General features: G+C 52.8%; 50 protein-coding genes (2 of these 50 running past the window's edge). 38 read left to right on the top strand and 12 right to left on the bottom strand.

Annotation, left to right across the window (positions count from 1 at the left end; genetic code table 11):
• Nucleotides 1-591 carry the 3' portion of a twin-arginine translocation signal domain-containing protein gene (locus tag QAO71_RS17775; protein ID WP_280165766.1) on the top strand. 411 nt of this gene lie to the left of the window's left edge, so 591 of the gene's 1,002 nt are visible here — the last part of the coding sequence; the start codon falls outside the window, past its left edge; it ends in the stop codon at nucleotides 589-591.
• An 83-nt stretch (nucleotides 592-674) separates the two neighbouring features.
• Nucleotides 675-968: a hypothetical protein gene (locus QAO71_RS17770; RefSeq protein WP_280165765.1), complete on the top strand. Its 294-nt coding sequence runs from the start codon at nucleotides 675-677 to the stop codon at nucleotides 966-968.
• Between the two features lie 32 nt (nucleotides 969-1,000).
• Here QAO71_RS17770 and QAO71_RS17765 read toward each other — a convergent pair whose 3' ends face one another.
• The 6 genes from QAO71_RS17765 to QAO71_RS17740 are packed head-to-tail and all read right to left on the bottom strand — an operon-like array spanning nucleotide 1,001 to nucleotide 11,143.
• Complete coding sequence (locus tag QAO71_RS17765) at nucleotides 1,001-1,915, bottom strand: chemotaxis protein CheB (protein ID WP_280165764.1); 915 nt, start codon at nucleotides 1,913-1,915, stop codon at nucleotides 1,001-1,003.
• Nucleotides 1,916-1,923: 8 nt separating this feature from the next.
• On the bottom strand, nucleotides 1,924-7,488 hold the full coding sequence (locus tag QAO71_RS17760) for a response regulator (RefSeq protein WP_280165763.1): 5,565 nt from the start codon (nucleotides 7,486-7,488) through the stop codon (nucleotides 1,924-1,926).
• Between the two features lie 5 nt (nucleotides 7,489-7,493).
• Nucleotides 7,494-8,267 carry a CheR family methyltransferase gene (locus QAO71_RS17755; RefSeq protein ID WP_280165762.1) on the bottom strand — a complete coding sequence of 258 codons (774 nt, stop codon included), beginning with the start codon at nucleotides 8,265-8,267 and terminating at the stop codon, nucleotides 7,494-7,496.
• A 5-nt stretch (nucleotides 8,268-8,272) separates the two neighbouring features.
• Nucleotides 8,273-10,270, bottom strand: coding sequence for a methyl-accepting chemotaxis protein (locus tag QAO71_RS17750; RefSeq protein ID WP_280165761.1), 1,998 nt, complete (start codon nucleotides 10,268-10,270; stop codon nucleotides 8,273-8,275).
• Between the two features lie 8 nt (nucleotides 10,271-10,278).
• Nucleotides 10,279-10,767 (bottom strand): chemotaxis protein CheW, encoded by a 489-nt coding sequence (locus QAO71_RS17745; RefSeq protein ID WP_280165760.1) that lies wholly within the window; start codon nucleotides 10,765-10,767, stop codon nucleotides 10,279-10,281.
• Nucleotides 10,757-11,143 carry a response regulator gene (locus tag QAO71_RS17740; RefSeq protein WP_280165759.1) on the bottom strand — a complete coding sequence of 129 codons (387 nt, stop codon included), beginning with the start codon at nucleotides 11,141-11,143 and terminating at the stop codon, nucleotides 10,757-10,759. Before QAO71_RS17740 ends, QAO71_RS17745 begins: the two co-directional genes overlap by 11 nt.
• A gap of 185 nt (nucleotides 11,144-11,328) precedes the next feature.
• On the opposite strand from QAO71_RS17740, the gene QAO71_RS17735 reads away from it, so the two are divergent.
• The 23 genes from QAO71_RS17735 (at nucleotide 11,329) to QAO71_RS17625 (ending at nucleotide 33,384) form a co-directional block, all read left to right on the top strand.
• Nucleotides 11,329-12,210: a ParB/RepB/Spo0J family partition protein gene (locus tag QAO71_RS17735; protein ID WP_280165758.1), complete on the top strand. Its 882-nt coding sequence runs from the start codon at nucleotides 11,329-11,331 to the stop codon at nucleotides 12,208-12,210.
• Nucleotides 12,211-12,315: 105 nt separating this feature from the next.
• Nucleotides 12,316-13,860, top strand: coding sequence for a hypothetical protein (locus tag QAO71_RS17730; RefSeq protein ID WP_280165757.1), 1,545 nt, complete (start codon nucleotides 12,316-12,318; stop codon nucleotides 13,858-13,860).
• 50 nt (nucleotides 13,861-13,910) lie between these two features.
• Complete coding sequence (locus QAO71_RS17725; RefSeq protein WP_280165756.1) at nucleotides 13,911-14,876, top strand: ParA family protein; 966 nt, start codon at nucleotides 13,911-13,913, stop codon at nucleotides 14,874-14,876.
• A gap of 13 nt (nucleotides 14,877-14,889) precedes the next feature.
• Nucleotides 14,890-16,062: a ParB/RepB/Spo0J family partition protein gene (locus tag QAO71_RS17720; protein WP_280165755.1), complete on the top strand. Its 1,173-nt coding sequence runs from the start codon at nucleotides 14,890-14,892 to the stop codon at nucleotides 16,060-16,062.
• 749 nt (nucleotides 16,063-16,811) lie between these two features.
• Nucleotides 16,812-16,982 carry a hypothetical protein gene (locus QAO71_RS17715; RefSeq protein ID WP_280165754.1) on the top strand — a complete coding sequence of 57 codons (171 nt, stop codon included), beginning with the start codon at nucleotides 16,812-16,814 and terminating at the stop codon, nucleotides 16,980-16,982.
• Between the two features lie 336 nt (nucleotides 16,983-17,318).
• Complete coding sequence (locus tag QAO71_RS17710) at nucleotides 17,319-18,554, top strand: toprim domain-containing protein (protein WP_280165753.1); 1,236 nt, start codon at nucleotides 17,319-17,321, stop codon at nucleotides 18,552-18,554.
• Between the two features lie 431 nt (nucleotides 18,555-18,985).
• Nucleotides 18,986-19,138, top strand: a complete 153-nt coding sequence (locus QAO71_RS17705; protein ID WP_280165752.1) for a hypothetical protein — start codon at nucleotides 18,986-18,988, stop codon at nucleotides 19,136-19,138.
• Between the two features lie 78 nt (nucleotides 19,139-19,216).
• Nucleotides 19,217-20,155 carry a PD-(D/E)XK nuclease family protein gene (locus QAO71_RS17700; protein ID WP_280165751.1) on the top strand — a complete coding sequence of 313 codons (939 nt, stop codon included), beginning with the start codon at nucleotides 19,217-19,219 and terminating at the stop codon, nucleotides 20,153-20,155.
• 59 nt (nucleotides 20,156-20,214) lie between these two features.
• The gene (locus QAO71_RS17695; protein WP_280165750.1) at nucleotides 20,215-20,718 is read left to right on the top strand and encodes a hypothetical protein; all 504 of its coding nucleotides are present in this window, start codon (nucleotides 20,215-20,217) and stop codon (nucleotides 20,716-20,718) included.
• Between the two features lie 89 nt (nucleotides 20,719-20,807).
• A complete protein-coding gene (locus tag QAO71_RS17690; protein ID WP_280165749.1) occupies nucleotides 20,808-21,065 on the top strand; it encodes a hypothetical protein in 258 nt (85 codons plus the stop codon).
• Between the two features lie 393 nt (nucleotides 21,066-21,458).
• Nucleotides 21,459-22,565, top strand: coding sequence for an AAA family ATPase (locus QAO71_RS17685; protein ID WP_280165748.1), 1,107 nt, complete (start codon nucleotides 21,459-21,461; stop codon nucleotides 22,563-22,565).
• A gap of 10 nt (nucleotides 22,566-22,575) precedes the next feature.
• On the top strand, nucleotides 22,576-23,397 hold the full coding sequence (locus QAO71_RS17680) for a hypothetical protein (RefSeq protein WP_280165747.1): 822 nt from the start codon (nucleotides 22,576-22,578) through the stop codon (nucleotides 23,395-23,397).
• 155 nt (nucleotides 23,398-23,552) lie between these two features.
• Nucleotides 23,553-23,774, top strand: a complete 222-nt coding sequence (locus QAO71_RS17675; protein ID WP_280165746.1) for a hypothetical protein — start codon at nucleotides 23,553-23,555, stop codon at nucleotides 23,772-23,774.
• Between the two features lie 128 nt (nucleotides 23,775-23,902).
• Nucleotides 23,903-25,858 carry a hypothetical protein gene (locus QAO71_RS17670; protein WP_280165745.1) on the top strand — a complete coding sequence of 652 codons (1,956 nt, stop codon included), beginning with the start codon at nucleotides 23,903-23,905 and terminating at the stop codon, nucleotides 25,856-25,858.
• Between the two features lie 67 nt (nucleotides 25,859-25,925).
• Entirely contained in the window at nucleotides 25,926-26,315 is a 390-nt protein-coding gene (locus tag QAO71_RS17665; RefSeq protein ID WP_280165744.1) for a hypothetical protein, read from the top strand.
• Nucleotides 26,316-26,459: 144 nt separating this feature from the next.
• Entirely contained in the window at nucleotides 26,460-27,668 is a 1,209-nt protein-coding gene (locus tag QAO71_RS17660; RefSeq protein WP_280165946.1) for a DUF3150 domain-containing protein, read from the top strand.
• Nucleotides 27,669-27,739: 71 nt separating this feature from the next.
• Nucleotides 27,740-28,426 carry a hypothetical protein gene (locus QAO71_RS17655; protein ID WP_280165743.1) on the top strand — a complete coding sequence of 229 codons (687 nt, stop codon included), beginning with the start codon at nucleotides 27,740-27,742 and terminating at the stop codon, nucleotides 28,424-28,426.
• Nucleotides 28,427-28,523: 97 nt separating this feature from the next.
• On the top strand, nucleotides 28,524-29,102 hold the full coding sequence (locus QAO71_RS17650; RefSeq protein WP_280165742.1) for a hypothetical protein: 579 nt from the start codon (nucleotides 28,524-28,526) through the stop codon (nucleotides 29,100-29,102).
• A 124-nt stretch (nucleotides 29,103-29,226) separates the two neighbouring features.
• Nucleotides 29,227-29,589, top strand: a complete 363-nt coding sequence (locus tag QAO71_RS17645) for a hypothetical protein (protein ID WP_280165741.1) — start codon at nucleotides 29,227-29,229, stop codon at nucleotides 29,587-29,589.
• Nucleotides 29,590-29,887: 298 nt separating this feature from the next.
• The gene (locus QAO71_RS17640) at nucleotides 29,888-30,796 is read left to right on the top strand and encodes a hypothetical protein (protein WP_280165740.1); all 909 of its coding nucleotides are present in this window, start codon (nucleotides 29,888-29,890) and stop codon (nucleotides 30,794-30,796) included.
• 49 nt (nucleotides 30,797-30,845) lie between these two features.
• Complete coding sequence (locus tag QAO71_RS17635) at nucleotides 30,846-31,544, top strand: hypothetical protein (RefSeq protein WP_280165739.1); 699 nt, start codon at nucleotides 30,846-30,848, stop codon at nucleotides 31,542-31,544.
• A gap of 13 nt (nucleotides 31,545-31,557) precedes the next feature.
• Entirely contained in the window at nucleotides 31,558-32,910 is a 1,353-nt protein-coding gene (locus QAO71_RS17630; protein ID WP_280165738.1) for a type IV secretion system DNA-binding domain-containing protein, read from the top strand.
• A 3-nt stretch (nucleotides 32,911-32,913) separates the two neighbouring features.
• Nucleotides 32,914-33,384, top strand: coding sequence for a hypothetical protein (locus QAO71_RS17625; RefSeq protein WP_280165737.1), 471 nt, complete (start codon nucleotides 32,914-32,916; stop codon nucleotides 33,382-33,384).
• Between the two features lie 67 nt (nucleotides 33,385-33,451).
• Here the strand turns inward: QAO71_RS17625 and QAO71_RS17620 are convergent, their stop codons facing one another.
• Nucleotides 33,452-34,975 carry a hypothetical protein gene (locus QAO71_RS17620; protein WP_280165736.1) on the bottom strand — a complete coding sequence of 508 codons (1,524 nt, stop codon included), beginning with the start codon at nucleotides 34,973-34,975 and terminating at the stop codon, nucleotides 33,452-33,454.
• A gap of 128 nt (nucleotides 34,976-35,103) precedes the next feature.
• On the opposite strand from QAO71_RS17620, the gene QAO71_RS17615 reads away from it, so the two are divergent.
• The 11 genes from QAO71_RS17615 (at nucleotide 35,104) to QAO71_RS17565 (ending at nucleotide 45,799) form a co-directional block, all read left to right on the top strand.
• Entirely contained in the window at nucleotides 35,104-36,045 is a 942-nt protein-coding gene (locus QAO71_RS17615) for a hypothetical protein (RefSeq protein ID WP_280165735.1), read from the top strand.
• A 13-nt stretch (nucleotides 36,046-36,058) separates the two neighbouring features.
• Nucleotides 36,059-37,663, top strand: a complete 1,605-nt coding sequence (locus tag QAO71_RS17610) for a pilus assembly protein (RefSeq protein WP_280165734.1) — start codon at nucleotides 36,059-36,061, stop codon at nucleotides 37,661-37,663.
• A gap of 1 nt (nucleotide 37,664) precedes the next feature.
• Entirely contained in the window at nucleotides 37,665-38,600 is a 936-nt protein-coding gene (locus tag QAO71_RS17605) for a hypothetical protein (protein WP_280165733.1), read from the top strand.
• The gene (locus QAO71_RS17600; protein ID WP_280165732.1) at nucleotides 38,600-39,082 is read left to right on the top strand and encodes a hypothetical protein; all 483 of its coding nucleotides are present in this window, start codon (nucleotides 38,600-38,602) and stop codon (nucleotides 39,080-39,082) included. The genes QAO71_RS17605 and QAO71_RS17600 overlap by 1 nt, the downstream gene beginning before the upstream one ends.
• Before the next feature lie 2 nt (nucleotides 39,083-39,084).
• Nucleotides 39,085-39,720 carry a hypothetical protein gene (locus tag QAO71_RS17595; RefSeq protein ID WP_280165731.1) on the top strand — a complete coding sequence of 212 codons (636 nt, stop codon included), beginning with the start codon at nucleotides 39,085-39,087 and terminating at the stop codon, nucleotides 39,718-39,720.
• A gap of 11 nt (nucleotides 39,721-39,731) precedes the next feature.
• A complete protein-coding gene (locus QAO71_RS17590; RefSeq protein WP_280165730.1) occupies nucleotides 39,732-41,576 on the top strand; it encodes an ATPase, T2SS/T4P/T4SS family in 1,845 nt (614 codons plus the stop codon).
• A gap of 9 nt (nucleotides 41,577-41,585) precedes the next feature.
• Complete coding sequence (locus QAO71_RS17585; RefSeq protein ID WP_280165729.1) at nucleotides 41,586-42,041, top strand: type II secretion system protein; 456 nt, start codon at nucleotides 41,586-41,588, stop codon at nucleotides 42,039-42,041.
• Nucleotides 42,042-42,052: 11 nt separating this feature from the next.
• Entirely contained in the window at nucleotides 42,053-43,216 is a 1,164-nt protein-coding gene (locus QAO71_RS17580; protein ID WP_280165728.1) for a type II secretion system F family protein, read from the top strand.
• Nucleotides 43,213-43,737 carry a type II secretion system protein gene (locus QAO71_RS17575; RefSeq protein WP_280165727.1) on the top strand — a complete coding sequence of 175 codons (525 nt, stop codon included), beginning with the start codon at nucleotides 43,213-43,215 and terminating at the stop codon, nucleotides 43,735-43,737. The genes QAO71_RS17580 and QAO71_RS17575 overlap by 4 nt, the downstream gene beginning before the upstream one ends.
• Entirely contained in the window at nucleotides 43,721-44,716 is a 996-nt protein-coding gene (locus tag QAO71_RS17570) for a prepilin-type N-terminal cleavage/methylation domain-containing protein (RefSeq protein ID WP_280165726.1), read from the top strand. Before QAO71_RS17575 ends, QAO71_RS17570 begins: the two co-directional genes overlap by 17 nt.
• A gap of 81 nt (nucleotides 44,717-44,797) precedes the next feature.
• Nucleotides 44,798-45,799, top strand: a complete 1,002-nt coding sequence (locus QAO71_RS17565) for an ATPase, T2SS/T4P/T4SS family (protein ID WP_280165725.1) — start codon at nucleotides 44,798-44,800, stop codon at nucleotides 45,797-45,799.
• A 57-nt stretch (nucleotides 45,800-45,856) separates the two neighbouring features.
• Here QAO71_RS17565 and QAO71_RS17560 read toward each other — a convergent pair whose 3' ends face one another.
• Nucleotides 45,857-46,651 carry an EAL domain-containing protein gene (locus tag QAO71_RS17560; RefSeq protein WP_280165724.1) on the bottom strand — a complete coding sequence of 265 codons (795 nt, stop codon included), beginning with the start codon at nucleotides 46,649-46,651 and terminating at the stop codon, nucleotides 45,857-45,859.
• A gap of 207 nt (nucleotides 46,652-46,858) precedes the next feature.
• Between QAO71_RS17560 and QAO71_RS17555 the strand changes: the two genes are divergently transcribed.
• Both QAO71_RS17555 and QAO71_RS17550 read left to right on the top strand, forming a co-directional pair.
• On the top strand, nucleotides 46,859-49,546 hold the full coding sequence (locus QAO71_RS17555; protein WP_280165723.1) for a PD-(D/E)XK nuclease family protein: 2,688 nt from the start codon (nucleotides 46,859-46,861) through the stop codon (nucleotides 49,544-49,546).
• Nucleotides 49,547-49,661: 115 nt separating this feature from the next.
• A complete protein-coding gene (locus tag QAO71_RS17550; RefSeq protein ID WP_280165722.1) occupies nucleotides 49,662-53,000 on the top strand; it encodes a UvrD-helicase domain-containing protein in 3,339 nt (1,112 codons plus the stop codon).
• Between the two features lie 19 nt (nucleotides 53,001-53,019).
• Here the strand turns inward: QAO71_RS17550 and QAO71_RS17545 are convergent, their stop codons facing one another.
• The 4 genes from QAO71_RS17545 to QAO71_RS17530 form a co-directional block, all read right to left on the bottom strand.
• Nucleotides 53,020-53,556: a hypothetical protein gene (locus QAO71_RS17545; protein ID WP_280165721.1), complete on the bottom strand. Its 537-nt coding sequence runs from the start codon at nucleotides 53,554-53,556 to the stop codon at nucleotides 53,020-53,022.
• 903 nt (nucleotides 53,557-54,459) lie between these two features.
• Nucleotides 54,460-54,876, bottom strand: coding sequence for a 30S ribosomal protein S10 (locus QAO71_RS17540; protein ID WP_280165720.1), 417 nt, complete (start codon nucleotides 54,874-54,876; stop codon nucleotides 54,460-54,462).
• Nucleotides 54,877-55,492: 616 nt separating this feature from the next.
• A complete protein-coding gene (locus QAO71_RS17535) occupies nucleotides 55,493-56,746 on the bottom strand; it encodes an insulinase family protein (RefSeq protein ID WP_280165719.1) in 1,254 nt (417 codons plus the stop codon).
• A 3-nt stretch (nucleotides 56,747-56,749) separates the two neighbouring features.
• On the bottom strand, nucleotides 56,750-57,671 hold the 3' portion of the coding sequence (locus QAO71_RS17530; RefSeq protein ID WP_280165718.1) for a hypothetical protein. It continues 206 nt past the right edge of the window; 922 of the gene's 1,128 nt are visible here — the last part of the coding sequence; the start codon falls outside the window, past its right edge; the stop codon is at nucleotides 56,750-56,752.

The following is a 57,671-nucleotide window of genomic DNA, read 5'->3' as shown; positions in this document are numbered from 1 at the left end:
AGATCTCCGGCGTTTGTGAACCCCGCTTCTGCTGGGGTATGTGGTGCAGCCTCTGACGCATTGATGAACCAGGCAACACAGCAAGCGGGGGCTTTACTACCCGCCTGTTTTCCTAAGCTTCTCTACACCACTGAAACGGACCCAACTTGGAACACGGGTTGTCGCGATATACTCAAGTCAGCGCTGGGCCCGATCCAGTGCAACACTTTCACCTCAATGTTCCAGATCCCGGGCAACGAGGCCTGTATTGGCACCAAGTGGGGACCGCTTTATCCTCGCCAAATGGCAACCCATGAAGACCACGGAGCTATCGCTGCGGGTATCGCGGCGTATAGAGCTTTGCACCTATCAAGGTTCGCGGTCGGGATGCTTCCTTTTGATGCCAGCATTGCGGTTGGCAAGCTTCAGCAAACATCCCCGATGACTACAGTCGGCTTCGGTGCCGGTAGCCTGGCGCTGGATACTCAAATGCGGATCGGTCCGGTATCTCCAACGGGCATTTATTCGTTCGTGTGGTGGGTACCCGTGGTGTGTTGCAAGCGCTATGACGATATCGTGGGACTGTGCACCCCAAGAATGCCGTGCATCTAACTTTCGCATGCGAATAGTTTTGCCGCTCCTGACACCCTCACAGCCGCTACATAATCTGCTCATACCGACAGAAGACGGCGGCCATGAAAAAGAGCATTCAGATTATTACCAGTCCCTTACTCAGGCAGTTCGCAGTTGAAACGAATCCAAGAGTCATAGAGGTCATTTCGAAGCTGGGAAACACCACAATTAGTCGAACCTCGTTTTGTGCTGACGACTTCCCCTCCTCCCAGGAAGGGAGGGAATCGTTTCTTATGGAATCCATGAAGAACCACACCCCTAAAGCATTGGAGATTTTGTCTGGAAAGGCAGGAGAATGCATTTCAGACCAGGTGAAAGCAGTTGCTATGCTGATAGACATTGCTGAGGCGCCATAGGGGCGGCGCCACCCCGGGTTAGCACATGCACCCTACCCTGCCCCGCATAGCCTTGTTAACTCGGCTGCAAGTTCCTGAGGAGAGCCAGTGAAGTTAACCAGCCCGGTCGCACGAGCTGAATCAGGCATGGACTTAGCTCCGCAAGTCTCCGCGTCCTGCGCCATGACACTGATAGCGCGCTTACTTACTTCCTTGATTGCAGCTGCCCCGTCGTCGCCCATGCCTGTCAGGATTATGATGCCCATTTTCCCAGGCGTGGACCTGCAGATCGATCGAATGGATGCGCTTATTGATGGATTAAAGCTTGGCTGGGAATTGTGCGGAACAAGAGTGAAGCGTCCGCCAGAGACCTGAATGTATACATCTTTAGGCACGCAGACTATTTGTCCAGGCAGAGCCTCTAGGCCATCTTCTGCAGCAACAACATTCCAATTAGGAGCAGAGTCGATAACCCGGCAAACGAATGTCTTGAATGCCGCTTCAGAGATGTGTTGCACCAAAACAATTGAGATGGGCAGAGAAGGCAGCACCTCGAAGAATTCCCGTATTGCCTGCGGTCCGCCTGAACTGGACCCAATTACCCAGATGTCGTGAAGCTTTTCCTTAGAACGAACCTCCTCAGGCGTTTGAATCTCATCTGCAAAATCCGGAAGTGCTTTGCGGATCTCGTTAATGATTTTGTTACGCCAGGCCAACCGTTGGCCTTCAGTCATGGGGTAAAGATTCACTTCGTTCAGAAGGCACACAGGTTCGTCACGACTAAGCATCGAGAGTACGTCTTCGCTCTCGATGATAGCTTCATCACTGAAATCGACGATTAACAAATGCACCCCTGTGCTGCTGAGACCACTATTCACATCCGAAAGATCGTATTGCTCAATGGCGCCAAAGACAGGTGCAAGTACTTCTGCGATGAGTGACTTCTGCACACTGTTGGTGCTGACCACACCTAGCCTCATACGGCACCCGCCAAAACAACGCTTGGAAGGACTTGGGAAATGGCGCTATCTAACGCCTGACCGTCGCAAGGCTTATTCATAAATACGTTCACTCCAGCCTCATAGGCCTTTTCTGCCAGACCGGTCCTGGTGGTCAGCATGATGATCGGTACAGCAGCAAGTTCTGCTCTGCTTCGTATAAAATTGGTTAGTTCAAAACCGTCGATTCGGGGCATCTCGACATCCACCATGATCAGATCCGGCGTTCGTTCCATGGGGAACTTGTCGATAGCATCCTGGCCGTCTCGCGCGATTTCCACAGTGAATCCTCGGGACTCAAAGTGTTTGGATAGCAGCTTGCGGTAGCCGCTTGAGTCATCTACCACGAGTACTAATGGCTTCTCGTCCCTACGTATATTGCGAACGCGGTTGAGACGCACCTGATAGCCGGAGTCCGTAAGCTTGAGGTTGTGTCTTGCCAACTCCATGACATCCAGTACCAGGACGGGCGAGCCATCGTGAATAGACGCCTCGCCAATAATGCCCTTGAGCCGTGAGAGGATTCCTTCAAGTTTGCGCACATGGATCTCAGGCATTGAGCCGCCCTTGTCGACCTCAATAGCAATTCTGGTATCACCCTGGGAGCAGAGGATTAGCGTCGTCATGACTGATGACTGCTTTTTCAGTCTCAGCTCAGGCATCGCGATCAACTCGGAAAGGTGGACGATGTCATAGCTCGCATATTCAAACTCAAGTTGCGGCCGTTGACCTGACTGGCGCTTTTCGGCCAACTCCGCTACAGAGAATTCCAGAATTTGCGTCATGTTGTAGCTTGGGATAGCAAACCACTGTTCTCCTGCCTGGCAAACAACAGCGCGGTTAGAGCCAATAGTGAAGGGTAGCTCCATAGTGAAGGTTGTACCCTTCTCTATCTCGGATTCGATTGTAAGCAAGCCCCCGATTCTTTCGACGGCGGCTTTGACGATATCCATCCCTACGCCTCGGCCGCTGATCGTTGTGACCTTATCGGTAGTGGTGAATCCATTCGCGGTTATAAGATTCAATAACTCGCGGCGGGTCAGGTCTGCATCCGGGCGGATTATCTTTTTGTCGATAGCCTTCTTACGGATGACCTCAGGATCAATTCCCCTCCCGTCGTCTGTTACCGTCACATATACGCTCTTGCCACGCCGGCTGACCGAAACCACTACAGTGCCATGCGGATTTTTATCATTCGTGAGGCGCTCCTCAGCGCCCTCAAGCCCGTGGTCGATTGCGTTCTTGATGATGTGTGTTAGGGGATCACGAATACTTTCCAGCAGAACTTTGTCGACGATGGTGTCAGCACCCACGAACTCGGACTTGACCAGCTTACCAACCGCCCTGCCGGTTTGATCCACAACGCTCTGCAGCGCCTGCCGGATATTCATGAACGGTACGAGTCGGGAATCGAGCAAATCTCGCTGCAGGCTTCGGATCAGTGCCGCCTGTTCGCTATAGGAGGCCTGGATCTGGCTGTTCTGCTCAAAGATGTCCTCGACATCCTGGAACATCTGCTCAATGTGCATCCCGCTTTGAACATGCATAGATGATAGGTAGTTGAAGCGTTCTAGCTGTAGATCAGAATGGTCGGTTGAACGCTGCAGGGTTGATGGCTGGTTGATGTACCCACGCAGCGCGTTAGTAAACTGGTTATGTTCTAGCAGGTGAAGAGATAGTTTCTCGCGAAGTGATGTCAGCATAAGCATGGCCTCTTCATGCTGAGCCTGTTGCCGGTGACGGGAGGCATTGAGCTCACTCGCATTCACAACTGCAGTTTCCAGCAGCCGCTGATCGACTTTGATCTTTTCCGACGATCCTTTTTTCCGTTGATTTCCGCTCTCGCTGGATAGCTTCGTTTCGAGGCGATCAAGCATCGATATAACCTTGTCGCTAGCTAACGGACCTCTAGAGGGGATGGAGGTGCCGGTTACCTCTTCATCCTGATCAGCCTCTTCATCAAGGAGCGCACTCATGAAGTTCTTATTTGCAGATTGTCTTGGTGCTTCGGCGGGTACTTGTATCTCTGATTCAGGTTCAGATGCGGGAACTGTCGCTGTGATTTCTGGTGAGGTTGACAGAACCCCCCTCTCAACCTCGGAGTTAGTTTCGGTAGATACGCTGGACACATCCGAACTGGACGAGGGTTTCCGTCCTCGGCTTCCCCGCCTACCGCGTCTTGTTTTCGGTTTGGTGTCCCGGTCGGCTTCCTGCGCGGGCTGCCGGAGCTCAGTCACTGGTGAATCCGCAGCAAAAGTGGATGGGGCGCCGCTTGTAGAAGCTTCATTCTTTGCTTGGGGCTCAGTATTTGGCGAAGGGAGCTTAACGACATCTGGGAGGGATTCACGTTCAGCTCCAAGAGCGAGTGCTGAAAGATCAATCTTGTTGTCGGCGACAGCGTTATCAAGGAACGCGATCAACGTGACAGGACGCTCATAGGACCGTTCAGCCCGCACTGCTTCGGTCAGGTTCTGGAGGCTATCAAGAACCAGGCGAACGATTTCAGCGGCATCCTCGTTTGGCTGAATAATACCAAGCTCAAACGACTCAAAAAGCGACTCCATGTTATGAGTCAGGTCAGATATGCTTTTTGCTTCAGCGATACCGGCAGCGCCTTTCAGGGTATGCATGTTCCGCTTGATCTCGTCATTGAGATCTTTGTCATGCATTTTGTCGTACCAGGCGTCGACGTTCGATGTCAGCGCCGGCAAGAGTTCTTCAGCATCATCCAAGTAAAAGGATGCCATTTCTAAGTTGTATTCAATCTCATCCTGAGATTGTGGCTCCTTAGCCTGTGCAACAAAAGCATTCGCATGCGAATGCTTTTTGGGAGCGGCCGCTTCACTCCTATCTGATGCGCTTTCATTTGCACACGAAAGGTTCGACACGCTTACTGGGTTATCTTGAAATTCTCTAGGTTCGCTTTGAGCCGAGCAACCATCCATTAAGGCCTTTGCAGCTTTTATCCAGACATGCTCCAAGTCGGTTTCTCTTTGCCATGGATACTCGAGCTGGAAAGCCCTTGTTTCTTCAAGTAACTGGCCGAGCATATCCATCTTCTCGGGTGACAGGCCGGTGTTGTCACCGGCCAGAATGGAAAGACTAACCTCCAGCGCCCCATAAACGCGTTTTAGAACCAGGCAGCCTGCTGAACCTGATATACCGTTCAGGGTATGGACGGCTCGACTCTCGTCTTGGGAAACGGTATTGCGCTTCGACACAATGAACTGGAATAGCTTTTCGTACTGTTCGTTAGCTTCCTGGCGAAAAAGCTCAATCAACACTGGGTCAACGTCGGGTGGGCATTCACGCTCAGTCTGCACTACCTCTGCGTGCTCCTGTGAGGCTTCTAGAGCGTCCTCGGCTGTGGCTAGAGGGGAATCGCCGTACGAAGCAGTAAGGGCGTCCGTGATAGGCCTCAGAAACAGGGACACACTACCCTTCGTTAGATACTCATCCATTCCCCGGATAACCATCTCACAGGCCTGCTTAGCAAGGCCCTGTGCTGCCTTCGGATCGTTCAGGGAATCATTGATCTGTCCAGGCGCAATCTTCGCCATTGCAGATAGGCCTTTGCAAAGGTCGCTAAGGTTTGTCAGACCCGCGATCTGGGCGGCAGCAGCTAACCGGGAGGACGCCTCGTATAGGTTTTTGTAGTTTTGATACCTTTGGATTTCGGGGTTGGAAAGCATTACCTCGAAATGCTCCCTGAGTTCGAATATTTCAGCTAGAAAGGGATCGTCATCGACGTTGGCATCGGCCCCGTCAATACCTTCGTCAAATTTAAGTAGAAGATCGTGGCTCGTAAACGTATGCACGTGCTCAACTGATACTCCGAGATTACTCAGTGCTTCTTCAGCATGAGTCAACATTCTGTGATCTGGTGCAAGATCATTGATTAGAGCATCAAAGTACATCTCAACAGCTACAAGAGCTCTTGCAGCCAGGTCTAGACGATCTGAGTTTGTGAGTCTACGATCCTCAACAAGTGTTATCAGAGCGCTTGCGACCCCTTTCAGCAGGTTGCTGATATTCACCCCGCCCGAGAATTCAAAGGCGGTCGCCGTGCTCGAAAGGTTCTCAAGCCCTTCCAGTAACGAATCGGTCTCGATTCCACTTTCAACGTGGATCGCGATCTTCTTCCTCACAGAGATGATTTCGCGTTGGGTTTCATGCACAAGCGCTGTGATAACGTCTGCGCTAATCCCTTCGATCATAAGGGCCTTGGTTGCATCATTGGCTTCGAGCTGGCTTAGCTGCTGATCAACAAACAGAACCTGTGTTTTTATTTTCTCAACTATTTCCTCGCTAAGCATTCTTTGCTGGTCAATGTCGACCACAATGGAGAGCATGGCATTTGTAGAGGCAGAGAGCTTATCTTCTCCGATCATGCTGAATACGTTGGCAATGATCTTCATGGAGGTAGTAAACACCTCCATTTGCGTTAGGAAGCCCTTGTCGTTTTTGGCGCTCAACGCCCTTCCGAGGGACACCATTGCAGCTTCAAGGTGCGGTTTAAGCTCAACAACAACGTCATCGAGACTGTCCGCCTGGGCAGCTTCGAGTCTTGACTGAAGTTGCTGTATCTCATCCTGCCCTGCGTTACGCCCGATGTTGAATTTATGCAAAAGCTCTTGCGTTTCAGGGTCGGGAGTAACCGCAAGACTAAGCGCGTAAAGGATCGCTTTGAAGCGGTCAATGCCCATCGCTTCCCGGGCAGCCGTTTCTCCACCGCTAGAGAGCTTCTGTACAGCAACTGAAAGCATTCGGATATTGGAGAGCGTATTACTGGCCGGCTTGACGCTGCCCGTTTGCATCTCTGTTAGCAGCCGAGCCCCCACCCACCAGGCACACCCTATTTCAATATCTCTTGTAACTCTCATTAGATCAGAGAGAACGACGCGCATTCTTTCCAGGGCAGACTTGCTCTGGCTACCGATGAATTCTGCAAAGCCTTTCTGGAATTCTGAACCCGCATCTGCAAATACAGATTGTCTCTCCGCGACGGCGACCTCATCGCTTCGGCCAGGTGGAGCTGAAAATACGAAGGCAAGGTTCGAAGGAAGAAGGTTGTCGCCGGCCATCAAAGGGACGTTTCGAATCTCCCGCACATCGTTGATGTATTTAGACAAAATTCCGGCGTTGTCGGGTGAGCCATCGATAACCATTTTGAGGTAGCCAGGCAACACAAGCAGGCCACTCTGAATCGTCGTAAGGGCGCGCGACTCCTCCTCGCTCGACATGCTTTGCATCTCGATATTAGTGCAAAGAACAAGTAGTTCCTGCGTAAGTGCTGCCGCTCCATTGGAGCCGACCATCGATATTGCGCAATGGCATTGCTCAACGTGCTCTTTAAGTGTTTGATATGCGGCTTCTGCAGCCAGCTTTTTGTTGGCTAACCAGGCTGGCTGGGCCCCGCTCGGTGGGTTGTTCAGCTCGTGCTTTCTTGCGGCGTAAGTCTCCATTGCCAACTGGGCCTGTTCGACAGACTGAGCTATAGGCTTACGAATCCATGAAACGTGGGCGATCTGTAGTTCGGCCATATCGTTCAAACCTTTCTGAAAATAGTTGCTGTCGGGTTCGGGATTCGCTCGAGGCTTTCCGGCATCCAGGCAGCGTCTTCTGCCGGGCCTGTGATTAAGTAGCCATTGGTAGGGAGCATCATTCCGAGCCGTGTAAGGATTTCGTGACGGGTTTCGACTTTGTAGTAAATCAGCATATTCTGGGTAACGATGACATCCGGACTGGTGAATGAAATTGGCATATCACCCATGATGTTGTGCACCTCGAAGGTCACAGCATCGCGGACCCATTGATGAATACGGATCGTGCCATTCCCCGTATTAGCGGCGATATCGGTCCTCATGTCTGGATGGGGCTTATAGACTCCTGCCTGCGCTTTTTCGATACATGATCTGGACACATCGGTTCCGTGCACCCGGAAGAGTGCGTGACCTGATCGCAGAAGCCTCGCTGCAATACTGTAGGGCTCCTCGCCAGTGGAGCAGCCAACTGAGAGGACCTGCGGATTACGTTTGCGTAAGCACAGCGTCTCGATTAGCGAAAGAATCGGCATGTACCGAAAGAACTTGGTCTCGTGATTGGTCGCCAGATGAACTATCGCAGACCAATGACTAGCATCAAGCTTTCGTGTTGTTGCACGGTCAAACAGCTCCTCGCTGTCCATTCCAATGCGCCGAGAATAGCTGACCAGGTTGGCAACAAAAGCACCATTTCGTTGCTCATCGACTTCGATTGAAAACCGTTCAGCAACAAGCGCGGCCCACCGGTCATCAATCCCTTCCTGACAATTCTCGGCCATATCAATCACCTAGAGATCGTGTATGGCTCGATCAGCTTTAGTAGAAGCTGGGCCGTCTTGTTTACATTCGAGACCGCCGTTGCTGTCTGCTCACTCGCAGCGCTGTTTTCTGTCGCGTAATGGGTGATGGTCTTCATCGTCGATGACACCTCACTAGATTGGCTCTTTAGTTCCTGAGTGCGTTCAGACACCAGCTCTACGTTCTTGTTGAGCTCACCGGTCATGTCTTGAATGCTTGTCAGTGCGTCCTGAGCAACCATAGAGCGCTTCAAAAGGCTTTCGATTTCCACTCTTGAGGTTTCGACAACATGTTGGGTATCACGAGCCGCATCGTTCATGGTTTTCAGCAGAGTGGTGATTTCAGCAAAAGCCACTTTGGACTCCTGAGAAAGGGCGTTCATCGCTTCAGCGCTCTTTGAAACGCGGGCAGCTACGCTCTGGTCTGTGATGTTTTCGACGATCAGATAGGCATTCCATGAGACATAGTCAGACTTCTGCGCGACTTCCTTGACGACTTCCGCCATCCGCTCAAGGGACTGGAAGCTTTCTAGCAGGTGCTTAGACTGATGCTGAATGCCTGTGTTGTGCTGGTTGAGCACGACAATCCCTTCGTGCACCTTGTTCACAAAGTCGGTACCAGATTGGACCTTGTTCGACACCTCGTATGAGATCGTATTGGATTGCTTGGTCATCTTTTCAATGATATCGATGAAGCCCAACATGCTGGCAATACGGTCGTTGATGTGCTCAATGGCCTTAAATTGCTCTCCCCTATTCCGGTCAACGTTCTTGGCTGTATGTGAGGTCTGCTCTGCTGCTGCTGCGAGGCTTACAGCTGTTATGTTGGCTTCGTTCAATATGCTCCTGAGGCTAGCGAATACACTGTTGAGCGCCTTTGAGGTTTCGCGGGTAGATTCGTTGTCTTCGGTTAGTGGCGTGGTTAGGTCGCCACCTTCTACGCGGCGTAGCTCTTTCAGCAGAAGCAGATGCTCTTTGGATTTGTTGCTCTGGCTCACCTCGATGTTCATGCCTTTGGTTTCCGCAGTTCGCTCACGACTAGAGGCCGTTCTGAGCATTACGAAGAACGCAATCAAAGATAGAGCTATCATCACCAGGCCGGCTATTCCAACCACAGCGGGCGTGATTGGCCGGGCTTGCGGCAAAATGGAAACGCCGGCTTTCAAGGAGGACAAAGCCGCATTGAGCCGGTCTCGCTTGGCAAATATTTCTTTCGCATGCGGAAGGTTTTCGACGGCATTACTTGATGAATCTACCGCCCTTCCCACCGCACGCTGGGCATTTTGAGACGCCCTGTAGCTGTGCAACAGGGGTTCTAGAATTGAGTTGTCCCGTGGTAGCGCATTGCCAATGGTGGTCATTGAGCCAAGGAAATGTGTAATGGCTACAGCTGACTCCTGAAGACTCTCAAGTGCTAACATCTGTCCGGACGCCACTGAGCCCGTTCCCTGTTTCAGGCTAACCACAGCGTCGTTTAACTGCTGCTTCAGTGCATCTGAAACAGCAGGGTTGGCTGTCGCTCTTGCTACAGCTGCTTCAACCAAAGACAGGGAGTGAACGATCTCCCTTGATGCTTCCTGTGAGCTTCGTGTGAATGCCTCGGTGCTTGCCTTTGAGCTGATTATGGCGCTTAAGCTCGGTGTGATTTCCGACCATACTGAATCAAAGTTATTGAGCGTGGCCATGGCGCTGCTTGGGAGACCAGAAATAGAAAGCGAACTATCCCCTGATCTGAGCTTCGCCATGGATTGATCCACAATTGACTCGGCGTTTTCAAGTTCTGGGATATATTCGGAATTCGTCGCGGCTTTCTCTGCAATGAAAACGGTCTGCATTGCGGCGCTGCGGAGATCGCCCAGCTGGGACAGATAGAAGGTATCCGCCTTAGTGTCGGTCACGTAAGTGTAGCCGGTGTATCCAGCGACGGCACCGGAGACCACCAGCAAAGCAGCGGTGAGTGGTACAAGAGTGTTATTGCGGCTCATCGGATCTCTCAGCTTAGGTCGATTTTTTGAAGTTTTGGGTCGTTTAGGATGTTCGTGAGGTCTATCAGGGCCCACGTTCGTCCCTTGGCTTGAACTGTTCCGCAAAGGCATGAACCAAGCCCCACCGGTACTGCGTAATTCGAATCCCCATCGTCGGAAATCAAATTGGTGGGAATGAAATCCACAAGCTCATCGACCTTCAGCCCAATGCTTCCCGCACCAGAGGCATCTTTCATGATCAGTACCGGCGAGCCATAGGGCTTCTCTTTTGCTTCGCTGCCCGGCAGGCTCAGGAAGTGTGGAAGATTAATGTAGGGAACAAGCTCTTTACCCATACGTGCCACACCCATAAGCCATGCCTTTGAGCCGGGAAGTTGCACCAGACTCTCTGGCGACTCGGCAATAGCGGAGAGAGTGATGGTTGGGCTCAAGCAATAGGTATCACCAACCCTGTAGCCAACGAACCTCTGTGTTCGTACTGATTGGTTACTGGTCACTGGCGATGGCCTCCATCTGCTCTATAGCCTTGACCAGGGTATCTTTTGTGAATGGCTTGGACAGATAGATGTCTGCGCCGGCCAACAAACCTTTCTGCCTATCAAAAGGAGAACTGGCGCCTGAGAGCATCGCGATGGGCATCCTTTCAAATCGCTTGTTGGATCGAAGAATACTCACGAGCTTCAATCCATCAAGGCCGGGCATTTCAATGTCAATGAAGCAGGCGTCTGGTGGAGCCAGTTGAAGCATGCGCAGCGCCTGATAGCCGTCCTTTGCAAGAACAACGTCTATACCCATGCTGGCAAGTAACGCGCTGCCCAGTTTCCGCATGCCGTTGGCGTCATCGACCATACAGACCGTAGTGATTTTTGGCATAGCCACTCCTATTCGTTACCTTAATAGTGGCCAGCAGGGTGCCGATTTCCGTCATTTTCACCGGCACTAGTAAAATTAAGTTTTCATTTGTACGGTGTGGGTAAGCATTGAAACACCTGTCTAGCTTGTTATAGTGTGTATCATGTTTCACAGCCAGCCAATGTTTCACATGAATCGAGGCCCCAATGGATTTCGCTCCAGCTGCTGATGGCTACAGTCTTCAAGAGCCGATGAGAACCTATACCTGCCACGACATCGGCGCTGTCGATGTATCGCTCCAAACCTTAAGCGTAGATCAGCTAAAACCGGGGTTGTATCAACACAGGAGAAGCTTCCCTAAGGAGGCCTTGTACGAGCTGGCTCATAGCTTGCGGAAGGCGGGACGCAACGCAATTCCCTTGATTGTGCGCCCTTCTCTCGACAGCACAGGTTTTGTGATTATCGCAGGTGAACGCCGTTGGCGAGCAGCCCAGATTGCAGGTCTCCATGACCTGATTTGCATGGTCGGGCGTTATAGCGATACTCAGTCCAGGTTTATCGCCGCAGCTGAAAATCTCCAGCGCGAATCTCTGAATCCCATTGACGAGGCATCTGCTTATGCTGAGATGTCTGGCACCGGCTTGTCACATGTAGAGATCGCTTCGGAGGTGGGCAAGAGCAGAGCGCATGTTTCGAATTACTTGCGACTGTTATCACTCGCTTTCGCAGTAAGGGAGTTTATCGCTGCAGGGAAGCTGACGGCTTCTCAGGCACGTCCACTATGCGCCCTCGCCTCCGCCAACTCACAGGTTGAGATTGCCCGCAATGCTGTCAAAAATGAGTGGACGGTTAAACGCATTGCCACTGAGGTTGCCAAGCTCAAGAACAAGGCCCCTGCCCCAAGGACATCAATCCCAAGCAATGATGTCGATGTGAAACGCCTCACAGAGCTGATTTCAACTACTACCGGCTATCCCTGCATCATCCAGCAAACGGATGAAGGCCGGTGGCGAGTCGGGTTCAGCATGAGCTCTTCTGACGAGCTAGAGGGTTTGCTGAACCGCCTGGGGATTATTGTTGACGATTAGTTGTCACCGTTCAGCAAAACGGGGCCGCCCAGCGCACTATTAGTACATTGATGCCGCATTAAGTGGCTGGCCAAACTCCCGGGCAAACATTTTCGGATCTTTCGCATGCGAATCCTTTTTCTACCATCATTGCTGACGGTCTCTCTTATGTTGGCCGGCTGTGCAGGCACCCCGCCTGCCGAGCTTGCAATGGTTGAAGCTCAGTCTAAGTACGACGACAGGATGTTGGACGCGCTTGGGCAACAGAGATACACAGAGTCTCAGATAATCTACAACCGTCAGCTCAGCGAGTACGAAGAGCGACTGGAGGAACTTGAGCGCAAAAGACAGGGTCTGGAGAGTGCCCTCACAGCCTCAGCCTATGAGCACGACATATCGGATGCAAGACCAGACTCTGCGGAATCGAAACGTATCGGCGATTTTCAGTCAGCAACCTATGCCGCTCAAGCAAGGGCCGCACAGGCAGCTGCTCGAGCGGAAACCCGGGGGGCTGTCATTGAGAATAATCGTGATGCTGCACTGGCCGAGTTAGAGGGTGCGGCAGCTAGACGCATCGCTGAGTTGGAGCGGCACAATTCCAGCAGTGGATCATTGAATGAACAGCGGATAGTGGTGGCTATAGCTAACGCAGAGTCGGAGCGTCGAATAGCTACTGAAATTGACGAGCTAACGACCAAGGTTGAGACGCTGAAGGCTAACAATCGTGCGCTAGTGGCTGCACATGAGAAGCAGATCAACGAAAGGAGGCTCCAGATCTCAGCACTAGAAGCAGAGATCATTGGAATACAATCTGATGTTGACAACTTAACCCGACGTGAAACAGCCGCATTGCGCCCACATACATCCAGATTGGAGGTGCTGTATAAGGAGGCAGCCAAGCTTGCTGAAATCAGCGCCAAACTCATCAGTCCTGAACCATCAACAAAGCAGAACCAGACAACAGATACGGCCGCAGCCAAAGCAGACATATTGGCGGAGCTGGCCAACCAGAAGGCATTGATCACTTCCAAGGCCAGACTCGAGCTTGCTGAAACTTCTACTCACGCAGTCCTTGAGGCCGCGACAGTAGTTGCTCCAGTGGTAACCGGCAGAAAGGTCTACGCAGGGGAGTTTGGAGTAAAGCCTGAACCTTACGCTCATACCACGCCAGCTCCAAACAGGCCCAGAGCCGAATCATTAGTAGCAAGGCAGACAGTGCCGGCTGAGAAGGGTAGGGTGTCTAAGCCGTCAGCTCCAACCGTTAATCCTGTTAAGGGGTCTGACAGGGTCTTAGTAGTTGACAGCTTCGAGCCCAGGCCCGGTATCACCCCTACAGAAAGCGAGAGGAACACTGTAGGGAGTGTCATTATTACAACCAGCAGTGCAAGTGCAGGAACGGCTAAGCCGATTGTGGTTGCTCCGAGCACCCGCACCACATTCAATGTCGTCTATCAGTACTCCGATAAAGATAGTTTCGATCAATTCCAGCGGTACCTGAAGGCGTACGGAGTTACAGATACTACGGCTACTGAAAACCCCGGCCGCAAGGAATATACGATTTGGGCTGGTCGTTACTACACAGCAGACGAGGCTGCACGTCGGGTCGACCAGCTGAATAAGACCACCTCGACATCACACGCTTCGATCATCCGCCAAGAGGTTCCACGGTAGGCCCAACCCTCGCCGAAGCCTTAGTAAGCCGATTTAGCAGAAGCTTTCGCATGCGAAAGCTTTATCTTTTACCACTCGTATCCAGTAGTAATAATTTATTTCTCGCAATGCGGGCTATTTGGCTTGAAACACATCGCAATGCGGTTATAGTGATCGTGTCGCTGAAACGGAGCCTGACAGCTATGTCGAACAAACCTAGTAATATGAAGCCTATGGGAACGGTGATCACCATCACCAACCAGAAAGGTGGGGTAGGGAAGACCACGATCTCTTTTAATCTGGCTCATTTCCTAAATGATATGGGTTTCAAGGTCCTAGTGGTCGATCTCGACCCACAGGGCAATTTCACGTCGTGCTTCTTCGATGAAGTGCAGACAGGCTCGCTATCGGCCGCAACGTTGTTCAGTGGCAGCCCTTTCAATGAGAGGCCGGTGACTACCGCAGACGGAATCGATGTCGTTTTCACTGAGCCAGGTGATGTCTCCCTGACTGACGTGGAAATGAACGGACTCGGCGGTATTGAGAACTTCTACAACCACGTTGCGGATATCCGTGAGGCGTATGATTTTGTCGTTATTGATACACCGCCAAGTTACGGGGTTAAAATGATTGCTGCATGCGTTGTAGCAGACTACATCTTTGCTCCTATCGATCTGGCGGCGTTCGCTGTTAGTGGGGTACTCGCTTTAGACAAGAATCTGCATGCCATTAGTCAGCAGGTGGGCCAGGATATCCATCTTTCAGGGATGATCTGTAATCGATACGTCAATGGTAATGCTAGTGACATCGATGCCCTAAACGAGATCAGGGGCCAGGCGGGCGACCTTATCTTGAAATCTGTTCTCGCTAACACCAAGCAGATCGACAAGGCTCTCATCGCTCGCGTGCCGGCTTGGCGTCTACGGAAGACTGGTGCAGAACGGACTGCGGCAAAGATGGTTGTTGATGTGATGAAGGAAATGTGTGGCCGGATTGGTATCGCAAAGAAAACGATCAACAAATTCGGAATGAACTGAGAAGGTGATTGAAATGGCGACGAAACCAAAGAAGCTAGACCTGAGCGGGCTCCGAAATAAAGCAGGGCTTAGTAGTGTCCAATCGGGCGCAGATCAGGACAAGATCATCATGTTGCATCCCGATGAGATCGAGGCACCGAAACAAGTCCGTGTCACATTCAAGCGGATCAAAGAGCTTCGCGAAACGATTGATGCTGAAGAGCAGCAATCTCCTATTATCGTCGGGCCACGCAAGCCTAATGGGAAGCACGAGCTTTACAAGGGCGGACGTCGTCACTTGGCTGCCCAGCTTGAGCCAGTCATAAAGTTGAAGGCTATAGTTGATACCAAAGACTACAGCAAGATCCCGCACGAAAAGATCCTCTCTCAGATGGTCGAGAACATTGCTCGTGAGGATTTGTTGCCCCATGAGATTGGCCGGGGTTATCTCGAAGCGCGTAAAGAAGCCGAGGCGGTGGGCCAGAAGCTGACCAACGTGGCGATCGCAAAGCGGACAGGAATGAGTGAAACCTATGTGTCCCAGCATATCTCGCTCGCATCAATTCCTGACTCTCTCGCCCAGCTAATTGAGAATGGCATCACCAAAGATATCGATTTGCTTAATTCCCTTCGTGTTTTACACGGGGCTGACCCAGTAATATACGAAGAATTTGTGCAACGTGCGTTGAATGGCGAATCGCTTGACCGAGCGGAGGTTCGCGAAGCAAATCGGGTCGCTAAGGCAGCGTCAAATCCCGGAGCCGGAGATAGCTCACCACCCAACACGGTAGGGGAGGGCGCACCCGCCCCTGTTGGGGAGGGAACCGACCCCAAAGGCGAACCTGAGCGTACGTCCGAGGGGAATGGGGGATCAGTGCCAAGCGCGGAAAAGCATTCGCATGCGAAAGGCTTGATCAACGAAGAACCTGACGATCCCGTTACGGATCTTTCGATTCACAACTCTGACGATCAGGCGGTAAACAAGAGTGGGGGTCGCAAATACCAGACGGTTTCACCTGGGGACATCATCATCTTTATTACCGTGGCCAATGACAAGGACATGGCGTCCGGACAGCTCATCACAGACCGCGTAGCTACAGACCCTAGTAAGGCATGGGTTTCTATACTAAACGATCGTGGCGAAGCTCAGGCGAAGCTGGTGGACGTGGACTGCATTCAGGTCGTATCTATCAGCGCTCGAACCTGACATTTTAATCTTCCTTCTAAGGCTCCTATGCAGGAGCCTTTTTTTTAATTTGTAGACATCAGGGCATTGATTTGGAAGCGGGGTTTGCCCAATCTGGGGCTGTACTTCGTGATCCATGTTTTTTGATGCCATTCATCTCAAAGCCGATCACACCTCATTCAAAGCTGCGCCTTTCGCAGATTTGCTTGAGCGTTGAAATGTCAGTTGCTATTCAATTGTCAGTTCAACATCTCTGTATCTGTTGAATTGGTTATGCCGACTCTATGCCGCCATTTCCAACTCAACACTTTTGTTGTTTTGGACTTTGCGGCTTGTCTGCTACTCCTTTCGGCAAAAGGTTGTTGCTGTTTTGCGTCATTCGCTCGCATCTATTCGTGCCTTCGTTTGACGTTATGTCTTTCGATTGCTTGCTTAGCTGCTTTTAGCACTACCGAACGCCGCTTTGCCTGTTCTCGGAAGACGCTATCACGGTCTTGATTGAAGTTGAATTAGGCCCGCGAGATCTGTATTTGCTGGACCTAGTAACCGCTGCACCGCTGCACCGTTGTATCGCTGGACTGCTGGACCGCTCTTTAATAATGGGATTTCTTTGCACGCTGCCCGTCAGTTTGCGGCACCTTCACTTGCTTTGGTCTGCCAACGGCTACCTCTGCATGTGTCGCGCCCCTACCGCAGGTTGATTCAGGTTGCTGCTTTGATTATTTCCCGACCCTTATGGGCGACATTTTGCCGCCCAATATGGACGGGGTATGTCGCTTCAATTATTGCTTCTTGAGGTGACTACAATGCGCTTTATCGCCATCATTGCTATTTGTCTTGCTGCTCTTGGTTATTTCCTAACCAATGATGCGCACAAGTTCGCAGATGCACAGATCGACAACCGTTGCGCGGCTTTTGCTGCTGCAGGTGTTGATTGCTAAGCGTTGTTGTACCCTGACATTAGTCCAGGGTACTCCTATGCCCCCACACCGGAGTCATAGGCGTGCCCTGGATAACAGACGAACCCGGCCCCTCAAAGGCCGGGTTTTTTGTTATTTGTGGACATTACGTCGTTGATTTTGACCCCAGGCCCGCGCTAGCGTGATGCCATCTTCTGATTCTTCCGTCTGCGCCTTTCGCATGCTTACGAATCAAAGATTCCAGCTCCTGCAATTCAGGTTCTGGGGTTCTTTAATAAATTGCTTACACACCCACCCGAAGGGCTCCAATTCCCTTCGGGATATTGCTGCCTTCAGTTTGTATTTTTGGAGGTAGTTATGTCTGACAAGAAATTGAGTGAAAGCGTTGAGGATCTGGTTACGCTAAATGGAGGCTGGTTAAACGTCATCGGGCGAATGACTAGCACCTTTGACAGCGCGATTCAGAACCTTGGCAAAGGAGTAGATTGCCCATTCCCGTCCCGACATCGTAAAGGTGGTGGGGTAGGGGACTTTCGTTTTTCCGAAGACTCAAGATATGAAGGCCGTGCCATTTGCTCTTGCATGCAGGACAAAGGTGTAGCCCCAATCGATCTGCTGATGATGGACGGCCTTGGCAATGGCGATTTCGTCAAAGCCATGAAGGAGGTCAAAGGCGTGCTTTCAGGCTCTTCAGGTCATGCGAACCATGTGCGCCATACAGCACCTGTTGTAAAGCGCAGCACTGGGCAGCACGACCCTGAGGTAATTGAAGCACGCAAGGCTAAGCTAACCCGGATCGCTTTAGGTCTGGTACCGCTCAGCCATCCCTCCGCATTACCTGGTAGAGAGTATTTTCGGAAACGCGGTATCGAAGTAACCAGCGACATTTGCGATGTGAAGTTTCACCCTGCTCTTGAGTATTACTCAATGAAAAAGGTTGAAGGCGGATCGTCAAAGAAGGTACTGCTTGGCTGCTTCCCGGCAATCGTCAGCGCGTTTCGCGATAAGCAGGGAAAGATCGTCAACCTGCACAAGATCTACATCACGCAAACCGGTGACAAGCTGGATATCGTTCCTTCAATGCAGGTTAAGAAGATCGATAGCCCACTGAACGGCTTCAAAGGTTCGTCTATAACCGTGGCCCGTGTCGAAGGTTGCAGGACTCTGCATGTAACCGAAGGCGTGGAAAAGGGTTGGGCGATCCACTTGGTAACAGGAGAAGACGTGAAGGCTGCCTATTCCTGCTCGATGCTCAGATCTCTCTTCATCGACTACAAGCAGTATGACCAAGTGATCATCTGGGCTGATCGCGATCCTGATCGTCCTGAGAGGGAGCGCATAGCTGGAGATGGGCAATTCTTTGCATGGGAGCTGTACAAACGGCTCTGCGTGGAAGGTGGTTTTGCCAGTGTCGGATTCATGCTTCCGAGCGAGATTCCAACAGAAGGGCAAAAGGGGCGCGACTGGGAGGATCTTATCGTTGATGAGTTCATTCTTGACTACAAGCGAAGCCGCAGGTTTTTTGCCTTAAAATCACTTGCAGTACGAAAGGGTGTGTTTTACAGCGCTGCGAGCGTAGCTCAACGTGCTTAAGCAAAACCAAACCCCGACGGCGCCTCTTGGCGCCTTAGGGGTGAGGTTAACTTCCAGGCCACCCGGCTAACTAATCAAAAAGTTACACCACTTCCGCTTGACGGACCTCCCGATCTGGCTAAAACTACAGGTGTTCTATTTGTAATCTCTTTTGATTGCATACCTGTAATTACGCATCTGCCATTCAGTTGTGTTTTGCAGGATGTGAGGTGCCACCAACCATTTTGGTGTACCGAGCATAGACATTGTTGGAACCAATCGGCATTGAATTCCATTTCACTGCCACACCGAAAGATCACCCATGTCCCTTTTCAGGTAGATATGGCCAGGAGATCTTTCAACCAGACTCGTGCTTGCACGTTTCTACCTCTTCCCCTGCACCGGGTAATTAAATTTACCCATGAGTGCAGTCATGGGTTGGAGGCATGTCGATGTATCAAGACATTGAGCTTATTTCTTTCCCTGAACCATTCGTTGAAGGTTCTTTCCCGGAAGGATTCGATCAGGCGCGTGCATCTTTTTTAGGTGAACCGCTAGATCAGAAAACAAAGGATGTTGAAGACGATATCGAATCACCGTTCTGACGCATTCATTTCATTCCCTCGAGGGCAAATTCAAAGCCCTCAGGCCTTGCTTTTGTCCTTTTAGGCGAGAGCAAGCAAATGAGCATATTTCATAAATTACCACCGTCGAGCCTCGTTGAGATCTCGCCATCGCAAATAGCGACTGCGCAGGTCTGTATGAGAAAGCTCGCGTACTACCGTGCGCGTGTAAAACCGCTGGCTACCCCCATAAACCTATTGTTTGGCGTTTGTCTGCATTGGGCTGTCGAGGGGTATCTCAAGGGCTTTCTTTCTAAGGATGAGATTGCTGAACGATTCATCGAGAAACTAACCAAGGAACGGAATGGCAAGCTCGTTTCTATGAGCAAAACCAAGACCTTCGAGGTGATGGAGGCGATTGGCGGCAGGTTATGTAGCCAGTTTCCTGCGTACTACGACAACCTTGGCGTGAAGCCTGTGTTGATCGAAGGTGCATTCAAGATGAACCTCGGTGATCAGGTAGTGATGAACCTCGTGATCGATTTTGTGGGCGTGCTTACAAGGCCGGTGTTCGGGGAAGACGGGCAGCAGCTTGCCGACGTTGGTGACACTGTAATTATCGACTGGAAGACAGCAGCAATGCCTGAAGGAGCTCTATTCGCTCGTGCAGGGTTTCAGCTCACTTATTACTGGCTCGCGGTAACGCTTGCCTGTGAAAAGCTGGGTATCAAGCCACCAAAGCTATGCGGTTTTGCTGCAGGGTTAAAACCCAACATCAGAACCGAAGGCTCCAAATCGCTTCAGTCGGCCACCTGGCTGCCAATCCACTGGGTTGATAGAACTGAGAGTGATGTGCTCGAAGCTGTAGATTTTGCGAAGGTTGTTGCGCGTCGTATACGGAACGCGGAATACCACCGCGCTCCCCACATGGCGTGGAATAGTCCTTGTGACTCCAACACAGGGCGCTGTGACTTCAATGGGGTGTGCTTAGAAGGCACCCTTGAGGATTTAGTGCTTACTGGTCCATCAGCCGGCCTAACGCTGGCAGAACTCGTTTAATCCCGATAACCCAACAGGGGCAACCGCCCCTATGGGGCAGTGCGCCCAGGAGAAATGTCATGCTTCGCGAATCGCAAGTAATGATGGCTCATGCTCGGCGCGCGGAAGAGCACCGGCACCACAAGGATGTTGCAGAGCGAGCTATTCGTAATGCAGGGGCTGTATTGGTGTCAGCAATGATTGCCGAAGCAGCTGAGCTGGAGAAAGCCATGTCCTACATGGGTTTGGATTTCTTCGGTCGTATGCGGTATGTGGCTGAGAATTCTGAGTATGTCCATTCGCGGGATAGGGATGAGGCCATTCAGATCGTGTGGTTGAGCAATCGTCAGATTCTCATTCACAGGCTCATGAGCCGGGAGCTTAGAGAGGAATTCGATTCTCATTACCTGGGAGTGTGGGTGCAGAACTCGCAGCCCTGGGAACGGGAGCGCGTTCGTCACATCATGCGAGCAAAGCTGAATCAGCGCGCATGGTTAAGGGAACTCAAGCGCACTCAAGGCGCACTGGACTTCGGTTCAGAGTACCAACCGGGAGTGCTCAAGATTAAAGGCCCGAATGGGTAAAGCAATACATGGCGTCAAGCCGGTACTAGATACCTGCTTGGCGCAAGCCTCGTAGGTGTCGTTTCAATAACCAACCTATGAGGTGATAAATGAAGTTTCTGAAAAACACAATGGAAGGCATTTTGTATGTCGTGTTGGGCACCAGCCTGCCACAGCTTGCAAAGATGACCGACACACAGGCAATAATTGCCGTCATTCTTGCCGTTCTGGCACTCGTTCTGATCAATTGGGCTAAGGCTCAGGATCAGAAGGTGAAACCCAAGCCACGAAGGGGCGTCGAGCTGAAGTATCGGAAGCGACCAACCCCGGGTGGTAAGCGGAAAAAGCGAAAACGACGACGCCGGTAACCCGGTTAATGTTGTTGCAACTCAACCCTTTACCAACATTGAAGAGAAATCAGAAATGATGACTTTCGAGATGGCGATAACAACGATATTGGTGTGTACCGTAATTTGGTTCATAGCCAATTCGTTGGAAAGAAAGGGCTGGTAGTTCGACCCGCGAGAGCGGATTGCACTACATAAGCCGGACGGCAATCGAGGGGAGGGGCTTCGGCTCTTCTCCATGATCAAAACCTAAACCCGCCCCTTCGGGGGCTCCCTCCTTTGTGAGCTGGAACAAGAAACCCAGCTCAGGCTGGGTTTTTTGTTCGAGGTCATCGAGATCTCACTAAAAACCTAGCTCCGCGACTAGGTTCAAACCCTGTTTGCTCTGCGCGCGGCAGATGCGAGGAAATACCCATGACAAACGTACTTTCAATTGCTCAACGCCAGGATCAACTTGTTGCAGACTACGTGGCTACCACTGAGTTTAAGCAGGTGTTCATTCATGAACTGTTCGGATTCGACGAGCCCCTAAAGGGCTTTGAAGATGCGACACAGATCCCCGCCGAAGCACATCCCCTGACGCCTACACTGGACCCGGACTATGTATTTAATCCGAGCCTGGTACGGCGTGCGCTTTTATCAATGGCCGCTCGTGAGAGCATCATGTTGGTAGGCGACAAGGGCACAGGCAAATCGTCCTTTGTTCAGCAGTTGATGGCGAGGCTTAATCGGCCTTTGCTAACTATCAACGCTGGGCCGGGGGTCGACGAGTCCTACCTGTTGGGATGCAAGACAATTGAGGATGGATCTGTGAAGAACGTAGACGGCATGTTGTCGTATGCGGTACGCAACGGTATTCCTGTCCTTATCGACGAACTGTGTACCCTCCGCCCAGGGGTTTTGGTAAGCATCAATGACATCCTCCAGGGTGACAATTTGATCACGCTGAAGCACCACGGCATTGACCCCTCGATCGACCCCAAGTCGATCTTGGATATGGACGGCACGATGTCCATTGTCCGCCATCCGGCGTTTCGGCTGTTCGCAACCGACAACACGGGTGGTAAGTCGCAGAAAGATGGCCGCTTTGGTGGGGTTAACACTCAGAACAGCGCTGTCAGATCGCGATTCACCAGCTTCAAGGTGACTTTCATGGCTCCAGATCGGGAAGTACTGGCGCTTGGAAAGGCTTCGGACAGTCAGTTGGGCGAGGACACAATCAAAAGCATGATCGAACTTGGCTTTCGCTTCCGCGCTGCTTTCGAGCAGGGTGAGGCGTTCGATAACCTCAGCTTTCGCGAGCTGAAGCGTTGGGCCAAGAAAACTGCACTATACGGTGACATCAACGAAGCATTTGTTGATGCCATCTACACCAATCTTGAGGCGGGAGACCAGATACTGGCTGAAACCCTCTTTGAAACTGTGTTTGGCACCGAGCTTGAGCTTACCGAGGAGTACTCGACGAGCGCAGGTGACATGTTGGACGCGTTCATTGGTGCATCTAATTCAGCTGCGGCTTAAGGAGGGGGTTATGTTCTATTTGACTTCACCTGACGGACGCAACGCGATTGTATATGTGCAGCAATTTACAAAGGAGATGGTCGTCTTAAAGAGAAAAGGGGAACGGGTTATCCATAAGGAGCTCGGTACCTTTGGCTCTGATGAAGAAGCCTATGCAGCCCTGTGCATGCGTGTACAGGCGCTGCGTCGTGAGGGTTACGGCGCGGTAGATACTGCGCTGGCCTCTTATGCCTTTCCCGCCTCTACGGTGGGGGAGGGGAGGCTGACCGTCGAATCTCATTCCGTAAGCTTTGTCGTGAAGAAATGCACCCCGGTGCAGTTCAACGCGGGAATCGCTCAAATGGATGAAACCTTTGATGTACTGAAAACACCAGGCGTGTCTTTCAAGCAGGGTGATGGCTGGTTTGAACTCGAACCAACCCATCCAGCCTATGGGGAGTCCTTCAAATGTCGGCTGCTGTCTGAGCAGGCCTTTAGAGACTACCCATCGAAGTTGAAAGAGCTTTGTCTGGCTCGCGGCTATGTCGATAACGAAACTCTTCTCCCTGGCGGGAGAGGGCGGATGCTCGTCGTAACCGGGGAGGGTGTCGTAGACATCTACATACGCGCATTTCTGCACGGCCTGATAAAGGCTGGCGCAGAGGTGTCGTTTAAGGGCGATCGAGATTGGTCGTTCTTTCCCATGACGCCCTTTGCAAAAAGGGATGTCAGCGAGTTGGCTTGGTACCAAGAACCAGGCCTGCATGAACTACTGATGAACGGGGGGCTGGTCAAATGCCCCCATGCCCCCTTACATCAAACCCCAGTGTCCAAAAGGCCACTGTTTCTGTAATGGACGCCCCCTCACGGGGGCATCTACTCACTGTGAGTTGGAACAAGTTTCCGGCTCACGCCGGAGGTTTGTTCGAGGTCATAGCCCTCAACCTTCCGGTCCCGCACCCGGATGTAATCCCCTATTCCACGATGCGGCGTGAGAGAGATAAAACCATGCAGAACCTAATCAAGCGTGTTGACCAAGCCCTGGACTATTTCTGGATCGAGATCGTGTACGCCCGTGTGACCGGCTTGCGCGTTGCGTATCACGAGGTAGCCAGTTCGTATTACCTGAGCAAAATGAACCGTTCGCGCGGTCTGAATGCGAAGGTCGAAGCAGCACGAATGAAGTCACGTAAGCATGCGGTCTACGCAGAGCTGGTGGCTAAAAACTAAATACCTCCCTCCACGGGCCGGGAACAACCGGCCTCCGCTGGTTGTTCCGTCCCAATGTTCGGAACCGACCAGCCCGCAACTGGTTTTGAAAAACTATTCCACGATGCGGCGTGTGAGAGGAACTACCAATGACTAGACATAGTGCAAAACAGATCCAGGAAGGCTGGGCAACGTTTCTTCGCGTTCTCGCGAGGGACAGCAAGCTCAAGTTCGTAATTGGTCGCAACGTGGGGCCGGCAACAGACGGTAAGACTGTTTGGCTGCCGGCACTGCCTGCGCAACTGACCAAGGATGACTTGATCATGTTCAAGTCCAATGCATTTCATGAGATCGGTCACATTCAGCACAGCAACATTACCTGGTTTCAGGAATTTGCTAAGAAACACGGCAGCTTTGCGCAGTGTCTTCTGAACGCATTGGATGATGTGTTCATGGAGCGCCGGCAGGCCCGTTTTACCAAACCTGCGGAGCGGTATTTCCGTGAGTCAGCAAGGATCATGGCAGAGCGTAAGCAATTCCGTGATGGTAGCGCCAATGCAGCCGAGGCTGTTTGTTGCTACTGCCTGGTCTACTTGTTCAGCCGTAAATGGCCCGAGTACAGAGCCCCGCTGACGCTTATTGAAGGCAACTTTGATAAGCAGTTCGGTGAACATGCTGAAGCGGTCAAGGCCAACCTTAACCAAATCCTCGACAGTGAGTTCGTCAACGTCCGCTCTACTGAGGACGCTGGCAAGCTCGCCCTTCGTATCATAGCGATGCTGAAAGAGCAGAGTCAGCGCGAGGAGGAGGAAGAGGAAGATCAAGACCCGAACGACCCCAATGAAGACAGAAAGGATGAATCAGACGACTCAAGCAATCCGGACCAATCCGGTGACCAAGACGACTCGGAGACGCCCGATGACAATACCGAGCCAAATGGCTCAGGAAGCGGTAAAGGGAGTAGCACAGGAAGCGACGATGATGATGCCAGTGGAGATCCAGCCGGTGCCGGAAACGGTTTAGGTGACGTGGACGCTGGCGAGCCCGAAGATGGCCAAGGTACTGATGGTAAGTCTGATCCCGCTGAGGGCGACGACCAAGCTGGAAAGAGCCTGGCGGACATTGTTCAGGAAATGTTGGAGGCGGAACTGGGTGACCAGGAAATCTTCGACAAAGCCAAAGCGATGGACGATCTATCCAAGGAAGTGCAGAGCGGTAAGTCAGGCGAATATTCGTCTACTGATGTCGTGCGAAGCATGGAAGTGGATGGTGCTGTTGAAGAGGGCAGTAATCCAGTGGCCGGCGCGGGTGCGGTACAGCAGTTCGTGGACGGAATGCCCGTTTGCCCTGTTGACCGTAACAATGCGAATGAGCTTTTGAAGGCAATTGACCGGAAAGCCGATGTACTGGCTGGTCGGCTTCGCTCGCTTCTGCTCAATCGGGAAGAAGCTGAGACCTACACGACTCGACGTGGGCGCCTCGGCCAAAGCCACTTGTATCGTCTTGGTCTTGACGACTCCAGGGTCTTCGAGCAGCAGGACGAGATTGAACTACCTACGGCAGCCGTATCTATCTGTGCAGACCTTTCGGGGTCCACAATGGTTCCGAACGGGTGTTCGATCACATGTGCAGAATCTATCCAACATTCGCTACTGTTGCTGGAGAAGGTTCTGGAGCAGCTTGAAACCCCGCGAGAGATTATTGGTTTTGCGCCAACAACTGGCGAGTTGAACACCGTGGTCCGTACCTTCGGGGACAGCCACAGAACAGCTCTGGATCGTATCGGTGGGTTGGCTTCCGTAACAGGCGGCTATCACACACCCATCGGTGAAGCGGTTTTTCAGGCAGCATCACGCCTGGAGGCCCACGAAAGTCAGCGCAAGATTCTTTTTGTGCTGACTGATGGCGACCCAAGCTGTGAAGTGAAAGCTGCGGAGATGACCCAGCTTGCCGTTCGCGGTGGGATCGAGGTTGTTTACTTGCTGATCGGTGATGACGTTCGCAGTGACTGGCTGACCAATAACGCAATTCCCTTTGCACACGCTATAACAGCAGGTGATCTCTGCCCGGTCCTTCTGGACAAGGTAGGTGAACTGCTGGGGTGATTAATTCAAACCCATGAGGGGCTACCCCCTCATGGGGGATAGCTCCATTTTTTCCCAGGAGCTACCCATGAACAAACTCAATCAAGTCGAGCAATCCGCTCAAGCCAATCAACTGTTTCGCGAAAGCATCGCTGCAGGCAAGAGAAGTCTTCTTGCCTACGGGAAACAGATAGTTGAGCAATCCCACCTCCGTGTTATCGATACCGAAACCTTTCAGGAGGCTTTGGTGTGCGCGGATGGTGGCGATCTGCAAGGCTTGTTTCGCATTTTGCGATCCAGCCATCATGCGTTCGGTACTGAACGCTACTCCTGCTTTTGGGGATGGATCGACGCTGCGGGATTTCACTTTGATGCAACCGGTGGAAACTGGCCTTACATCACTTTGGATGACCGATTCAAATACCTTCAATGGTCTACCCAGATGATTGAAGAAACCTTTGCTGCACGGGCCTCTTAGAGGCCCACCTCACCTTGTGAGCTGGATAAAACACCCGGCTCACAGCCGAGTGTTTTCTCGAGCCCATAGCGGTTCAAAACACTCGGCCCGCGCCCGAGTGTTAATACAATTAGCCCTGCGCGCGGCAGGAGCGAGGTAGTGAAAATGACAACTTCAGTCAATGCAGTAACCAACGTTGCACAAGAGTCTTCAGTAGTAGTTATTAACCTGGCAGTAAGCGCGATGAGTGCCGATCGCCAGGTGGATCTTGCTGAAATCGGTATCAGTTTTGATGATCTGCCCAAGGCCAGCAAAAAGCTGGTTGAGGAAAAGATATTCCCTGCTGACTTCCTCAGAAAGTACATGCACATCCGTGAGAAGGCTTACGCGGAGATGCTGAAGGACGGCGCTGTCCAGATCCCGATGGGAATCGTTGCATCAAAAACAGCCGCTGCTGAGAAGTACCGTGCCCTCAAAGCATTCCAGCAGGAGTGGGATGAGTGCCTGGAAGCCGATGCTTTGACTTATGAAGCAATGTGCCGTGATCACATCATGGAAATATCATCTCAGGCGCTGGAAGACGGCACTTTGTCAACAAAGATTCAGGCTTTGGCCGAGTTGCTGTTGAAGCGTCAACCATCCTGGGAACAGGTTCGTAGCCGGATGAGCTTTTCGTTCACGCTGACACCCGTGTCGCTGGATGAAGCGGATTTCGATCCGGACCTGTACGAGGCGCAGCGCGACAGCATTGTTGCGCTTCGTGAGGGCGTTATGGGTGCCCTGATTCAGTACGTTTGCAAAGAAGCAAGCGAGCTGTTGAAGGTGATCCTGAAACGCAATGCTGGAAGGACACAGTACAGCCTCAATGGCCGTACTGCTGCCCGGGTAGCAACGATAAGCGGGAAACTGCACTCTCTGGCGTTTATTCACAAAATGGTTCGGCCGTTGGCTGAAGCAGTGGATCAAGCGGTAGAGGCTGTACCTGCTTCAAATGCTGGTCGGGACGTTGTGTTGGCTTCGGCCATCTACAATAACCTGGTTCAGTGTCTGACGGCCATGAGTGATCAGATCACTGTGGTCGATCGTCTTGAGAAGAAACTCCCGTTTGTTGCTGTGAGCCAGGCTACGCAAGTGGCCCCGCCTGCAGCACAGACTGTTGTACCTGCTCAAACCACCCCGGCACCTCAAACCGTTGCGGCACAGCCAGCGCTTGCGCTGGGTTCCGTGGACGACGAGGACGATGCCACTACTGATGCTTCGGCTGCAGTAGATATCGAGAGCGCTGAAGAGGTAACTCCGGTTGCCCCTACAGCTCCTACAGCAGAGCCGCCTGTAGTGAAAACTGCAACCAAAGCAAATCTGATGTTCCTCTAATCCACTAAACCACCCACCCATGCGGGCCACTATCGCCCGCAAGGGAGTAGTGCGCCCGAAAGGAGTTCACTATGGCTGTGCAACAACAAGATATCTTCGGTGAAGAGTTCACCAAAACCGTTTCTCCTGTTAGAAAACCCACGACAGTCCGTAGGTCATCAACCAAGTTGGTGATTAACCGGAGGGCGTTGTGGTCGTGCGCTGAGTTTCTGCCTGGAATCACTGAGGCAGAGGACAAAGAGGATGCGCTGGAAGCATCATCAACAACCGCGACCTATAGCGATAACAGCACTATCGAGCGGCTTGAAAAGGCTCTGGGTATGTCGCCTGTCATTCGGAACGGGGAGTGGGAAACCAATGCGCTTGGTTTTAAGTACAAGCTCAAAGGTAACCCGTTCAAAGGGGACCGTTGTTTGGGGGTGAAAGGCTCCCTGGTGCAAGATCTGAATCGCACCTTGGTGCTGACATCTGCACGTAACCAGATCGAGGGCGTTTTCAACGACCCGTGTAGTTGGCTGGTGGTTAATTCAATCGCGGTGCTCAGCACTCGCTTGCGAATGATGGCTGACAACGAAGATCCCTTCGCCTGTCTGCAGGCCTTCCTTGAGGTGATGCTCCAACAGGACTTCATCGATAACTCCAGGAAGGGCGAGACAATCCGAAACATTGCTAAACGAGATCGGATGCGGGAAGTGCGTGCTGAACGTCGATCACAGAAAGAACAGATTGCAGGACCGTCTGATCTGGACGTTGATTAAAGCTCCTGCCGGGGAGTTCGTAAAAATATGCCACGCCATAAGGCTGTGTGCGAGCTGAGGGGAGGAGACCGGTTCCCCCCCTTAACAAGGAGAAGTCATGAAAGCAATAGTAGTCAACACATTCGATTCGATTCTCGTCGCGTCGTTTACCTTCATGTGGAAGGTGTTAAAGAAGTTCGATCCACGACCGCTGCAGACTCATTTCGCCATGCGAGATCCTGCCAACTGCATCGAGCTACACAGGGTTTTCAGCCTCCCGAAAGAGGATGCTGGCAATTCAACTTGTCGACTTGGCAATAATCGTATGCGCTCCGAGAACAACCCTAACGGGCTCGTTTCGCGCGGTGAGCTGGTCAAAATTAAGAACCCAGCCAATGGGAAGTTTGTCGTTCTATACGCCTCTGGTGCAGGTTCTTATCGCATTCCTGGTGATGGTGTGGCAATGGATTACGACGCTAAAGTTGCCTTGGGAATTACCAAGCAAGAGGAGGTTGATCTGCTTGTCGGCCCGGCCGGCGTTTCAGATCGTGAGTACTTCCTTATGTACCTCGACTCCGATAAGGGGAGCCGAAGCGCTCGCGCTCTCGGTTGGTACATCTTTATCGGTGGCTTGATGCTGCCGCTGTGGACCTCGCTGTTCGCAGGCATCGGTAATTTTATTGGTCGGATGTTCTGATTTAGTCACAGCCAGCTAGACCGACGCCCCTGCTCATTGAGCGGTGGGCGTCACCCCTAAACCAGCTTCAAAGCCGGCTTAGGGGTGGCGCCCACCATTACTAGCTCAATGTTTAGGAGTCGGCATGGCAACAATACATCGAAATTTAGAAGTCAGTTCCTCAGATTGGGGATTGTCTTTCGAAAGCCATTTTTTCAACGGTTCACACGGCATTATCGCTCGCTACGATGCCCCGAAGCTCCGATTCCCAGCAGACACGCCGCAGCATATCTTGCGCGACACCGTGGACGCCTGGAATAGACGACTTCAGGTGACATTTGAGGGAGTCGGTTACTATGCTTCGTGCCCAACGATGGATGTGGCGCCGGGTGAGGGCGAATGCCTGATCCTTTTCGCAAGCGAAGGCTTCTATCAAGATTTCAAAAGCAGCGCAGAATCCGAAAGCCTGTTTCAGGGCGAGCATCCAGTTACTTCTGGTGTGCGTTGATTTGCGAGTGTGGTCCTGGTCACACCGATAGGGGGGAGCAATCCCCCCGGTGCTTCACGCCGACTTTAAGGAACTACCCTACCTCACACTTCAAATATGACTCTGCATGCTACGGCAAACGCGGAGGGCTTACTCGCGCCTGAGGACTAGCGATATATCGCTGGTATGATTTTCCAACGACGTTAAGCTACTCATACCGCCACAGCACCAGATTTTTTTCGGTTGTCCTTCAGCCCTGGATGTCAGAAATGGCTCACTAAGCCGAGGGATATTGCTGCCACATTCTAAGGAGTGAGATGTGCTGATCGACTTCTCAGCTGCCCACAGAACCTACCTTCAAGGAAGGAGCGAGAATGGACAATGGGTATTCAACCGTGCGAACCCCAATAATCCGCACGCCTGGAAGCACCTTGCGAGCCATCAGATCTTCAGCAATAACGCTCTTGGTATAGCAATCGCAGTACGCAACACTATCTCTGATAGTGGCGCGGCTACAGCTGTCTTTTCCGGCCTACGCCTAAGCTTCAGCTCAAAGGTGGGTGGAAGCTACCCTTTGATGCAAGACCCAGGGAAGATCTCGGTCACACTGGGCATTGAGGCTGCGCGGTATCTATATTCCTGGCTGAGGGGTTTTCAGTCCTCGTTTCGATACGACGTAACCCGCAGAGGTAAGGTACCGATGTCTATTGTAGGTTTCGCTTCCGACTCCCATTTCACCCACACACTGAAGGCCACCACGAAAGCTGATGACGGGACCTACGCTCACATAGATGTGGGGCTCAACGCCGGGGACACGTTCACCATGAGCATGTTCTGCGTTGGATTTGCTCAGTTACTGTACCCGTCATTCTCTTCAGAGCTCGTAGCCAACCACCTATTGATTACCTGTCCTGTGCCCCAGATAGCAGGCCAGGCTAACCCGGACCATAGTCTTTCGCATGCGAATGATTTTCCAGCTACAGGGCAGGGCACTTCTCAAACTGAGATGGATCAACACGGCGTAGCATCCCAAGAGCATGCAAAAGCACAGAAGGCTATCTACGCGGTGGGAATGAACAAGTGGGAGCGAAGGAACCTCCAGGTTATCGAGTACATCCAGCAAACAGCTTCGACAGAGGTTATGGATCAGTTGATCAAGGCCGGAAACAGGGGCGATTTCAGCGGCTGGGAGAAGCTGGAAGCTTTATTCACTCACAATTTAGGTTGAGACTGTCGAAAAGCGCTGTTTTTGGGGCTCTGCTTCGTACTATTAGGGTATGAAAAGCAAAGACTCGCCTAACAACCTTACGTTTGACCATATTGAACAGCACAACGCTGAGTATCCTCGCGAGATTCAAATCGCGAAAGAGGTCAGCAGGCTGCTCAAATCTGTTCAATTTCCCGACGACCGTGTTTGGGTAGACCTTCGGTTCGACTACTCGATGTCGGACCACAGCTCCTCCAGTCTTGATCTCATGCGCATCAGCGGTGATCTGCATGGTATTGCCGTAGTGAAGATCAACGGCCTCTATTTGCACCAAGACTTCATTAGCACCTTCAACGAAGTGGTGCCGCACGAGTTGGCTCATATCATTCACGAGCTGAACTGCAAAGATTCCGATCTAGACCCCGGTAAAAAGCACAGTGAGGACTGGGAGGATATCGCTGCCCAGCTTTCACCTGAGGCAAACCCATGCTCGAAGGTGAAAGGTCTGTTCGATGACAGAGCCTCAAAGATTCTAAAGGGTGGGGTATGCGTCGAGTGTGAATGTGGCGACGAAGATGCTTTTGCCGTATTCCCAAACTCCGTGGCCACCGCATCGAAACTCAGAACTGAGGATTTGCTTTGTAAGCAATGCACATTCCCCTATGTCCGAGTTACCAAAGAAAAATGGCCTGACAAAGTGAAAGCCGATATCGGATTCCTGGAAGGGGTGCGGGCTATCAAGTTTCACCACCAGCATTTGCAACGATAACTATGGATCTCAAATGACTTTCAGCTTCACTCATGCCGACCCGATCGAGATCGGCGTCGACTCAAGGGGGGGGCCTGTACAGTGGGCGTACCCGCAGGTAAACAACTTCAACATCATGTTCATGGGCGCTTCGGGTGTGGGAAAGACACACACTATTCAGCACATGCTGGCTCGCGTCTTTGCCCGGCAGACAACCTTCCATGTAATCGACATCAAGGGTGACTTTGGTTACACGAATTTTGAGCGGGCCGGCCTGGCAAATTACGTCAGCCCTGATGACTTTAACGATATACGTTTCAACTACTTCGATGGAGCAAGCATCAATCCTCTACAGGTGCCCAGGACGCCGGAGGGAGGCGGGGTGTTGATGACCATCGAATCTATGAAGGTGCTGGTCAAAACCTTCAGCCCAAACGTAGGAGTCAAGCAGCTCACTTACCTGACCGAGATCCTAAAGATCGTTTATACGAACAAAGGCATCCTGCATGACGACATGGAGTCTTGGGGCAGACCGAACCCGACACTGAACGACCTTTTGGAACAGATCGACCTCATTTTCAACGCGGTCACCAGTGGCCTTCCTTCAGAGTCTGTTGCTGACATCATGAATGACATCGGCAAGACCAAGCGCAAGGCCAGCAAGGAAGTTGCGAACATGAGGGCCATCGAGGAGGAGGAGGTAGTCATCGCTGATAAGGTGAACGAGTTGGCGAGCGGCCTGATCGATTCCATAACAGCAATCATCAAAAAGCAGATTAATTTGGAAGCCGTCTCGAAAACGGGAGTCGGCAACGGTGATGTCTGGGAGTACTGGAGTAAGGAATCCCTTTACGGCCTGCGGAGTGTGATCCAGGGCATGGTTGATAGCCGGTTGTTCACCGGCAACCCATCAAGAACAATGTCCAGCAAAATCAACCGTTATGACCTGACAGATATCAGTCCTCAGCATCAACAAGTGATCATGCGGATCATCGCAAACCGCGTGCTGGCCATGGGGATCATGGAAACTCGCCGTAATGACTCATTCAACCCAACCTCGCCAACTCACGTTCTGGTAGCTGACGAAGGCAAGCACGTAAAGGAGATTAGCCAGAGTCCGCTTTCCCCGTTCAACAGAATCGGAACGGAGGGCCGAGGTTACGGCGTGGGTATCTGGGCCGGCGTCCAGTCACCCGACCAGGTAACTCAGGATCTGCTCAAGAACTTTGCCACTTACTTTGTTCTCGCAACCCCAGAGGCTGCGGCCGGTGATGTTTCTCGAATGTTTGGCATCAAGCCGAGCTATCTCAAGCAGCTTGTGCCGAAGGACAACATTTTATTCAGCGCCGGCAGCAATTATTCACTCGTTCGACATTTCCGGGACTGACCGATGAAAACCATTCTGTTAATGGCGTTTTTCTCTTGGGCTCTGCTTGGATGCTCAATAGCGCCAATGGCGCCTCCTTCAACAGCAGCTGAGAAGGCAGCAAAGGTGGATGCCGCTAGCCGAGCGGTGAAGATTGGTCGTTACAACCAGGCGGAGTTGCTACTCAGTGATTATGTGTATCGGTCCGCTAAAGGCAGCTTGAAGCTTCGACGTTTGGCGCTTACAGGGGAAACACGTACACAGGCAATCGATACAGTGACCTCATTGCTTTGGGAAACGGGAAGGGACGTAACCCTCACAAATTTCGCGGCGGACTATCTGCCACGTTACGAGCGCGATGTTACGCTGTGCAGACTTTCAGAGCGCCAGGCACGCTATCAGGACGCATATCGTTGCTGGAATGAACTGGGTCACGTGGATCGAGCAGATCGGGTTTTGCGGACTCAGGCGACTATTGAAATACTGCGGGACTAGGCAGGCTCTCGCATACGAATGAACGCCGGCCCATCACAGGGCCGGCAAATACAATCGCCAACTATCTTCAGTCCAGATCATCCTTATGGCTATCCACTGTTGGCTTGCGGATCTTGATGCCGTACTGAGTCATGCCCCATTTGGTTACGATAGTAGGCAGCATTTCTGCCAGCGGTTCTTTGTTCAAGAGGACGCAGGCCGTAAAGGTTTGAACTCCGATACGCACGTCAAACAGTCCCTTCTCTGAAGTCATTTCCTTGTACTGATGCATCAGCAGGCCCATCTGTTCCAGGCTTTCAAGAAGCATTGGGATTGCGGGGTGATGGTAGCTCTTAGTCTCTACGGTGACCTGAAGCTGGCGCGAGAGCTGTGTCGGAAGGTGCGGAGGGATGAACTCTAATATGGTGGACATCGGCACAATTACAAACTCGACCGCATCCTTCGTCCACCCACCGGCGCGGCCGGTACCGAGGTATGCGTTAATGTTGAGCTCACGTATCGTTTCAAGGAGAGCTGTGTGCAAAAGGGAATAGGTGCCCTCAGCTTCTTTTGCTTGTTCAATACCTGACCTTTTCTCAGAGGCAATCACCTGGCCGTCTACGTGACGCAGTGCCTGTACAAGGCGCTCGACCCTTAGGCTCGCATCGTTGGGCAGCATTTCAGGATGGTGGTAATAACGCAGGGCCAGAACCAACGTAGTCCTGTCGTCATCTCCAAGCTTGTGGTATCCGGTGATTTCTTTATCGTCTCCGATATTCAGGAACTCGGGTTGATTAGAAACGATGAATGCGCTGTAGGTGTTATGGTGAGTGCAGCTGCGATTCTTCACCCAGCCTTTCCCTTTCCTGGAGTAAGCCAGTAGTTTATCCATGTCGTGAGCCAGGCCAGCAACCTTCGCCACAGGCTCGTCCCATCCTCGGTCCCGCATGTACTTTACGACCGCGTTCGAGATCAAGCGCGAATGCTCGAACAAAGAGGTGTCAGCATGATGAGCTCCAACACTTGCAGGGACATCCGGATGGGCAGCAAGCATTGAGTAAAGAGCAACATACAGTTGCTCAAGCTGGGTAGCTGCTGGTCGATTCAATGGAATATCCGCGCGGTTACAACGAAAGAAGACCTCACGATAAGGCGCAGTATCGTGTAAGCCTTTCACCACCAGGCCGGTTTTGTAGTCCTTCGAGTCTGGAATGGAAATGATCATTTCCGACCCTGGTATTTCACAGCTGTACTCCCCTGCGGTTCCTGCAGGACTTTTCCTCTTCTCACCTTCATCTGCTTTCTTCCGGTCCAGCCGCGAAAGTCCGATGGCATAAATAAACATGAAAACAATCGAGCCGAGAAACATGGCGTTGAAAGTCTTCACCAATACTGCTGCTAGCGTTCCACTGAATCCGCCCCCTGCGATCATAAGCATCATTGAATCGGGCTGAACCATGTAACGAACCGGGACCAGCGCAGCGGCTTGATAGTCCAGGTGCTGTTCGGTCGCTATCAAATAGTAGGCGTACCCGAGGGTGGCCAATGCCATGAGAGTGACAAGGGCAAATATGCCTGAGGATGGCTTAACGGGACTGATTGAACTGCTCATATATGCCTGCCTAAGTGGGGACCCACCTAGAGTGCAAATTTTTTTTTAACTATTCCACCGAAAAGCACAGAAAAAGGGGCACCTCTGCGCACTATTAGATAAAGCAATCTCATTTGAGGGCGGGTGCCGTGAAACGAACACTAATCAGCATTGCAGTATTGGCAATATCGCAGGCGGCATTTGCCGACTACTCCGACGCGTATCTATCCGGTCCGTCCGCAGTCTCGCCGTTTGACCGCGCTTATGAAGCAGGTCTGGCTCAGGACATGCACCAGCCGGTTGACTACAGACAGACGAAGCCTGTGCCTGTTGCTGTGATCGATCTGTCGATGGATGACGCCGTGTTCGTCGTGGAAGAGACAGAGACTGAACGTCGTTACAAGGCAACCCTGGCTGAACTTGAGGAGAACCGGAAGGCACTCGCTATCTCTCGCAAGGAAGCAGAACTGAAGCTGCAGAATGCCCACGCTTCAGCAACCCAGGCTGCAGAGAACCGCCTGCACGCTTTGATCCAGCAGCAGGAATCAATCGAGCAGCAACGTGCCGATATTGAGCAGCAGCGTGCAGCGATTCGTGCACAGGAGCAGCGTGTTGCTCAAGCGCTGCAACTGAATGAAATCGCTCGTCAGGACGCTGAGCGCATGAAGACCGAACAGCTTATCGACATTGCCCAGGTTCAGATCGAGAGCGAGCAGATTTTGATGATGGCAGAGGACAGCGCAGTAGCCATCGAGACAGCTGCCCGCACTCGCGTAGCTCTGGAGCGTGTCGACCCTGTCGTAGTTATGAGCGAGCCGGTGAAGGCCGAATACAACGCGGCCACGCTGCAGGAGATCGTCTCCGGAATAATGCCTGTAGGCTGGCGAGTAAAGACAGATTTTTCCGAAAAGCCTGAGCTGGAGAGCCGTCGGTATCAGTTCGTTTCGACTGACCCACGCGACCTGGCTTTGCGACGGCTTACCAGCTCTGTTCGGGATGCAAAGGTCCGGTTCAGCTATTTCTGGGATCTTACTGACGAGCAGGGCAACCCCTCACCAATGATCCTTATTACAGACCGCAAATACAATTAAGGCCACGGCTCCAATGATGATAACTCGTATCGCGCTATCCCTTATGGTTGCCGCAGGCCTGGCTGGTTGTGCTGCCGGTAACTTCGAATTCAGTGAGGAAACCAAGCACAGCGATCTTATTCCCGATCAAGAAGCCCAAATGCAGGCGGCTCGGGGCACAACGTTTGTTCGTGAGATCCGATCGGAGGATTTGGCAATGCAGCGCCCAATCTATCTAACAGCCCAAAACAAGAGCCTTCGGTTTGTATTGCAGGAGACGCTACCGGGTTATTCGATCATCCCGCGTGGCCAGGTCGATCTGAACTCGCCTATCGATGTTTCTGCTCGCGGCATGCTGCTATCCGACTTCATTGAGTATATCGAAGGTACTCGCGACCTCAATATCGAAGTGGTCGGCAATCGCGTTTACGTCAGTGATTTTGAGACCCGGGAGTGGAACCTTTCCGCGTTCGCTGCAACTCGCAGCGTAACTACTTTAGTTACCTCAGCTCAGACTGGAGGTGCCAAAGCTGGTGACTCAGCCGTCGAAAACTCGAACGAAACAACCAGCTCCTCGGTTGGGTATACCCTGACAGAGGATGAATGGCTCAACATCCTCAAGGGCGCACGCACCATCATTGGGGCGCCGGAGGAGGATGAGGAAGACGATGCCAAGGCTTCTGAGTTCGCTCCAGCTGGCGGCCCATTAGGTATGCCAGGCGAAGGGCTGAACTTCGACTTGGCATCTATGGATTCTACGGCAAGGAATGCAGTCCCATACGTTTCCGGCATCCGATCAGTAGGTATCGTCACTGCCGGTGGCCCCCCTGCGCGCATGAGCATTCTTGACCGCTACCTGCGTAAGGCTATCGAGGAAAGCACCAAGATCGTCAACGTCCAAGTAGAGGCATACGACGTTGTACTCAACGATAACAAGCAGAAGGGCATCAACTGGGATGCGCTTGTATCGGGCACCCTTAATGGCAACCCATTTGGTCTTGATTTCTTCAACAAGGGCGCGATCAATGAAGGCTCGGATTCCTTCTGGAATGTTGCCGGCACCTACGAGGGCAGTCGCGGCTCCGCAAATCTGCTGGTTAAGTTCCTGGAAACCTTCGGAACAGTTGAGCTTAAGGATCAACCGAACATCACCGTGCGAAACGGCGTACCGGCTCAGATCTATGCGGGTGAGGAGCTAACCTACGTCGTCGATATTGAGCAGGTGCAAGATGAGCACGGTAACGTAACGGTCACTCCGAAGCTCGCCCGTCTCAAGATCGGCGTAACTCTTAGCGTTACCGTTCGGATTCTCGAAGACGACCGCCTGCTCGTCGACATCATGCCGGTGATCTCTAATTTGAATGCCCCTGATGTGGTTCAGGTAGGCGAGATTTCCTTTGAAACCCCTCGCGTTGCGCTCAAAGAGTTTTCTACTCAGCTGATTACCACCTCGGGTAACTCGGTACATCTCGGTGGCCTGATCTCAGAGCGCATGAGTAAGGCGATGGAGCAGCTGCCTTGGCAGAACATCTTCACTCGCAACGTCCTTAACCCCATTACTCAGAACTTGAACAACAACCTTGAGCGTCGTGAGCTTGTCCTGGTTGTGACTCCCACCCTGATCGAAGGCGTGTATTGAGATGAGATACATACCTCTGGGCGCTCCGGTACACATTGCCGGGAAGGAGGTCATCGTACTCCGCGATGCGATTGGCAGTGAGGTTCTTACTGCCAGCCGTGATTCCGAGGTGTACACCACCATCGAGCAGCCATCTCTCGATGGGCGGCCGGCCATCTACATCGATGAGCACGAACTCAACCAGGCTCGTACGGATTATCCCAATCTTGAGGTATACGGGCTTTGGCAGATTCTCTTTTATAACGACAAGGTAAAGCTCGGCAGTCAGATTGTCCTGTATCCGATGGGAAATGACCGGGGCGCATACATCCGACTGAATCCAGCCGAGGATCTGGACTCACCAAGGTCGATTCTTTCTTCGGCCGAGTACGTCGAGAACTACATTCCCGAGGCAATGGACTACGACCTCAATGACGCTCGTCGAATTGATATAGAGATCGACGAACTCAAGCTGCCATCTCAGCCTGCGTTTACTCGGATGGAGCTGAACCAAAAGCAAAAGCAGATTGAGAAGCGGCGTTGGTTTCTGGTCGGGATTATCTGTGTCGGAGTAGCCCTTGGTGCAACAGTCCTGAACTATAGCCTGAATGCTGTTTACAAAATGCAGATGGCGTCCTACACGGCCACTAAGACCACCCGTACAGCTCTTGAGGACAGGGTAGTCGCCCTTGAGAGCGAGCGACTGCGTGCCTACCCGGACAACCGGCAGACTGCGTTGACCCTTCTCAGGCTCATCGAGCGTGATCCGGGCATGCAAACACCTTCGGCCGCTGCAATCTCATCGGGATTTTCATCGGTCCATGCATGGGTTAGCTCACCGAACCTACCGTATGACCCGGCGACTATCGCTCCCAATGTCACAAGTACTTTAGGGATCGACTTCCGATATGTCATTGAAGTTACTCCATCAGATGCCAGTGAAGGAGGAGTGAACTGATGAATCAACGCGCGCGCAAAGGGGCTCGGTACTTAAAGAGCCTGAATTTCACTAGCTGGATGTGGTTGGCGCTTGCTGGTGTCGTTGGGCTTTCGGTTCATTTCACCATGTTGATGGACGAAGGGAGGCAGCTCCCAGCGGACTACGACCAGCTCGATCAGATCATAGCTGACCTGGAGTACGACATTGCCAATCTGTCTGTACTCGCACCACTTCCACTATTGGAATCTCAGTGGCGGCTCTTGGCTGCCAAGGCGCAGCTGGCCGGCGTGAAGATGGAGGTTGTTCCTGATCCAGTGAGCTTCGGGTTTGACAACACCTATATGGGTCCCCTGAAAAATTGGGCTGCGGTTCTTTCCGGCGATCCCCGGGTAGTTCTCGCCCTCGCCCAGGAGCTGCAAAAAGAGATTCCGATCTTCCTCTATGACTACTCAGTCGACTCTGAGGCTATGAAACTTAACGTTGTTGTCGTGGGAATTTGAATATGAAAAAGCTAGTCACCTCAATTGCCTTCCCTTTGATTATGGCGATAGGTACACACGCGGTTGCCCAGAACGAAGGCGACATTATCCTCGAGCGCAACAAAAGCCTGAGTGCGATGGAGTACAAAGCTCAGAAGCTAAAGCTCCAGGCAGACATGGCTGAATCACTGAAGCGAATGGTGGAAGCCGAATTTCTGGTTGACGAGGATGGCAACCCGATCGGTGTCGACAGCATGGATAAGTTGGGGGGGGAGATACGCCGGAATCAAGGCGGCGCGGGAGAAATGCCTTTCCCTATGGATATGGGGTTCGGTATGGCTCCTGACGGGTTCGGAGCACCGCCCACGATACCCACCGATCGCTTCGTTACCCCGCCGCCACGCAGTGGCGGGAATGCAGGACGTGTCGAAGCGCCGCCAAAGCCGCCCAAGGCGAGCATGACTCGACTTGCTGAGGTGCATGCCGATTACGTTGTCATCAGCACTAGCGAGGGCGAAATAGTTGAGCTTCGCGTGAATGACAAGTTCAACGACCAAAAGCTAACCAAAATCGGTATCGACTCGGCGCACTTCAAAGGCAAAGAGGGTTCTCGGGTTATGAGAATCAACTGGACTCAATCTTCGGCATCGGCTGAATAAGGCTTTTCGAAATGTCCGTACAGATACGCACCGCTCAAACGATGATCCTTAAGGCGCTAGCCCGCGCTGGTAAGATCACTGAGCAGCAAGCGACCACCCAGCCGCCATCGGAAACGTTGGCGGACTTGATACCCGATGTATTGCGGATCTGTAAGGACGACGAAGCAGTGAATGCTGCTGTGGCCGAAGCAAACAGAAAACCTGCATTTACGGGACTAGAGGATGGGCTGCCCGTCACTCGGAGCCCGGATGACAACGACTGGGTCATAGTCGGTAGTACCCTTTATCTCACCAACTTCTACGATACACGCGCTCAGTCGCGCGCGATGCACTACGGAAGGACAAAAGGAATAAGCGTCGGCAGCCTTGGCTGTATTAGTAATTCGCAAATGGAAAGGCTACGTTCCTTCGACGAGGAAGGCGACGAACCTGAACTGGATGCTGAGTCATTGAAAGAGCAGGCCGCTAAGCGTGTAGAGGACATGATTCGCATTGCTGCTCAGCTCGACGCGTCCGATATTCACCTCCAACCTACCCAGGGTGACCAAATTGCCGTGCGGTATCGGATCGATGGCGATTTGATTACCCATAAACTCTACAAAAACCATTTCCACGAGGCTATTGCACGTATAACAATCGAAAATCTGTGCAACCTCAGTCTGCAGACTTCTGTGCCCCAGGACGGTAAGTTTGAGTTTCAGGTTACCCCTAGTAAAAAGATCAACCTGCGCGTCTCCTCTATTCCTGTTAGTAGAGCATCCGATAAACCACTGAAGCTTGTATTTCGCCTGCTCGGCAATAACGGTGGCCTTGCTAACCTGCACAGGCTTGGCATGTCACGTGAAAACCTTGAGACACTTCAGCGGCTCGGTTCAGCGCCAAATGGGATGATCATTCTGACGGGTCCGACAGGGTCTGGAAAAACAACGACTCTTAATGCGCTTCTGCTGGATATCTCAGGCAGATGGCCGAACAAAAACTACCATACGCTAGAGGAGCCGGTTGAGCTCCAGCATGAAGGCATGTCCCATACAGAGGTGGGTCCCGGGGTGTCGTTCGCAGATGGACTTAGGTCGTTACTGCGACAAGATCCTGACGTGATTCTCGTCGGTGAGATGCGGGATTCAGAAACTGCAGGTCTCGGGTTCACTGCTGCCATGACTGGCCACCTTGTTTTATCAACACTTCACACGAACAACGCGCATGAGTCGTTTGGTCGTCTTGCTCGAATGGGTGTTGATCCTGAAATCATTGTTACCAATACGACTGCATTTATAGCACAGCGTCTGATTAAGAGCCTATGCCATAGCTGCCGCATAGCCTATGAGCTTCGCACAGATCCGAAACAACTGGACACCTACGGGAACCATCCAATATTCGCGTATCAGAAAGGCGCTACGGTCCTGTACCGTGCAAACCCAAATGGGTGCTCGGCGTGCAAAGCAAATGACTCGCACAACTCAGTTGGCCTAAAGGGCCGCAGGGGCATTATCGAGATATTGGAGATCACACCAGATGTCCAGAATGCAATCCTGGCTGGCGAAAACCTAACACTCATGCGCCGCCGCCAGATCTCGGAGGGGACTTTCAAAGACCTTTGGGACGATGGGCTGCGTCTTGTACTTGACGGCTTTGTGGGCATTGATCAGCTGGAGGGAAGCCTAAAACCATACATCGAGGATAGGGCGCCGATCAAAGGGCGGTCTATCTATTCAGCGCTCACGACGCAGGTAAACAGGGGGGCGAGCGTCGGAGCTCTAAAGTCGCCTTCCCCTAGTAAGACGCCAGGTTTGGACCGGGCTTCTGCCTCTCCAGACACTTATCCGTTACAACTGACAAACGTCGCAACTCTCTAAGGTGCCATCATGCAAAAAATGAACCCCAATAACGCTAAGCAAAAAGGTTTCACGCTTCTGGAAGTAGTAATCGCTATTGCGATTGTTGCCATGCTGGCTGCGTTCATCCTGCCTGGCCTTCTGCAAAACCGTGAAGATGCCAAGCTGTCTACAGCATTGACTCAGCTGCAGAAGGACTTCCCGTCCGCAATCACTCGCCAGGTAGCGCGGACGCAAAGCTGCACCACTACCAACATGTCCAAGGCAAACCTTCTGGCCCGTGGCCTCCCGGCCCAGACCGTATGGAACACTCAGTGGACTCCTTCCGTGGTCGGTACCAACATCGTGCAGGTCGTTTACACCATCGATAGCACGGACGCTGCCACAGCGACCGATCTGGCTGCTGCTTTGAATGCGAGCAACAACGTACAGAGCGCCACAGCTACTGGTAACGCATCAGTAACCGTCACCTACCGCTGTAACTAAGGTCGCATCGTATGGCTTACTTTTTGATCAAATACCTTGGCCAATCTGGTGGCTTGGAAAGCATAAGCGCCGAAGCCGAGACAAAAGAGCAGGCCATGCAAAATTGCGGCCTACCATTACAGCTAATTGACAGTGTGGTACCAGATCATTTTGGTGGCATCAAAGCTGCTCTGCTAGAGAAGAAATTGCCTCTAGTGGAGCAGGCCCTCAACCTGTCTGCGATTTCATCGAAGCTGGAGTCTGGTAAAACCTTTGCTAAGGCAATCGAAGAATCGATCGACTACAAGAAGCTGGGCGTTTCTTCACAGAAGCTCGATGCATGTGCAGCTCCTAAGGACTATCTGGAGCTGCTGCGTTTCGATGACACAGCCATTCTTCTGGCCGACGCCGGTGACAAGGCAGGGCGACTGCCGGAATCCCTCACACGCGCCGCGACCTCTATAAAGGAACGGGAGGCAACTCGTAAGGAGTTCGGTAAAGCCATGATGCAAGGCGTCATGTACATAACTCTGGGTTTTCTGTTTTTAATCGGAATCCCCTTATTTGCAGGATCTACCCTGCATGATTTCATAACTGTTCAGCGCATCCCCCTTACGCTGAACAATCTGAGCCATGTCATCATGACTCTATACGGGCTATACACCGGTTATTACATGGTGATTGGTGCCGTGCTGGTTGCCATATATATGTTCCGATCCCGAATCTGGGACATGACAAGAACTCTGCCTCTACTTCGATTTTTCAATGAGAGAGCAAAGATCAAGCGTGGACTGGATTTTGTAGAGAGCTACCAGCTACTTCTCTCGAGCGGGTATACCAACCCCCAGTCCCTTCGGTTCCTGCATCAGAGATCAAAAGGAAAGGCCCACCTACTTTACGCTGAGGCACTAGATCGTCTGGAGGAGGGCAACGCGCTATCGCGTGTATTCGAGAATACGGAATGGCCTCCGATTCTCTACCAGAATCTGCAGGGCTTTGAGGAGCAGTCTCCAGGCGGGCGGGATAAGGTGCTGAGCAACCTCGCAGGCGCATTGAAGGAATACTACCTATTGTATTCAGGACGTATATCCAGGCTGTGTCTTATGACTGGCATGACATTCATTCTGGTGTCGATTCTGCTTTTTGCCGTTGGGTTCTATATGCCGCTTATTAGCTTGAACCAGGGCTTGCAGTGAATAGCAAAAACCGCCAGTCGGGCTTCACTCTTATTGAGATCAGCATCGTTGTTGCAGTGATCAGTTTATTGGCGGCCTTCATCCTGCCAACAGCTTTCGATCAGCTGCAGACGGCAAAGGTGGAGGGCTCTATCGAGCAGGCGAACAACATCGCCTATCAATGCGATATTGCCCGTCGTAGCCCCGTCTCAAGCGCTCGGAACCCTGACTTTTCAGTGACGCATACCTATGCAAGCTTACCGGACTGGTCCCCCGTATCAGCACTTGAGGCCATGTTGGACGGAGATCACAACATCCGTAGCGTGAATCCTTTCGGCAGGCCGTTTCTCGTGCGTTTTGACGAGCGTAATTGCTACGTCGCTATCGATCTTGATTTTTTGGCGCCGGGCATATTCGGGCAGGAAACAGTTCAAGTCGGCGGGATGACTCGCATCATTGTCACTGGCAAGGCTCGTGGGAACGTATCCACAGAGTGGGTTAGACACCAACAAAGGTCACTTTATAATGAATCTTCCAGGTAGAAATTCAATGCGAAGCAGGCAATCTGGTTTCACTTTGTTCGAGCTGGCTATCGTACTCGCCGTGCTCTCGATTCTAGCTACCCTTGCGGTCCCGAACTTCATGGACCAGTACAATGAGAAGCGCGCCGCAGTCACCATCAAAGAAACGGATCTGATGTTAGACGCTGCTCGGGCTTACCGATCAGATACAGGTAACTGGCCTGGACATCCGACGTGCGAAACAGCATTAGCTGTGCTGCGAGGAGGCACAGAGCCCTATCTTGGCGGTACGAACTCGACCAATCGATACAACAGCGCCTATGTCACTGCCTGCAATGCCAACTCGTTTTCAATATTGCAGTCCATCATTCCGGATTTCGATGGCGTTGTGGCCAACGGGCTGGCCGGTACGGTTGTTTCGAACTCAGCAACCAACACCATCACCAGTATCGTGGGCGTCCCCGGGTCGGAAGGCGCGATCGCCGGCAAACTTTCACGCATAGCGACCGGCAATCTCGATGACAACCGTATGCGTACAGCTCTGTTACTGGGCGGCAACAACATCAGTGAAGTGAACAACGTCAGCTCGGCCTCGATCACTAACAGTGGTGCTCTGAACACAGGGTCTCTAGCCACAGGCAATTTGACGGCCGGGAATATGAGTGCTGCTAGCTTGGCCACTACCGGAAACATTGTCACCCGTGGGCAGTTACAGGCTCACAACGGCGCAGCTATTTTCGGAAATTCCACAATCGATGGCCAGATACTCGCGCGCGAGCTGGGCCTACAGGGAACCGCGACTGAAGGCGGGGCGTGCACACGTAGAGGCAACATATCCACTACGACTGCAGGCATGTCGATGTCCTGTCAGGGTGGACGGTGGACGCGCTCTTCTAACTGGATCAACTCGCGGGTTACAGCTGGAAGCAACTGCCTTTCCTCCGCTGGCAAGGGATCATTTGCCGTCGGTACTGACGGCAAGCTATACGTCTGCAGGTAGACTTCATTAACGGCCGGAGCTCGGCGGGACTTGTATTGATAGGAGACATCCGTGATTAGCGCGATAAAGGTAGGCAGTGAAATGAGTGACGAAGATCGCGAGGCACACTACGCGTCTGCTACTAACATTGAGCTCTCGTCAAAGCACATTGAGGCCAGTGACAACAATGATAGATCCATCCGGGGGCCGATATACGGGCAATGGAAGGACTTCTACGAGACAATGATCGCTGACCATGTCCGGGGGAATAAAAAGCTCTCGTCTGACTTCACCGTGCCTTTCATAGGTCATCGGTACCGGTGCTGCCTGGCCAATTCCTACAATGGGTTCACCCTGTCGATGCGCCGGCTTCCCGATCGCGTTCCAGATTTCCGAGAGGACCTGCAGCTGGACTGGAATGTCATTGAGCCGCTAACCCGCGGATCTGGCTTAACCCTCTTCTCCGGCATCATGAACTCCGGTAAGTCCACTACGATGTGCGCCACGATTGCCAAAATGGATCGGCGGGTGAGAGGCAACCTCGGTACCGTAGAGAATCCTATCGAATACATTTTTGAAGGTTCTGGGGTTATCCAGCGTGAGATTGGCGAACATACCGAGTCGGCCGAAAGCGCCATTCGGGACTGTGTACGTCAGCATCGACGCACAATCATGATCTCCGAGATTCGTGACCCGGAAACCGCGAACGCGGCTCTACTTGTTGCCTCAACCGGCCTGAGTGTTTTTGCCACAATCCATGCAGACAGCGCCATGGATGTGTTTGGCCGCTTCCAAGCACTAGTAGACAGTAAGTACGAGAAGTTGATTCCTCGAACCATGCGCGGACTCTGGTGGCAGCATATTCTTCGGTTCTCTGACGAAAGGAGACCTGTCCCGATATACGAGTCTATTGAGGTAACCAACGCTGTCCGTCAGATTCTTGAGGCGGGACCCGATAAGCTCCCCCAGCTTTCACAGGAGATGCAGAAGCAAGGGCGCAAAAATATGGCAGAAACTGCTATGCAGCTGGTCAACAGGAAGATCGTTTCGAGACTCGAGGTGAGTGATTTCGTCACTCGGCGGGGAAGGGTTACCGAACTATAGGAGAGGCGGGACGGATGGCGCTGTCTTTCAGTGATGGCGTCATCAGGGTTGTCGAGGTCACTGTTTCATATCAAGATTCCATTCGCTCCCTCTGCTACCAGGCCTTGGTTTTGGATACCCAAAGTAATAACCCTGGCATAGACGAATCCCAAGCTTCTTGGCCATATCAAGCTCACCTTCAGTCTCGATCCCTTCCATTACAACTGCTTTTCCCGTTCCTTTGCAGCGGTCAACCAGGCTTTTAACCTCCCCGAAGATGTGACCGTTCTTGCCGGTCATTTCTTCCTCGGCCATCAGCCGGACCATAGTTCGCCGTGAGATCTTACAGCCAGTGATAAATGGCAGGGCAATTAGATGCCGCTTGGCAAAGCTATCAAAAACATCATCGATCATCACTCCAATACGGGCTTCATAAAGTTTCTTTAGGCCCGGGGCAATTGCGCCATCAGCGCTGTGTGCGGTCTCGGTCACTTCAACAAGCAATCGGGTAGCGCACTTATTCTTGGCGGCCGTGTTCACAACGTGAGAGATGTACTCTGGCGCGCTGATTGATAGCTGAGAGGCATTGATTGATATCTTCATATCGGGGAAAAGGGCCAGTATCTTGCAGGCCTCAGTAGCTACCCACATATCCACGTTGGCGATACTCATATTTCTTTCGCACGCGGAAATAAAAGTCTCCAGCTCCAGGCCGCACGGCGTACCGATGCGGAGCAGTGCCTCATAGGCAAAAACCTTGGGTACTGACACCTTTACATCCATCAGGGGCTGTAGTGCCAGTTCTAGAACTGGGCTTCCGGACTGTTCGTGGGCTTCGGCTGCTGGTGCCAGCGACGCAGTGCTGTTGATCATTGGAGTACCATAGTGGTTGTATCTTTCTTTAATAGTGCAAAGGGGTGCCCTGTTTTTAGCCGAATCCTAAGATTCGTTGGCGAAACTGTGACCCCGGTCATGCAATACCATTGTTTCGCGCCCTTTGGCGGACTAGCTCCCCGCCCGATGGTGACACCGGCCCCAGTCGTTATCCTGTGGTGAACTACTAATCACAGAGGGCGCGACATGACATTGATGAGAGAGCTTCAAGAAATTACGGATTCGACGCTCGTGCTGGCTTCCACAGAGCGGGTGGCGAGGCACCTCAAGATTCAAGCCTCGTTGCTCCAATCCATCTCTGGAAAACGCTCTTGGTTTGCAAAGGGCATCATCTCCACTGTATCTGCCTGGATCGAAAGAACATGGCTGGATCAGATGCCGGATGAACAGCTGCTGTTCCCCGTGCAGGAGCTGGCCATCGTCAAGAATGTGGCCGACACATCCGGGCTGCTGCCTCCAACGCTGATCTCTTCAACCAGTACTGCGCGCCGGATTGGAAAAGCCTTCAGCCTCACGCACAAATATCAGCTACCTGCAGATCCTGAATCCTTTCTGTTCAAGCGCGAATATGAGGTTTTCGCCAAGTGGCGCGAGCAGATTACCGCTGCCTGTGAGGCTGATGGATGCGTCTTCAGGGCTGAGCTGCCTGCCAGGCTTCTACGGTTGCTCGATGAGGGAAGCATCGCGGTACCTGAGCGAATCGTGATTGTCGGAATGCTCGACATGAACCCGGCTGAAAAGTCGCTTTTTGATGCATTGGCTGACCGTGGAGCCGAGGTTGTTCACTTTTCAGGCACCGATGACTTGGCCACTCCTTCATTGGTGAGGGCTGAAACACAGTCACAGGAATTCTCTCAGGTGGCGCAATGGGTTAACTCAATGTTGCTGCCCTACACCGACACCCCACTCGCTGCGCCATCGATTGCAATCTTGGTACCTGAGATGCGCAATTACCAAGGCCCGCTTCTTGAGGCATTGGCACTGACAGTTAGCCCTGCCTCCCTGCTGCCGGCGAAGGATGGTATTGAGTGCCGCGAACCGTGGGATGTGTCCAGCGGTGCGACTCTTGGCGCCCGCCCGATGATCCGTGCTGCCATGGACATCCTTTCGATCACCGAAGCAAAGGCCGACACCGAAACCTTCAGCCGAGTCCTGCGGTCACGCTGGGTGGGTGGATCTGAGACAGAGAGCGACAGCCGAGCACTGATGGATATCTGGTTGCGTGAGAATCTTGGCCTCGCGATGACCGGCAAGGACTTCCTGCGCGCGATCCAGAAGAACAAGAACCAGCAGGTGCCTGACTTCGAGGATCGGCTCGCCGCCGTGCTGACCTCCCACGCAGAGGCAGACGCGTCCAAGTTCCCTTCCGAGTGGGCAGAGTTCTTTGAGGAAAGCCTGAAAACTATGGGATGGCCGGAGACCCGTGAGCTGTCCAGTGCCAATTTTCAAACCTTGAACGCCTGGCAGGAGGCGCTGACCCTGTTCCGGACGTTGGATACCCAGCTTGGGGGCTGTAAGTACGAGCGGGCGTTTATGTGGCTTCGGGAGATTGTTGACACGCGTCAGTTTCAACCACGCATCGGCCACGTCGCTCCTGTATCGATCATGGGCTACGCGGATGCCATAGGCCTGAACTTTGACTATGTCTGGATGCTTGGAGCATCTTCCAATGTGCTTCCTATGCCGGCCGAGCCGAACCCATTCCTCCCGATTGAGCTTCAAGCTGCTGCCGGTATCCCTGAGTCGACGAGCGAACTCTCTCTGCAGAAAGCACAGAAGGTTGTTCATGCGTTGATGGGGATCAGCCAGAACATTACGGTTTCCTGCCCACTGCATGACGACAAGGGTAGCGGTATCGGGGCAAGTGAACTGTTTGGAGTGTGGCCGCAGGCTGGAGCCGACGCCCAGGACAGAGGTCTCTTTGTTACCGCGCAGCTCAACCAGCTGGACCGCAGCACCTTTGTCGAGGAGCAAGCGCCACCGGTAAGCGACGAAGAGCTGCTGACCATCAAGGGTGGGGTGAAGATCTTCAAGGATTACGCACTTTCCCCGTTTCTGTCCTTTGCCTGTAACAGGCTGGGTGCATACCCATTCCCGGCTCCGGTTGTCGGCCTTGATCCTCGTATCCAGGGCATCACCATTCACAGGGTGCTGGAGTTGTTCTGGACCGACGTGAAGACATCTGCAGCTCTGAAGGCCATGGACTCAGACCAGTTGGCGCAAAAAGTCAACGAGAAGGTTGAGCAGGCGAGCGAGCAGCTGCTGAACCGACTGGTATGGCGCTACGGTGCCCGTCTCATTGTTTTGGAAAAGAAACGGCTTCATGCCCTGACCATGGACTGGCTTGCCTATGAGAAAACCCGCGTATATGAATTTGAGGTAGTGGGAACGGAAGAACGTCACGACATCACTCTTGGCCAGGTGCCTTTGAAGGTCACCATAGACCGCCGTGACCGCGTCTTGATCAAGAGCAATGAGCATAAAAACCTCGTCATCGATTACAAGAGCGGAAAATCTACAACTCTCACGGGGTTGAACGCCGACTCACTTGTTGAGCCCCAGCTCCCAATTTACGCCACCCAGCTCGATAACAGCGCCAAGACCGCGATGCCGATCGATGGGATCTCACTCGCCCAGGTCCATGCTGCCAATATCAGCACTCATGTGCGCAGTGATTTCGCGGCAGGCTTGGTAGAGCGCAAGGCGCGAAATGGAGACGTGAGTTCGCCCGAGGCATGGAGTGCTCAGTGTGAAGCTTGGGATAACGCTCTTCAGGGCATGAGTGAGGGTTTCATGGCCGGGGTTGCCACCCTGATCGACGCGGACAAAGCGATGCCTATGGGTTATGAGTACGTTGCGCCCTTGGCCCGTTAACTACATCTTCAACCGCACGAGACTGCCGGCGAATGCCGGCAGTTTCGTTTCTGACATGAGCTGGTGACACACCTGTGGGCCGTTAATCTGAACCTATCAGATTAAGGGGAACCCCATGACCGCATATCAAAAGCTCGACACAATGCCTCACCTCACCCCCATCATGGAGGCGATTGCTCTAGGCAATCCGCATGACGGAGCCGTAAGAGCCTTGAGCATCGATCCACGCCGATCTATCGCACTGCTGGCGCCTGCAGGGTCGGGTAAGACCACACAGCTCCTCTACCGCCTTCTCGCATGCCTGACGGTCGCGCAGCGTCCTGAAGAAATCCTCGCCATTACCTTCACCAACAAAGCTGCTGGTGAAATCGTGGAGCGTGTATTGGGTGCCCTGTCTGCGGCGGCTAAAAATGATGTGCCTTCCGAGCCTCACGAGTTGCCACTATTCCAGCTCAGCCAGCTTGTGCTTGAGCGCGATGCCCAGATGGGCTGGAACCTACTGCTGAATCCCTCCCGGCTACGCATCATGACCTTCGACAGCTTCTGCGCCCAACTGGCCGCGAAGACGCCGATCATGTCTGGCCTGGGTGGCGGCAAAACACTCGACGATCCTTCTCTGGTATACCGCCAGGCCATCCTGGAAACCTTGGGATCGGTCAATGACGAACACATCGACCCCGAGCTGCGCGAAGCGTTGGAAGCAGTACTAGGCTTTGCCCGTAACCGCTTTGAGGTGCTGGTCCCTATGTTCGGGGCTCTGCTGGCCAAGCGTGATCAGTGGGTCGGCGATGTCCTCAACCTCGATATGGCTGTAATGGCCGATTCGGTTAACAACCTTGCTCAAACAACTGCAGAGAAAGCCATAAAAGTACTGACGCAATCCGCCGCATACCAAGCCGTTGAGCTGCTGCAGGAAGCATCCACGCTACGGGAAGGGTTTGAGTGGGCATGCTCGCCGGTAATTGATACATCTGATGCAGGCCTTGAGTACCTGCGTTGCTTTGCCCTGTACATGCTGACAGCCGAGGGCAAGCTGCGGGCGCGAGTGAACGCGACCAATGGCATGCCAGCAAAGGAACGCATCACCATTGCCATGAATGATCTGCTGGGCCAGCTTAAGGGCGACGACGGTACCGTTGCCGAAGCGCTGAATGCACTGCTGGTACTGCCCGATCTCGAATACCCAGCCAGCTCCGAGGCTATGGCTGCACATCTGGCCATCATTCTTCGGTATCTAATGGGCAACCTCATGCTTGCGTTCGATGCGACAGCCTCAGTGGACTTTCCTGAGGTAGCGCAACGTGCCATCCAATCTTTGGGTACGGGAGAGGATGTGGGAGATGCGCTGCTCGATGAGGACCGTATCTGTCACCTGCTGGTCGACGAATTTCAGGACACATCACCGGCGCAGTTCCACCTGCTGGGCAAGCTCATCGAGCATTGGGGAGAGGAGGAGAACCGCTCAGTCTTTTTCTGCGGTGATGGCTGCCAGTCAATCTATCTGTTCCGGGGCGCAACCGTAGGCATGTTCACCGATATGGTTCGCGACAAGAGCTTTGGTGCTCAGGAGCTTGAGGTGCATCACCTTGTGGTGAATTTCCGGTCAGCCCCTGCGGTCGTCGAATGGAACAACCAGGCATACGGACAGGTGTTCAGCGGAATGGAATCCACCTTTGTGCCGTCTGTACCCTTCCGCAATTTCGATGGTGCTGTGATTGTCGAACCCGTCACGTCCGGCGTTGTGGCTGAGGGTGAAAGGGTTGCAGAGATCATCAAGCAGGAAATGACTGAAGATCCAGAGCAGTCCATCGCCATCCTCGTTCGCGGACGGTCACACCTCAAACACATTCTGCCGGCGCTGAAAGCTGCCGGTATCAGTGCCAGCGGCACCGATATCGACCCCATATCTGAATCCCAGCCTGTTTCAGAGGTAATCGCTTTGATCCGCGCGCTCTGGCACCAAGGTGATCGCACCAGCTGGCTGGCGTTGCTCCGGTCAGCGTTTGTCGGCCTATCCTGGTCCGACTGCTTAACCGTGGCTCAAGGTCACCGCGTCATCAGCCACGGGCTGCGCATGGACGAAGTAAATGCAAAGCTGAGCGATGACGGCCGCGTCCGAGTTGCGCGACTTGTTGCAGCTCTGGACGGTGTTGAACAAACGAGCCGGGGCGATGAGCTGGGCTGGGCTGCGAAAGCCGTCTGGGTGTCACTGGGTGGCGTTGCCTCAGTAGACGCAACAGAGCTGGGCGATATCAGTACGGTGTTCAAACTGCTGAGCAACCACACCAGCTCAGGTGACCTGACGGACCCTCAGTCTTTCTTCAACTCTCTGGACAAGCTGTTCGCCACCCCCAAGGCAGGGCATGTTCAGGTAATGACCATCCACAAGAGCAAGGGTCTGGAATTTGACGTGGTCATCCTGCCGTCTTTGCAGAAGGGGAGTGTGACTGACGATACCCCGCTGTTTTACTGGAGGCAGATCAACGGCTCCTTCGTGCTGGCGCCGAACATGGGAGACCAGGACCCTCGATCCGCTGAAAGCCGCCTTTTCAAATACGTCGGGCAAATGGTGAAAACGGATGTCCGTGAGGAATTGGCGCGGGTGGCCTACGTGGCGACTACCAGGGCGAAGCGCAAAAGCTATTTGCTGGGGTGCATGAACCCACCTCGCAACGGCGCTGATCTGAGGGCACCTGCCGGCTCCCTACTGGGATGTCTATGGGATTCCGTGGGCGAAAGTTTCAACAATGCTGAGCCGGGGGAGGAGGTGATTGCTGAGTCCACCAGCGGCGTACCCTCCAAGGCCCGTTTGCCAGGCACATTCACTGTCAGCCTGCCGTCCGAGATCTTTGTGCCGGTGGCGAGCAACGAATCACTCCCGACGGAGAACGAGCTGGAGGATGAGCTTCGGGAGTCAGAGGGTAAGGACTACCGGTCGAAAACTCGCGGCATTGTCTTCCATCGCATGGTTGAGCTGATGACAGCGCAAGGTGGCCAAACCTGGAGTGTAGAGCGGGTGAAGGCAAAGTCACAGGCTATCGCCTCGATGCTGCGGCGAGAGGGCTATCCAATCCGTGAGATACCGGAAGCTGTGCGGGTCATCAGCGACTTGCTCTGCACCACGGTGACCAGCACGAAAGGACAATGGGTGCTGGCAAAGCACACTGGTGGCGGGCAGGAGATCCGGGTTAGTGGGTACCGCCAGGGCCGTTGGGTACACCGGGTCATTGACCGCGCGTTCGAGGAGAACGGAACATACTGGATCGTGGATTGGAAAACAGCCGCCTGCCCTGAAGGTATGTCTGTTGAGGCATTCTTGGCGAGCCAGGTCAGCAAGTACCGGGCAAAGATGATCGAATACAAGCGAGCAGTGATCGATGCCGGCATCACCCTGCCTGTAAAGTTGGGCCTGTATTTCCCTGCTGTTGATGCCTTCGTAGAAATTACGGGGTAGGACCAGGTGAAGGAGCGAATCATCCTGGGCGGTGATTCAGCCTTAGTCCTCGATTGGCCTTGAGCACATCCATCCGCTTATGAAGTGGAATCGTGTTCAGGGCCTTTTTGTTTTTGAGGCCTCCAAGCATCTCCCCGCGCATACCGACCAGCGCATCAAAAACTACCTGATCGAAGGCTATCTCAACCTTCCCGTCGGCGTAAGCGATAACCCCTGAGGCTTTGCTGGCGCTGAAATGATCACGAGCCAGGCCGATGTATAGAATCGTCTGGAAAAACTCGTAGGGACGCACGTATCCCTTGTACATCCTGCTTTTGAACTCTCCTACGATTATCTGATTACCGTGCCTGGACCTGAAAACTGCATCTGCCTCCCCTGTGACTCCGAACTCAGTAAGGCGGTTTCCGCTAGATGAACGCCCAAGATCAGAGCTGACGAGGGTGAAGGAAAGCGAAGAAACACCGAATTTATTGAAAATCTCACCGTCGGCACCCCGGCTGATGAGCCAATAGACGATCAGTATGAGGAGAAGGGCGGTACCGCCAAAAACTACCATGGGATGTAGCCCTTGTAGACAGCCCAGACCAGTACGACTGCGATCACAACGAGAGGAAGAAGAGAAGGTTTCTTTCCGATAGCACCGTGTGCCTTGTTGCCATGACGAAGGGCCTTTCGATCCAACTTTTTTGAGGGCGTGATGGCCTCACTAGGATCTTCTGCGTACATAGCTAGCCGCGCCACGCCAATAGGTCGTAACCCTGTTTTGCGCCTCATGCTGGCGGCCGGCCGAGCAGCAGGACTCTCTTGTACCCGCTGAAAGACGCAACACCAGAGTCGACCAGGTTCCTGAATGCCCGCGAGGCGCTGCGCTTATGAACACCGGCCCATAACCGTAGCTCCTCTTTACTAGCTTCGACTTCGATCCCGATCTGAGTCTTTTGCGCGTCGGGATGGCTGGCGAGTTGTTGGATAACTCGTAGGATGCGATCCTGGTCGCATTGGAATGAGGACTGGGCGGCGTCTGCATATTGCCGGGTAAGACTGGTGTCCAGGGCAAGACATAGGCGTTCCCAGAGTAGTGAGTCCTTATCATCGCTATCGAGTGCTTCCCTGGGTATGCTGATGACCAACGTTGTCGTGCGGGCTATGAATGAGATCGGAATGCTTTGAATGATCGAGGGGGAAAGGATGTCTCCCCTGCGTAGTGCACATACAAACGAGGGAGCGGGTATGTCGTCTGCTAGCTCGGTCACCGCCACTACGCATCCCTTGAGGATCATGTGAAGTTGGTCAGGGACTGGTCTGAAGACATTCCCCCTCTCAACTTGCAATAACTCACCATATCGCTCCGCGAGCTTCAAACAGGAAAGCCAGGAATCCTCTAGGCCAGGTACGTTAAGAATCCATGTTGGCGCCGGCATCTTTGCCAGGAGCATTGGTAGCATAGATGAGCGAATCATTAGCGGTCATCCTTAAGTTCATACTGATTTTGATATGGCTCGATCCGTACATTCACCGATTTGGGAAGAGGGATAGAAACCAGGCCTCGAATACCTGCCGAGGTCGGATTGATCACGAGGAGGATGCGCCGATATCGTTTGGGCTGGGAAACATACAGCCCCTTCTTGTTCCCGTCGGCAACCATCTCACGCATGACGATGTGGCGCCGGCGCTCCGTTGGAAGAGCAAGCGGGCCCCTTACGCGGCTCCCTGGGAAGGAGGCAAATGAGTCTTTGATGATCCTGGCCGCGAGCAGGGCGGAATCGGGACGAAGCCCGTCAATAACGATATAAAAACTGTCAGGTACAAACCTGACTTTCATCGTTGTGGAGTCGGATAGATCCCAGATCTGTTGGTCGATTGCGGGCAGGTACATAGGCAGCTCTTCAAGATTATTACCTTAATAGTGCGAAGAGGTGCCCCTAAAACGAGGATATTACAGAAATTTCGACGTTTTTCTCTCACCAGTGATTGCCTGCACGCGCGATTGATGATGTACCCATCCTTCCAGACCCCTGACCATCTGCCAGGTGGATACGAGCTGCACCAGGTTTGGATGGGCCTCAAGATCGTTAATCGCTAACATGGTCTCAGTTGCCAGGTGTTTATCCCCACCGGCGACATCGCTTAATGAATCGCCGCAGGACTGGGTTCGGGCTCGAAGACTGGAGCAAAGGCGAAGAGTAAAGCTGGTAAAAAGGTCCAATCACACGCCCTAGGCTCACGGCCAAAAATTGATGTCAGATACGATCCTACTACTTTCGCGCCCCCCTTTCCGCCGAAGATCTGTCATTTTAGGACAAAAAAAACCCCACCGAAGTGGGGCTTCTCTGTAAGCCGGGGAATCGCAGTGCACCACAGACAAGCTAGAGGGGGGGGTGTGTTAGGAGATAAGGCCTATGCGATTCCCCAAAAAACAGTAGATCTTAACTGAGACCTTCTGCCAACATAATGGCACAGTGCGTAGCCGTAACGCAAAATAAAATAATACCTCAGACCCGGTTTTGGATGTCTCCAAGAGCCACTTTTGGGTTTCTACGACGCATCGTGAGCAGCAGAATGAGCAGACCAATCGCACCTACCAAAAGGTAAACATTACGATCCGCTTTAGGCAGACCGGCTCGATGTGGTGCCAAACTAACATCGATTGATTTCATTGCCAGTTCTTTGACAGCTGTTTGGTATGTAAGTTCCGCTGCAGGCTTAAGCAGCGCGGGCGATACAGCTAAATCGAAATTACTGATCAGTGCAATCTCTTTTGTCAGTGTTGTGAACTGGTGCTCATCAATTTTCCTAATAATAAACAGCTCGATTGCTTCGGAGTCCAGTTCGGTAGTGTCTGTGCCCACTACAGCCGTAAGACTCACCCATCCAGCGCCCCGGGATTGGTGCACTACCGATCTAGCCTGATAAGCCACTGGGGCTTCTCGCAGATACGCTTGGAGCTGAAGCCGTAGGGTCTCGGCAAGCTGCTGCGCGAAGTAATGGGGAAGGGTATCCCGCCCAGGCACCGCAAAGAGGACTTCGAGTGTTCCCGGAAACTGGGCGGTCTGTATTGCGTCGATGCGAAGACGTTCACCGGTGTAGCGTTGGACCAGGCCCGGATCAGGGCGCGCCTGAACAATACGTTCGGCAACCCGCGCCACGTCGAGGTCTGAGGAGGGGCCAACACTCAGCAGGGAAATATTGTCCTGAACGTAGAAGGCGTCGTAGTAGTCCTGAACATTCGCATGCGAATACTTTACTAGCTCCGTTGTATCGTCGGGGCAGGGCGCTGGGGCGCCATGGTGAACAGCCGCGTACTGCTCAAAATAGGCCCCCCGGCTCACATAGTTCGAGCTGGCATTGTGCTCAAGCAAGATCGCCTTTATCTCGGTTTCAAAACCCGCAGATGGGAGTTGAGACCTTGCCAGTATAGCAATAGCGGCTTCTTCGATGAGCGCAGCCTTGATGGAAGGGCCGTGGATTACATACTCAGTGAAATCTTGGCGGGTAACTGCCTCCAGAGCTATGCCATGCTCATTCAGGCTGACCATCATGTCCGCAGCAGTCGCACCAAACTGGGTGTCAGAGAGTAGAAGATGCTCGATTATGTGTGGAGCTTCCCGATAACCGCAGGCGTCCAACATACCCACCCCAACCGTTGCACGCAACACAACTTCCCCTGGGCGGGTAATGTGCTTGTGCTCGACGGCGAACGCCGGCACCGCTAGGGTGGCGAGCAGTAGGAGCAGGAATCGCTTCAACGCTTATCCTCGTTGGGTACTGAAAATAGCGGACAGAACATTGGGCGCGGGATGGGTGTCAGGGATGAACTCCATAGCTGCATAACGCACTCCGCTGGCCTCCGAGTGGAAGACATGTTGCATCTTGCCGTTCTTCAGCCCCACATACGGAGCAGAAGCAACTAGGACGGCATCCATCTGGAGGTCAGACTGTACCAGCCCAATAGGCAGACCAAACACCATCCGAGACTCGACCCGGTTCCACAACTCGGACTCGGGAGTAGGCCTGACAATTACCAAATGGATACCTTCGTTCGCCGCCATCTTGAAGGCAACGTCAAAGTCGCCAGGGTCAAGCTTGATGTCAGGGCCATCTATGATGAGAGTGCGACCGGAGGGGGAAAAGGGCTGCAACAGGTCGATGTGGGCAGCCACGAGCGAGGCAAGGCCATAGATCTTGGGCGGCAATATGGACATGAACAATCGGTGACCTTTACCCGCCCCGGCCATTAGGGCAGAACTGTGTGATTCACTCAGCTCACCTCGGTATACCTTCATGTTGTTGACGTGGTTGTTGAGCCAGGCATCACCGTCCTTGACGGTTCGAACGATCGCAACGCGTGTGTCGTCGAGAGGATTGAGGGAAAGCTCCTGATCGATGAATCTAGTCGTTACTGAGCTGTCGTTATGCAAAATCAGTGTGTGCGCCGCGTAATTGCGCCCGAGGATCGTCTGTATCGGCGCCGGGTAGCCAAACCGCGATTTGAACTTCTCAAGCATCGCCACATCGGTGCTGTTTGGGTCTACGGGATCAGATTTGACGTATTCAATGAGAGCGTCAAAATTGCTGAACCCCCACATGGTGGCGATGATCAGCCGCGCATCATGCCCGCCGCGCACATCTTTTGGGCCAGGCAGGTCCAAGTTGAGAGTCATCCTCACAAAC

This window comes from Halopseudomonas sp. SMJS2, assembly GCF_029866945.1.
Classification (GTDB): Bacteria; Pseudomonadota; Gammaproteobacteria; order Pseudomonadales; family Pseudomonadaceae; genus Halopseudomonas; species Halopseudomonas bauzanensis.
This window is presented reverse-complemented; position numbering and strand designations above follow the sequence as displayed.

Excerpts from the sequence above, each read along its gene's own strand:
- QAO71_RS17770 (WP_280165765.1), top strand. The coding sequence starts at position 675 with ATGAAAAAGAGCATTCAGATTATTACCAGTCCCTTACTCAGGCAGTTC.
- QAO71_RS17760 (WP_280165763.1), bottom strand. The coding sequence starts at position 7,488 with ATGGCCGAACTACAGATCGCCCACGTTTCATGGATTCGTAAGCCTATA.
- QAO71_RS17755 (WP_280165762.1), bottom strand. The coding sequence starts at position 8,267 with ATGGCCGAGAATTGTCAGGAAGGGATTGATGACCGGTGGGCCGCGCTT.
- QAO71_RS17750 (WP_280165761.1), bottom strand. The coding sequence starts at position 10,270 with ATGAGCCGCAATAACACTCTTGTACCACTCACCGCTGCTTTGCTGGTG.
- QAO71_RS17740 (WP_280165759.1), bottom strand. The coding sequence starts at position 11,143 with ATGCCAAAAATCACTACGGTCTGTATGGTCGATGACGCCAACGGCATG.
- QAO71_RS17735 (WP_280165758.1), top strand. The coding sequence starts at position 11,329 with ATGGATTTCGCTCCAGCTGCTGATGGCTACAGTCTTCAAGAGCCGATG.
- QAO71_RS17730 (WP_280165757.1), top strand. The coding sequence starts at position 12,316 with ATGCGAATCCTTTTTCTACCATCATTGCTGACGGTCTCTCTTATGTTG.
- QAO71_RS17725 (WP_280165756.1), top strand. The coding sequence starts at position 13,911 with ATGCGAAAGCTTTATCTTTTACCACTCGTATCCAGTAGTAATAATTTA.
- QAO71_RS17720 (WP_280165755.1), top strand. The coding sequence starts at position 14,890 with ATGGCGACGAAACCAAAGAAGCTAGACCTGAGCGGGCTCCGAAATAAA.
- QAO71_RS17715 (WP_280165754.1), top strand. The coding sequence starts at position 16,812 with ATGTCGCTTCAATTATTGCTTCTTGAGGTGACTACAATGCGCTTTATC.
- QAO71_RS17710 (WP_280165753.1), top strand. The coding sequence starts at position 17,319 with ATGTCTGACAAGAAATTGAGTGAAAGCGTTGAGGATCTGGTTACGCTA.
- QAO71_RS17705 (WP_280165752.1), top strand. The coding sequence starts at position 18,986 with ATGTATCAAGACATTGAGCTTATTTCTTTCCCTGAACCATTCGTTGAA.
- QAO71_RS17700 (WP_280165751.1), top strand. The coding sequence starts at position 19,217 with ATGAGCATATTTCATAAATTACCACCGTCGAGCCTCGTTGAGATCTCG.
- QAO71_RS17695 (WP_280165750.1), top strand. The coding sequence starts at position 20,215 with ATGCTTCGCGAATCGCAAGTAATGATGGCTCATGCTCGGCGCGCGGAA.
- QAO71_RS17690 (WP_280165749.1), top strand. The coding sequence starts at position 20,808 with ATGAAGTTTCTGAAAAACACAATGGAAGGCATTTTGTATGTCGTGTTG.
- QAO71_RS17685 (WP_280165748.1), top strand. The coding sequence starts at position 21,459 with ATGACAAACGTACTTTCAATTGCTCAACGCCAGGATCAACTTGTTGCA.
- QAO71_RS17680 (WP_280165747.1), top strand. The coding sequence starts at position 22,576 with ATGTTCTATTTGACTTCACCTGACGGACGCAACGCGATTGTATATGTG.
- QAO71_RS17675 (WP_280165746.1), top strand. The coding sequence starts at position 23,553 with ATGCAGAACCTAATCAAGCGTGTTGACCAAGCCCTGGACTATTTCTGG.
- QAO71_RS17670 (WP_280165745.1), top strand. The coding sequence starts at position 23,903 with ATGACTAGACATAGTGCAAAACAGATCCAGGAAGGCTGGGCAACGTTT.
- QAO71_RS17665 (WP_280165744.1), top strand. The coding sequence starts at position 25,926 with ATGAACAAACTCAATCAAGTCGAGCAATCCGCTCAAGCCAATCAACTG.
- QAO71_RS17660 (WP_280165946.1), top strand. The coding sequence starts at position 26,460 with ATGACAACTTCAGTCAATGCAGTAACCAACGTTGCACAAGAGTCTTCA.
- QAO71_RS17655 (WP_280165743.1), top strand. The coding sequence starts at position 27,740 with ATGGCTGTGCAACAACAAGATATCTTCGGTGAAGAGTTCACCAAAACC.
- QAO71_RS17650 (WP_280165742.1), top strand. The coding sequence starts at position 28,524 with ATGAAAGCAATAGTAGTCAACACATTCGATTCGATTCTCGTCGCGTCG.
- QAO71_RS17645 (WP_280165741.1), top strand. The coding sequence starts at position 29,227 with ATGGCAACAATACATCGAAATTTAGAAGTCAGTTCCTCAGATTGGGGA.
- QAO71_RS17635 (WP_280165739.1), top strand. The coding sequence starts at position 30,846 with ATGAAAAGCAAAGACTCGCCTAACAACCTTACGTTTGACCATATTGAA.
- QAO71_RS17630 (WP_280165738.1), top strand. The coding sequence starts at position 31,558 with ATGACTTTCAGCTTCACTCATGCCGACCCGATCGAGATCGGCGTCGAC.
- QAO71_RS17625 (WP_280165737.1), top strand. The coding sequence starts at position 32,914 with ATGAAAACCATTCTGTTAATGGCGTTTTTCTCTTGGGCTCTGCTTGGA.
- QAO71_RS17620 (WP_280165736.1), bottom strand. The coding sequence starts at position 34,975 with ATGAGCAGTTCAATCAGTCCCGTTAAGCCATCCTCAGGCATATTTGCC.
- QAO71_RS17610 (WP_280165734.1), top strand. The coding sequence starts at position 36,059 with ATGATGATAACTCGTATCGCGCTATCCCTTATGGTTGCCGCAGGCCTG.
- QAO71_RS17605 (WP_280165733.1), top strand. The coding sequence starts at position 37,665 with ATGAGATACATACCTCTGGGCGCTCCGGTACACATTGCCGGGAAGGAG.
- QAO71_RS17600 (WP_280165732.1), top strand. The coding sequence starts at position 38,600 with ATGAATCAACGCGCGCGCAAAGGGGCTCGGTACTTAAAGAGCCTGAAT.
- QAO71_RS17595 (WP_280165731.1), top strand. The coding sequence starts at position 39,085 with ATGAAAAAGCTAGTCACCTCAATTGCCTTCCCTTTGATTATGGCGATA.
- QAO71_RS17590 (WP_280165730.1), top strand. The coding sequence starts at position 39,732 with ATGTCCGTACAGATACGCACCGCTCAAACGATGATCCTTAAGGCGCTA.
- QAO71_RS17585 (WP_280165729.1), top strand. The coding sequence starts at position 41,586 with ATGCAAAAAATGAACCCCAATAACGCTAAGCAAAAAGGTTTCACGCTT.
- QAO71_RS17580 (WP_280165728.1), top strand. The coding sequence starts at position 42,053 with ATGGCTTACTTTTTGATCAAATACCTTGGCCAATCTGGTGGCTTGGAA.
- QAO71_RS17570 (WP_280165726.1), top strand. The coding sequence starts at position 43,721 with ATGAATCTTCCAGGTAGAAATTCAATGCGAAGCAGGCAATCTGGTTTC.
- QAO71_RS17565 (WP_280165725.1), top strand. The coding sequence starts at position 44,798 with ATGAGTGACGAAGATCGCGAGGCACACTACGCGTCTGCTACTAACATT.
- QAO71_RS17560 (WP_280165724.1), bottom strand. The coding sequence starts at position 46,651 with ATGATCAACAGCACTGCGTCGCTGGCACCAGCAGCCGAAGCCCACGAA.
- QAO71_RS17555 (WP_280165723.1), top strand. The coding sequence starts at position 46,859 with ATGACATTGATGAGAGAGCTTCAAGAAATTACGGATTCGACGCTCGTG.
- QAO71_RS17550 (WP_280165722.1), top strand. The coding sequence starts at position 49,662 with ATGACCGCATATCAAAAGCTCGACACAATGCCTCACCTCACCCCCATC.
- QAO71_RS17545 (WP_280165721.1), bottom strand. The coding sequence starts at position 53,556 with ATGGTAGTTTTTGGCGGTACCGCCCTTCTCCTCATACTGATCGTCTAT.
- QAO71_RS17540 (WP_280165720.1), bottom strand. The coding sequence starts at position 54,876 with ATGTACCTGCCCGCAATCGACCAACAGATCTGGGATCTATCCGACTCC.